Here is a 57,671-nt window from a genome sequence, read left to right on the forward strand (position 1 = left end):
CTGCCTCCATGACCTCGGCATTGAACGGCAGGTCGCGCGAGCACCGGTCGTGAAGTTCGGTCAATCTGTAGGACTTGTTGCGTCTGGCACGAGCCACTCGGAAACTCCTTGCGAATTGACATAAGAAGAAGGGACAGTCGCGCGCGGGTCAGGCGGCAGATACGAGCCGCAGCACGACAGCAGCAGCCGTACGGCCCGCACCGGGACCGCAAGTGACGCGCGCATGCGGCGCGCAATAGCTCGAGCCGGGTTGACGTGGGTGGCCGCAGAAGCTGATCGCTTCCCCCTCCTTGTCGCCACCATAGGGGTAGCGGCAATCGCCTCGTTCGAGCTCGTCCAGCGTGATCAGGCGCGGCTGGACGCCGACGCAGCGCAGTTTGACCGGGTCGGCTGGTTTCAGGGCCGACGGCGGCGGCAGATTCAGGCCGCGTGGCACGGCACGGGCTGGTGTGAACGGAGCAGACTCGCCCGGCAAGGACGGCACGATCGACGGACTTATCATGCGTTCGGGCGTGCTGAGCCCGAGCCCGATCCGCTTGGCGCGACCGATCACAGCATTGCGCGAGTAAGCCGTTCCAAACCTTGCGTTAATCCGTCTTCCGATCTCTGCATATGACAGTCCTTCGAAGAAATAGTCGCGAAGCGCGTCGGAATGCTCCGACGACCAATGGCCCGGTTCCATACTACTGCCCTGTGATGCGCCTCGATCGCGTGATCGAGAGGCCAGGAGACACATTCCGTTATTCCGAAGTCGAAGTCAAGCCGTAATTCTGATATTCATAATTGCATGAATTCCGAATTTCGGATTACAAGGGACCGAACCATGGCAATCGAGGGAATCACCATGTTGGACGTTGCGATGATCGAGCGGGGCCTGGAAAAGACGGGCAAGAGCAAAGGCGGGCTGGCCGCGGCGATGGGCGTGCGCCCGGGCGCTGTGTCGGAAATCCTCGGTGGTGAACGCCTGGTGAAAGCCTCGGAAATCATTCCGATCATGCAATATCTTGAGCTGAATCTCGCGCCGATCATGGGCCGCGTTGGTGCCGGCGCTGTCATCGAGCCCGACGTCGAGCAGGTTCCGCCGGAAGGGCTCGGCGATATCGCGCTGCCCTTCCCGATCATGGAAGAGACCGTTGCCTTCGAGATCGTCGGCGATTCGATGCTGCCCAAATATGAAAGCGGTGACGTGATCGTTGTCTACAAGGACCAGCGTCATCCGCTGTCGAGTTTCTACGGCGAAGAGGCCGTCGTTCGTCTCAAGACCGGCGAGCGCTATCTGAAGACCATCGAGCGGGGCAAATCCCCCTCTGTCGTCAACCTCACCAGCTTCAACGCCAAGCCGATCATTGGCGTCAAGCTGGACTGGGTTGGAGAGATCTGCCTCTCGATGCCCAAAGGCCAGCTCGAACGGTTGCGCGCCAAGTCGGCCCGCCCGCGCAAGAAGGGCCGGTAGGCGATTGATTTCCGATTTACGGAAGTCAAACTTGACTTAATTCCTTTTATCAGAAATACCCTGCCACGCCCCGGTGATCGGAGCGCGGCAGGATCGTTTGATGCAGTATTTCGTCGTGATGATCGATTACGGGCGACGCGGTCGCGAGGCGGTCGTCGATCCTGAAATCACCAGGCGCGAGGTCATCTCCCGCGTCAGCTCCAGGCGAGTACCGGAACATTTCGTTCATCCACGAAATCGCGGAAAATTCCGTCGAGGACGTGACCGAAGCCATCTTGGCCGAGGCCGGCCTCCCCGAAATCCCGCCTGAAGACGTCGAACTCCAGGCCATCCGCCATGATCACGCGCGCGACCTGCGCAAACACGAGAAAGCGTGACGCAGGCTGACGGCCCACGCCACGGCTCAATCCGAGCTCATACCGTCAGGACGGTCGAGCCGGTGGTCTTGCGCGCAGCAAGATCAGCATGCGCCTTGGCCGCGTCTTTCAGCGCATAGGTCTGGTGCACCTCGATCTTCACCGCGCCCGATTTGACGACGTCGAACAGCTCGTTCGCCATCGCGACAAGGGCCTCGCGCTTTGCCGCGTAAGTGAACAATGTCGGCCGGGTGACATAGAGCGAGCCCTTCTGGGCGAGCAGGCCGAGATTGAGCGGCTCGACCGCGCCGGAAGACGCGCCGAACAGCGCGGCAACGCCCAGCGGCGCGAGGCAGTCCAGCGACCTCAGGAATGTGTCCTTGCCGACGGAATCATAGACCACCGGCACCTTCTTGCCGCCGGTGATCTCGTCGACGCGCTTCACGAAATCCTCACGCGTGTAGATGATGACGTGGTCGCAGCCATGCGCCTTGGCGAGTTTCGCCTTCTCGTCGCTGCTGACAGTGCCGATCACCGTTGCACCGAGATGCTTGGCCCATTGGCTCAGGATCAGGCCAACGCCGCCGGCAGCGGCATGCAGCAGAATGGTGTCGCCGGCCTTCACCCGGTAGGTCTGCCGGATCAGATATTGCGTGGTCAGCCCCTTCAGCATCATCGCGGCCGCGGTCTTGTCATCCACGCCGTCAGGCAGCTTCAACAGCCGGTCGGCCGGGATCAGCCGTGCCTCGGAATAGGCGCCGAGCGGTGATGCACCATAAGCGACGCGATCGCCCGGTTTCAGATCAGTGACGCCGGGGCCCACCTCCTCCACGACGCCAGCCGCCTCGCTGCCGAGCCCGCTCGGCAATTGCACAGGATACACACCCGAGCGGTTGTAGATGTCGACGAAGTTGAGGCCCACGGCAGTATGGCGGATACGCGCCTCGCCCGGCCCAGGCTTGCCGACACTGACCTCCTCCCAAACCAGGACTTCCGGACCACCGGTCTTGTGAAAGCGAATGGCGTGAGTCATGGGCGTTGCTCCCTTATCGTTGCGTTGGTGGGTCCTAGAGAAAGCGGATCGAGGTTCGTCCGAGGTCGGGAAATAGGCATTTGGTCCGCCCTTTACAGTATAGAAGACGTAACAAGAATGTCACAGCGAACGACAAACCCTCGCCGTTCCACCTCTGTTCGAAAGAGTTGATGATGGTCTCGGAGCGACCGGCAGTAGCTTCTGCGCGGGGTTTGGTAGTCGCCTGCGAAGGAGAGCCGAGATGCCAGCTTATGTACAGCATCATCAGGACATCGAAATCGCGCCTGTGATTTGCCCGACATGCATGGGGTTCCTGCCGATGTATGTGCGCGAGGTCGAGCCGCACTGGAGCCTTGCCAAGATCGACTTCGTCTACGAATGCGCCGATTGCGGCGCCGAGGTCAGACAGACCATCCGCAAGCCGGAGCTGCTGCGGCACTGATCGAACGATAAGCTGCCCCCTTAAGTATTTGCGCTGAACGGAAAAAGCTGATGTCAGCGCGGGTCAGGCCGTCCCAAACGAGGCTTGTTCTTTGCCGGGAACGCAGGCAGAACAAGCTTCAAGCAAGACCTTTGGGAGCGCCATTTCGTGGCTGATCAGAAGGCCTCGACCTCGATCGAGGCAGTGGAGAGCGGCCTCGCCGCGCAAGGCTATATCGCGAGCCGGCAGATCGCGACCGCCGTCTATTTGTCGCAACAGATTGAGAAGCCGATCCTGGTCGAGGGCCCCGCGGGCGTCGGCAAGACCGAGCTTGCCAAGGCGATCGCCGCCTGGCGCGGCAAGAAGATGATCCGCCTGCAATGCTATGAAGGTCTCGACGAGGCCAAGGCGCTCTATGAGTGGAAATACGCCAAACAGCTGCTTTACACCCAGATCCTCAAGGACAAGCTCGGCGAAGTTCTCGGCGGCGCGCAGACGCTGCATGCCGCACTCGATCAGCTCCATGATTTCGGCGACGTGTTTTTCTCCAAGGAATTCGTCGAACCGCGTCCCCTGCTCCAGGCGCTGGAGCAGCCGGGCGGCTGTGTGCTGCTGATCGACGAGATCGACAAGTCGGACGCCGAATTCGAATCGCTGCTGCTGGAGATCCTCTCCGACTTCCAGGTCACGATCCCGGAGCTCGGCACCGTCTCCGCGATCACGCCGCCGACCGTGATCCTCACCTCCAACAGCGAGCGCGATCTCGGCGACGCCTTGAAGCGGCGCTGCCTGCATCTGCATATCGGCTTCCCCGAGCAGCGGCTGGAAGAGCGCATTGTCGAGAGCCGCGTACCCGGCATCTCGCAGACGCTCCGCCGGCAGATGGTCGGTTTCATCCACGAGATCCGCTCGCTCGACCTGAAGAAGCTGCCCTCGGTCAGCGAGAGCATCGACTGGGCCCGCGTGCTGGTGTTGCTCCAGGCCACCGAGCTCGACACCGAGATCGTCAAGGACACGCTCAACGTGCTCCTGAAATACGAGGCCGACATCGAGGCCGCGTCGCCGCAAGTGACGACCTTCATTGCCAAGGCGGCACGGTCCAACGTCTTCGGTTGACGCCGATGCGCCAGAACCTTCATCGTTTCTTTCGGGCGGCGCGAGGCGCCGGCGTCCATGTCTCGCCCGCCGAAAGCATCGATGCGATGCGCGCGGTCGCGCAGGTCGGTCTCACTGACCGTGCCATTCTGCGCGACGCCCTCCTCCTGACCCTCGCCAAGTCGCAGGACGAGAAGCTCGCGCTCGGCGACTGCTTCGATCTGTTCTTCAGCCAGCCCGAACCGCCGCAGGATCAAGCCGAAGCCAACGACAACGACGAGGCTTCGCAGGACGCCGATCAGTCGCCCTCCTCGGGGTCGGCCAGCGAGGCGGGCGGGGGCCAGCCGCAGGAAGGATTGGGTCCGCTCGCACAGATGCTGCTGTCGCAGGATCGCAACGCGATCCAGGCCGCCATCGCCAGTGCATCCGGTGCAGCTTCGCTCTCCGACATCCGCTACTCGACCCAGCGCGGTATCTTCTCCAGCCGCATCCTCGACGCGATGGGGCTCCAGCGCCTGCGCGACGATCTCGACGAGCTAACTGCGACGAACCCGGCGCTCGCCGAACGCCTACGCGCCGCGCTCGATGCCTTGCGTGAAGCGGTGCGCGATACGGTCTCGCAGGGACTTGCGCTCTATGCTCGCGAAGAGGCCGAAAATCTCCGCAACGAAATCCTGCGCAATGCGCCACTGGCCCGCATCGAGCGGCGGCAGGTCGCGGAGATGCGGGTCCTCATCCGGCAGATCGCGCGGCGCCTGCGCGAGCGCTATTCGAAGCCGCGCAAGCGCCAGCGCCGCGGTCATCTCGACGTCCGCCGCACGCTTCGCCGCAATGCCGCCTGGGGCGGCATTCCTTTCCTCACCGCGTGGAAGCGCAAGCACCGCGACAAGCCGAAGATCGTGGCGCTATGCGACGTTTCCGGCTCGGTCGCTCAGGTCTCGGATTTCTTCCTGCTCCTGATCCACTCGCTGCACGAGGTTGTGGACGACGTCCGTTCCTTCGCATTCTCGTCACACCTGATCGAGGTCAGCGAGATCCTGGAGAAGAAGTCGCCCGAGGAGGCGATGGCCGAGATCATGTCCAAGGTCGGCTTCGGCTCGTCGGACTACGGTTCGTCGCTGGTCGATTTCGAGAAAGACTTCATGAGCGCACTGACGCCCCAGACGACCGTGATCGTGCTCGGCGATGCCCGCAGCAACAATCTCGATCCGCGCGCGGACATCCTGCGCCGCATCTCCGAACGCTCGAAGCGGCTGGTCTGGCTCAATCCCGAAGGACGGCTCGCCTGGGGCTTTGGCGATTCCGAGATGCCGCGTTATGCGACCTTTTGCAGCGTGGTGCGGCAATGCGCTACCGCGCAGCAGCTCGAGCGTGCGGTCTCCGACATCGTTGCGACTTACCAGTAACTTTCTGGCTCGCGGCCAAATTCAGTTTCGTGCATGCTCTGCGTGAGCGACATTACACTCGCGAAAGTGATAGGCGATTTCGTCGAGCGCGCGCTGTTCCCATTCCTGGGCTTGCGCCAGCCAGAAAACCCGCCGCTCAAAATCGAGCGCGGCGCGCTCCCGGCACAAGGATTCCTGACTGCGAATTTCGACCAGCCTGTTCATGCACTCACACTCCTTGTCGTGTGAAGCCATTCCCCACGAATCAACCTAGCAGAGTCATGAACCCAGCGTCCCACCATTTCTGTGCATATCGCGCCGCAGAATGAGACAGCAACGCTTCCCGTGCACTGCGGCCGTCGCAGCGCAGCATCAAATGAAGATCATCAATTAGTGATCGGCGATCGGGACGATCATCGCGTCTTTCCAATCTTAAGTATTGTGGCGCAACAGGCTGCGGCAATTCGTGAAGAGAAGTTCTAAACAGCTCACCGAATTCCCGACTCATTGTCGTCGCATGGTCTTCATGCAGCGCCGCTAACAGGGGCGTGCGAGAGTGACTATCGCTTGAGGCAATATGAGCAACGACGTCGACTTTGATCTTTCACCGGACCAGTGGGAGGCGCTGAAAGCGCTTCGCAACCCGGTGTCGAGCGGACGCCTCGCGAAGGCTTATCTCCTCGAAGGTCTAGCCAGGCTCGGGCTCGTCGATATCAATGATGGCGTGCCGGCCATGACACCAGCTGGACGCAAGGTGCTGGTGCGCGGATCATGCCGGTTACTGGATCTGGCGGCGTAGCACGCACATCAGAAAATCTGCGCTGTCACGATCGCGTAAGCGATGAACACAACACCCAGTCCCCACACCATCGCCGGAATCTGTGCCCGCCGGCCGATCGTCACTTCCAGTGCGATGTAACTTAGAGTCCCCAGGGCCATTCCGTTAATGAGGTTGTTGGTCAGCACGGTGACCAACAGCGTCAGAACGATCGGAATCGCATTGCCGAGATCGGTCATGTCGATCCGGGCGAGGCCCTGCAGCATCAGCACGCCCACGAGCACCAGGGCGGGCGCGGTCGCTTGCGACGGGATGATGACGAAGATCGGCCAGAAGAACAGCGCGAGGAAGAAGAACCCCGCAACGGTTAGCGACGTCAGACCGGTGCGGCCCCCGGCCTGCACGCCGGTGATCGATTCGATATAGGCCGTTACCACCGACGTGCCGAATAGCGGGCCGACGATGGACGCCGTCGCGTCGGTCGCGAAGGCAGCAGTGGCGTTCGGGATCGAGCCGTCAGGCTTGCGCAGATTGGCGGCGCCGGTCACACCGATCAGCGTGCCCAGCGTCGAAAAAAATTCGGCACATAGGAAATAGAACAGCAGCGGCAGCGCCACGATGAAATGGCTGAAGAGATAGCCGACGTCGAGCGCCATGAAGGTGCTGGTCGGCCAGCGCGGCCACGACAGGATGGCCGATGGCATCGACGTCACCATCTTTCCGTTGGCGCCGGGAACGAAGAAGCCGATCACGGTCAGCAGCACGATTGACAGGATCAGCGCCGCCGGGACCCGGCGCACCACCAGCACCGGCGTGAGCAGGAGGCCGAACAGCGTCAGCAGCACTGGCGGGCTGCGCAGAGATCCCATGGCGATATAGGTCGACGGATTCTGGACGACGAATCCGGCGCCTCGCAGCGCAATGAAGACGATGAGGGTTCCGACCGCCGCCTGGATGCCGATCTTCAGCACCTCCGGCACGTCCTTCGCGACTTTCTCGCGCAGCTTCGACAGGCTGAGGATCAGGAACATCACGCCCGTGAAGGCGACCATGGCAAGCGCGCCCTGCCAGGGCATGCCCATCTGCTTGACTATGACGTAGGTGAAGATGACGTTCGACCCCATCGCAGGCGCGACCGCGAGCGGCAGGTTGGCCCACAACCCCATCATCACCGAGCCGAAGATCGCGGCCAGCGCCGTGGCGCTGACGAGATCGGCACGATCCATGCCGGCATTGGACATGATCGCGGGATTTACGGCGATGATATAGGCCATTGCCGCGAACGTGGTCGCCCCGGCCGTCATCTCGCGGCCAACGCTCGTGCCGCGCTCGGTGAGGCGAAAGGCCCGGTCAAGCAGCCCCGCGGCTTCCGGCTTTTCGGAAGCGGCCTGTAGCTTCGTCATCTCGGTCATCCCAATCTCCCTACCAGACCACCGGGTGCGCTTCGCCCGTCTGCACGTTGATGAAACCGAGCGGCGCCTGTTCGCACGGCGCCACCAGCACCCAGCTCCAGGGCGCGCAAGTCAGCGTGGCAAACATGAGCCTTTCCGGGAATCCCGGATACCAGCGTGGCCGGAAAGTTGGCTCGTACATCCAGTCGACCTTGCGGCCTTCGGCGTAAAGCGCCTGCATCTCGGCATCGAGCGCCTGCGCCGAGCGGCAGCTCATCAGGCCGCCGACCTCGAAGCGCACGGTGGCGACGAGCTCGCCTTCGCGCACCAGCGCCCATCCGCCCTGAAGCGCGATCAGTGCGTTCACCGCCTTGGCCATCGCCGCGTCCGATGAGCCGACCACCCAGATATTGTGCTTGTCATGCGCCACCGAGCAGGCGAGCGCGGTCTCCGGCGTGCGCGGTCCACAACCGCGCCAGAACATCTTGGCGACCCGCCCATCGCCGGAAAAGCGGTCGACGATGGCGAATTTTGTGATGGCCTCGCTCTCGTCGCGCTGCACGGCCCCGTCACGGACCGGCAGGTCGAGGGTGTAGAACTCAGGATGCCAATGGAAGGGGCGGATCACCGCCGCTTTCATCGTGGCGCGGCCGGGCTCGGCCCGCAGCTCGAAATCCTCGGGCTTGATCGCGCGCTTGATGTTGACCGTCTTGGTCGCCCAATCAGGCCATTCGATCCTCGGCACCTGGCCAAGGTAGCGCTTGCCCTCGGAAACCTGGGCGCCATCGGCCCACACCTCGGCAATCGCAAGCTTGGCAACATCCGACAGCAGCACGACATCGCCGAAGCGCCCCGGCGCAAGACTGCCGACGAACGGCGTAAGACGCATGTGCCGGGCCGGATTGATGGTGAGACATTGAATTGCGACTTCCGGCGCAAGGCCTGCCTCGATCGCGACCCGCGCATTGTGATCGCTTGCGCCGAGCTCCAGCGTATGGCTGGCGCTGCGGTCATCGGTGGTGAACGCGATCTGCGACCAGTCCTGCAAGCCCTTCGCAAGCAGCCATTTGACGATCTCGTCCATGGCATAGATGCGCAGCTCGACAAACAAGCCGCGCGTGAGCTTGTCCCAGGTCTCTTCCGGCGTCTGCACTTCGTGATCGGATGCAAGCCCGGCCGCAGCAAAGGCGTTGATGGAGGGCAGATCCCGCAGGCCGGACGCATGGCCTTCAACGACACCGCGCGCCGCAAACGTTGCCTCGATCATGCCCCAGAGCCGCTTGTAGGACGGGTTGTCCGGATTCCACACCGCCGGCCAGTCCATGACTTCGTCGAGGCCGGTGACCATCAGGCTTTCGCCCATGAAGCGCGCCTGCTCGTCGCGGCCATACCAGCCGCCGCCCCATTCATACGCGGTCGGCGGCACCGCCGAGCCGGGCTGTGGAAAGATTTTTAGGGGCGAGCCGCGGCGGCGTGCCTCGAACCAGAATTCGAGATTGCGCGCGCCATTGACGTTGGAAAATTCGTGGCTTGCCTCGCACGTCCAGGTATTGCCATGCGGCAGCACCAGTGCCGCCTCCCATTCCGGCGTCAGGTGCGAGCTTTCGATGTGCTTGTGCACCTCGCCGAAGCCGGGCACGGCCGCGAGATTTGGCCGGTGCACACGCTCGCGGACCTCGCCGGGATAGCTTCCCGCCGGCCCCACCCAGGCGATACGCCGGCCCTTGAAGACGATCTCCTGGTCCTCGCTCCAGGTGCGGCTGTGCACGTCAAGCAACTTGCCGACCCGCAAGGCGCGATCGGCAGGACGGCGGCCGAGCGCGGTCAACACCAAATCCTGCCGAATACGAACCTCGTCGGGCGCATTGATCAGGAGATCATCGGCTATCGTGTTCATGGCCTGCCTCATTTTTTGCCGGTACTTTCGCAGCCCTGGTTCGCCTCCGCGGCGATTTCCCCGCCTTGCTGTCGCTCTGGCCGCGCGCAGCGGCGGCATCGCGCTGCCGAACATCCTTCAAAAGGGTCGTGAGCGCCCACTCGATCGCGTCGGCGACCTCGGCGCTGGACATGCCGAAATCCTCACGCATCGCGTTCCAGGCCAACACGTTGTTGAGGTAGGACGCGAGCGCCTCTGCCTGACGGACCTCCTTCATGGGAAGATGCCGTACCAGCGGCGCCATTGCCTTGCGATGCTGGTCGATCAGGTGTCGCCGGAAGCCGGCGCGCACCCGGCGGCCCGCCCTGGTCATGGCGATGGCGCGCGCCAGATGCGGATGGCGGTCGAACCGCTTGCACAGCTTGCGGAAGATCTCGGGCAGCTCGTCAGGCGAAGTGAAGGGAATGTAGCTGAAGACGTTGTCCTCGATCCATTCGCCGGCCGCAGCAAACAGTTCCGCGCGGCTCTTGAAGTGCCGATAGATGGTTCGCTCGGCCACCTTTGCACGCTTGGCCACCGCGGCCATGGAAATGTCGTCGGCCGCCTCATCCTCCAGAGTCTCGACAAAAGCCGCAACGATGCGCTGTCGCGTCATCTCGGCATATTCGTCACGAAGGCTGGTGCCATGTCGTTCTGCTGTACTCATGTCATAAGTCTGACACCAGTCGATTTGGACGGTCAAGCCGAGACTTCAGGCACGCGGCGCTGCGACCATGGGCACCGGCGCGTTCCGGCGAGCGGCAGCCGGCCGCCCGAAAAATGGACTTTTACGCACCGCCAAAATCGGATTTGCTCTGGGTAGAACTGCGCGCAAAGGTGCGCCGCAGGCGGCAAGACAGCCGACGAGGAAGCTGGTCATGAACGGGCTTGGTGGACTGAACAAATCTCCCAATGGCGTCGTCATCGGGCTCGTGCAGTTGCAACTGCCGAACGTGGTGACCCGCGCCGATCTCGCCAGGCAGACCGAGCGCATCGTCTGGATGGTCGGCAAGGCCCGCCGCAACCTCGCCACTATGGATCTGGTGGTGTTCCCCGAATACTCGCTGCACGGCCTCTCGATGGACACCAATCCCGAGATCATGTGCCGGCTCGACGGGCCGGAGGTCGCGGCGTTCAAGCAGGCCTGCATCGACAACAGGATCTGGGGCTGCTTTTCCATCATGGAGTTCAATCCGCACGGCAACCCCTACAATTCCGGCCTGATCATCGACGACCATGGCGAGATCAAACTCTATTACCGCAAGCTTCATCCCTGGATTCCGGTCGAACCGTGGGAGCCCGGCGACATCGGCATTCCCGTGATCGAAGGCCCGAATGGCGCGAAGATCGCTCTGATCATCTGCCACGACGGCATGTTCCCGGAGATGGCGCGGGAATGCGCCTACAAGGGCGCCGAGATCATGATCCGCACCGCCGGCTACACTGCGCCGGTCCGCGACGCCTGGCGCTTCACCAATCAGGCCAACTCGTTCCAGAACCTGATGGTGACGGCAAATGTCTGCATGTGCGGCTCGGACGGCTCGTTCGATTCCATGGGCGAAGGCATGATCGTCAATTTCGACGGCAGCGTGCTGGCGCACGGCACCACCGGCCGCGCCGATGAGATCATTACCGCCGAGGTGCGGCCGGATCTCGTGCGTGAGGCCCGCATCAATTGGGGCGTCGAGAACAACATCTATCAGCTCTGGCACCGCGGCTATGTCGCGGTCAAAGGCGGCGCGATGGACTGCCCCTACACCTTCATGCAGGACATGGTCGCAGGCACCTATCGTCTGCCCTGGGAGGACCAGGTCAAGGTCACCGACGGCACCTCGTGCGGCTTCCCGGCGCCGACGCGAATGTTCGGTAGGACAAAAAGAGCCGCGGAATAGACGGTTTCCCGGTCGAAATCGCGACATTCTGGCACGGTTGTTGCTCCGTTTGGCGTCCAATTCGCGTCAAACCTGGGGAATCCACCATGTCGACCATCACCGCGGCACCCACCGCCGAGCCCAAGCCGCTCTATACGTCCCTATTCGTCCAGGTCCTCGCCGCACTGGTGTTGGGCATTGTCCTCGGCGTGGCCGCCCCGGACTTTGCGATCGGTCTGAAGATCCTCAGCGACGCGTTCCTGAAGCTGATTTCGATGATCGTGGCACCGATCGTATTCTGCGTCGTAGTGCACGGCATTGCCGGTGCCGGCGACCTCAAGAAGGTCGGCCGGGTCGGTGTCAAGGCGCTGCTTTATTTCGAGGTCATGACGACCGTCGCGCTCATGGTCGGCCTGCTGCTCGCCTACATCTTCGGCCCCGGCCACGGCATGAACATCGATCCCTCCACGCTCGATGCCAAGGCGCTCAGCACCTATGCCGACAATGCGCACAAGCTGCAGGGCGCAGGCATCGGCGCCTTCCTGATGAACGTGATTCCGACCACCTCGTTCGACGCGCTGTCGCGAAATGACGTGCTCCAGGTGCTGTTCTTCGCCGTGCTGTTCGGCGTTGGCCTGGCGCTCGTCGGCGGCGAAAAGGGCGCGCTCGTCACCTCTGTCATCGACGCAGCCTCCACGGTCTTGTTCCGAGTCATGGGGCTGATTGTGCGGGTCGCCCCGCTCGGCGTGCTCGGCGCAGTCGCCTATACGGTCGGCAAATATGGCGTCGGCTCGCTGAAGCAGTTGGTCTCGCTGGTGATGCTTTTCTACATCTCGGTCGGCATCTTCGTCCTTGGCGTGCTCGGCAGCGTGATGGCGCTCGCCGGCATCAATATCCTGAAATTCCTGTCCTATCTGCGCGAGGAGCTGATGATCGTGCTCGCGACCGCATCGTCGGATGCGGTGCTGCCCCAGATCATGAAGAAGCTCGAGCGCATGGGCGTGAAGGATTCCGTGGTCGGCCTCGTCATCCCGACCGGCTACTCCTTCAACCTCGATGCCTTCTCGATCTACCTCACGCTGGCCGTCGTCTTCATCGCGCAGGCCACCAACACGCCGCTGTCTTTCGGCGATCTCCTGCTGGTGCTGGGCGTCTCCCTGATCACCTCGAAGGGCGCGCACGGCGTCCCGGGCTCAGCGATCGTGATCCTGGCTGCGACGCTGAACGCGGTGCCGAGCATTCCGGCGATCGGCCTCGTGCTCGTGCTGTCGGTCGACTGGTTCATCGGCATGGCTCGCGCAGTCGGCAACCTCATCGGCAATTGCGTCGCGACCGTGGTCGTCGCCGCCTGGGAAGGCGATCTCGATCGCGCCAAGGCGGCCAAGGTGCTCGAGGGCGGCGAGCTTGTGGACGTGACGACGGGTTGAGGCTGGCGGATCAATCATTCCACTGGAGGAGCGGCGTTCCGTACGCCCTCCTCCAGACCGACAGGAAGCGCGGGAACCAGGAATGTGCCACCGCGCCTTTATAGGCCCAGGTGCGATATTTCAGCCCCCGTTCCGAGATCAACTCCTGATAACCGCCATGGACCTCGGTCGCGTTGCGGATGTCTTTCAAGATCCCTTGCGCACAGGCGCGGTAGACATCCCTCCCCGAGACCTCGTCAAAGTCCAGCATGCGATCGGCGAACTCGACGTTGAACGTCGGCCATGACGAGCGACCCTGATAGGCCGGCGCCGCAATCTTGTGGATCATCTTGTTCCGGGGATTTTCCGCCGACACCAGGAAGTGGAACGTGCTGGGGATGCGGAAGCGGGGCTCGGCGAGGATCAGATCCGTTGTGGCTGCGAACAGTGCACGCTCGCTCGGATCATTCATGTCCCAGAAGCCGCGATGCACGCTGACGAAATCCAGGGCGACCATGGAGGCCGGCGCACCCGCCGGGCCATCAAGCGAATGCCTGATGTAGCCACCCTCGCCGAACAGGCGGAGTAGGCCCTTCTTGTACTCTGCCAGGTCGCGCCCAAGCAGCCGGTTCAGCTCGACCTCGTCGACGACGCCGAGTTGCACGCCCCACATGAAAGTCGTGTAGACGCAGGCATTGGTGACGAAACGCCGGCGCTCGGCGCGGGTGTCGGTTGCCGCAGAGCGGGGTCTGCCGGCATCGCACAGCAAATATCTGACACCGTCAGCATCGAACGGCTCGAGCTCGCTTGCGAGGTTCAGGATCGCTCGCTTCAGATCGCCGCCATATTCGGCCAGCAACAGGCGGCCGGCATGCGCACATTGCGACATCGCCAGATAGAACGACGCCCGCTCTTCGGCCGAAAGCATCTGCTGGAGGCCGGCGAGAACACCGAGCAGCGTATCGGAGGGACGCGAGAAATAATTCACGCCGAGATAGCGGCCATGCCCCGCAGGGACGATGGTCGTCGTCACGACATCGGCGCGAACCGCCTCCAGCAACAGGCGTACGCTCTTCTCGAGCAGGCGCGCCCGCCGAACCGCGTCCTGCGCGTCCATGACGGTCTCGGGATCGAGGATGTCAGGATAGAACCAGGCAAAGTCGCGCGGGTAGTAGGCGGAGGCGTGCGGCGCGCCCGTGACAAGGAAGGCCTCGGTCACCGAAAAGGCGCTGTCCATCGAGTGGCGATAGAGGTCCTCGATCGCCGACAGCGAGTGATGCGACTTCCTCAGGAACCGGTCACGGAGAAAATTGACCGCCTGAAGCGCGTTGGCGACCAAGGTCGCAGCCGCGCCCTGGTAAAACCTGATCTCTCGATGCGCTGGAAGGGAAATGTCGCTGTTCATCTGTCTAGGCTGGCCGACGTCTGGTGAAGCTGCACCATTTTACACATGTCTGATTCGTGTCTCTACCCGGTGACTTGCGGGTGGCCTATGCCGCTCGCGGCTTGAAGTTCTCGATCAGTCGCAGCAAGACCCGCGCGCCGGCATCGGCGTCAGCCAGCTCGACATGCTCGTCTGGATGATGGCTGATGCCACCGCGGCAGCGGACGAAAATCATGCCGACATCGGCGATGTCGATCATTGCCATGCCGTCATGTCCCGCTCCGCTCGGCAGTTCGAAGACGGAAAAATCTTCCGCTGCGATCGCCTGCGCGATCTGATCCCTCAGCCAGGGGGCGCACGGCGCGGTGCGGTTTTCGTGAGTGACATCGAGCTGAAGCGCCAGATGCCGACGTTTTGCGATCGCCTCGATCTGCCTGACGACGTCGGCGACCGCGCGCTTGCGATGCATGTCGGTCGGCGCACGCATGTCGATGGTGAACGAGACTTCACCCGGAATGACATTGGTCGCGCCGGGCCTCGCCTGGATGTAGCCGACGGTGCCGACCAGGCCGCCCTCGTCGGTGCGGCAAAATTGCTCGATGGCCCCAATGCATTCGGCAGCACCGGTCAGCGCGTCGCGGCGCAGCGCCATCGGCACGGTGCCGGCGTGACCGGCCATTCCGGTCAGCCGCGCCGCCATCCGTGTCGCGCCTGCAATCGCGGTGACCACACCGACGGGGAGATTCCGGGCTTCCAGCACCGGCCCCTGCTCGATGTGCAGCTCGAGATAGGCCAGCAGTTCGCGCCGGGCCCGCGCGGCCGCACCGATATGGTCGGGGTCGAGGCCAAATGTGACGAGCGCATCGCGCATCGACACACCGTCCCGGTCGCGCGTATTCAAGACGCTTTCGTCTAACGTGCCGGCCATTGCACGACTGCCGAGCAGGGTCGAGGCGAAGCGTACGCCCTCCTCGTCGGCAAAGCCGACCACCTCGATCGCGAACGGCAGACGCCTGCCGCGGCGGTTAAGGTCGGCGACACAGGCAATCGCCGTGATCACACCGAGCGGCCCGTCCCATTTGCCGGCATCGCGCACCGTGTCGTAATGCGAGCCGAGCATCAGGCAGGGCGCGCCCGGCCGCTCGCCTTCATAACGGCCGCAGACATTGCCGATCGCGTCGAGATGCGCACTCATGCCGGCCTCACGCATCCAGCCGAGAATGACATCCGAGGCCTCGCGCAGCTCCTTCGTGAGATAGATGCGGGTGAGCTTGGCGCCGTCTTCCGAGATCGTCGCAAGCTCGTTGACCCGGCGCACAATCTCTTCACCGAGCGATGCCTTCTGAACGGCGTTACCAGCACCCATCTCGGTCAAGCTTTCCATCCTGGAGACCGCAGGAGCGGCCGCAGCGTCAATCGATACAAGTTCGGTGCCAGCGAATTCAGACCAGCTGCCGTCGCGGGGTCAGCGCGTGGTTAGCACGTCCATGGGCGGTCGGCCCTGCCTGGGTCGTGCTGCGCGCGCGACATCCGGTTAAGACTGCTTAACTCAATTGCATACAATCAAAAAATACTGCCTATAATTTAATCTGTCGATCTCCTGATCAAAATTTGTACATCAGATATATCTTATATATTTCAATCTCTTAGATTTGCATGCGCACCCCTTAGTCTCTGGCATGAAGCTTGCGACATCGTATCCCAGGCTCCGCTAGATCGGCGCAGCCGCGAGATTGAGGCGGTCAATCCGCCAAGGGGAGCAAGCAATGGATTTTGGCAGGATTTCACGACGTCACTTGTTGCAGGGCGGTGCTGCCCTCACCCTCGGCGCAGCGGCCGGCGCCCGTCCGGCCTTCGCGGCCGAAACCACTATTGGCTTCATCTATGTCGGCTCGCGAGACGACTACGGCTACAACCAGGCGCATGCGCAGGGTGCGGCAGCGCTGAAAAAGATTCCAGGCCTCAAGGTGGTCGAGGAAGAGAAGGTGCCCGAGACCGACGCGGTCGAGAAGACGATCGAGTCCATGATCAATCTCGACGGCGCAACTCTGCTCTTCCCGACCTCGTTCGGTTATTACAATCCGCACGTTATCAAGATGGCCGCCAAGTACCCGAAGCTGCGCTTCGAGCACTGCGGCGGTCTCTGGACCGACAAGGACCCAAAGAACGCCGGCAGCTACTTCGGCTATATCGACGAAGCCCAGTACATCTCCGGGATCGTCGCGGGCCTGACGTCGAAAAGCGGCAAGCTTGGCTTCGTCGCAGCGAAGCCCATTCCGCAGGTGCTGCGCAATATCAACGCCTTTACGTTGGGCGCCAAGTCCGTCAATCCGAAGGCCACCACGCAAGTGATCTTCACCGGGGACTGGTCGATGCCGGTCAAGGAGGCTGAGGCCACCAACAGCCTGATCGACCAGGGTGTTGACGTGCTGACCTGTCACGTCGACGGCCCCAAGACCATGGTCGAGAACGCCGCGCGGCGCGGTGCCTTCGTCTGCGGCTATCACACCAACCAGTCGGCACTGGCGCCCAAGGCCTATCTCACCGGGGCCGAGTGGAACTGGGAAGCGCTCTATCCGAAGTTCGTCAAGATGATCGCCGCCGGCGAGAGCATCCCGAACTTCTATCGCGGCGGTCTGAAGGAAGAGATCGTCAAGGTGTCGCCCTACGGCGAAGCCGTCTCGGCCGAGGCGCGCAAGGCGGCGGACGACGCCAAAGCCAAATTCCTGTCTGCGGATGGGTTTGCCATCTTCAAGGGCGGGCTGGTCGACAACAAGGGCAAGACTGTGATCGCTGCCGGGACCGACCGCGGCCAGAAGGATCCCGAACTCGAGAAGATGGACTACCTCGTCGAAGGCGTGATCGGAGCGACTTCGTGACATCGGAAGCAGCGGAGTCTGCAGAGGCGGTCGGGACAATTGCCCCGACCGCCGACCCCGGCTTTCTGCAACGCCACGGCGGCGCGATCGAGTATGTCCTGATCCCCGGCGCGGCGCTGGCCGGCGCGCTCGTGGTGTTCGGCATCTTCGTCATGCTGTTCGGCAAGAACCCGCTCGACCTCTATTTCTATATGTACCAGGGAGCCTTCGGCACCTGGTTCTCCTGGCAGAACACGCTGACGCGTGCTGCGCCTCTCATCCTGACCGCGCTTTGCACGGCGCTGCCGGCGCAGTTGGGCATGGTCATCATCGGTGGCGAAGGCGCGCTGTTGATCGGCGCGCTGTCGGCGACGAGCGCGGCACTGTTGCTTCAAGGCATGCCGCCGCTCGTCGTGCAAATCGCCATGGTGATCGCCGGCGTCATCGGCGGCGGCTTGTGGATCATGCTGGTGGGGGCGCTGCGGCAATATCGCGGCGTCAACGAGACCATTTCGAGCCTGCTACTCGTCTACATCGCGCTCGCGATCCTCAATCATCTCGTCGAAGGCATGATGCGGGATCCCGCGAGTCTCAACAAGCCGTCGACGCGCGAGATTGGCGCCATCAACATGATCGGCTCCATTCCCGGCACCGACGTGCATTGGGGTCTCGTCTTCGGCTTGATCGCCGCGGTCGCCGCCTACATCCTGATCTATCACACCGTATTCGGCTTCGCCGCCCGCGTTGCCGGCGGCAATATTCGCGCCGCAAAGATCGTCGGCCTTGGCGTCAGCAAGCTGATCCTCACCATCTGCTTCCTCGCCGGCGGCGCCGCAGGTCTTGCCGGCATGGTCGAGGTCGCCGCCGTGCAGGGGCGCACCAACGCCAATCTCGCGGCCGGCTACGGCTTCACCGGCATTCTCGTCGCCTTCCTGGCGCGACAAAATCCGCTCGCCATCATTCCAGTCGCAATCCTGCTCGGCGGCATCAGCGCCAGCGGAGGCCTGTTGCAGCGCCGCCTCGGATTGCCTGATGCATCGGTGCTGGTGCTCCAGGGCATCATCTTCGTCTTCGTGCTGGCCAGCGATGCGCTCTATGGCCGCATCGGATTCCTGAAGGGCAAGTCCTGATGGCAGACGGATCAATCGGACTTTGGACCGTCCCGCTCGCCGTGCTCGGCGGCGCCATTCGCGTCTCGACGCCGTTCCTGTTCGTGAGCTTGGGGGAATGCATCACCGAGCGTTCGGGCCGCATCAATCTCGGTCTCGAAGGCACGCTGGTGATGGGCGCGATGAGCGCCTACGGCATCTCTTACCTGACCGGATCGCCCTGGCTCGGCGTCTTCGCCGCCGGTATCACCGGCGCCCTGCTTGGCGCCTTGCACGCTGGCATCTGCTCGCTGCCGCGCGTCAACGACGTCGCGGTCGGCATCGCACTGATGTTGTTCGGCACCGGTCTCGCCTTCTATCTCGGCAAGCCGCTGATCGAGCCCACCGCGCCGCGGCTGCCCGCAATCGATTTCGGCTGGTGGAGCGATATCCCGCAGGTCCGTGCCGCTCTGCGGGTCAATGTCCTCTTCCTGATCGGCGTTGCGCTCGCACCGATCCTCTATTGGGCCTTCCGCACCACGCGCTGGGGCCTCCTCATCCGCACCGCTGGCGAGAGCTCGGATGCGGCACGCGCGATGGGCCACTCGGTGCTGCTGATCCGCCTGCGCGCCACCATGGTCGGCGGCTTCCTCGCCGGCATCGGTGGCTCGTTCCTGTCGCTGTTCTATCCCGGTAGCTGGAACGAGGGCCTCTCCTCGGGCCAGGGCATCACCGCCGTCGCGCTGGTGATCTTCGCACGCTGGGATCCCCTGCTCTGCCTATGGGCCTCGCTCGCCTTCGGCGGCGCTGCTGCGCTCGGGCCGGCGCTGCAATCGGTCGGCGTCACCTCCGGCTACCATCTCTTCAACGCAGCGCCTTACATCCTGACGCTGGCGATCATGATCATCACCTGCTCGCCGAAACGCACGCTGACCGGAGCCCCGGCCGAATTGTCGATCACCCGCTAGAGAGCGAAATCATGCCCGAGCGCTACATCAAGTCCGAGCCCTATGCCTGGCCCTACAACGGCGACCTGCGCCCGGAGAACACCGCGCTCATCGTCATCGACATGCAGACCGATTTCTGCGGCGTCGGCGGCTACGTCGACAAGATGGGCTACGATCTCTCGCTGACACGGGCGCCAATTGAGCCGATCAAGAAGCTGCTCGCGGCGATGCGCAAACAGAGGTTTCACATCATCCATACTCGCGAAGGCCATCGCCCCGACCTCTCTGATCTGCCCGCCAACAAGCGCTGGCGCTCGCGCCAGATCGGCGCCGGCATCGGCGATCCCGGCCCGTGCGGCCGCATCCTGGTGCGCGGCGAGCCCGGCTGGGACATCATCGAGGAGCTTGCACCGCTGCCGGGCGAGCCCATCATCGACAAGCCCGGCAAGGGCTCGTTCTGCGCCACCGACCTCGAGCTGATCCTACGCGTGCGCGGCATCGAGAACATCGTTCTCACAGGAATCACCACCGACGTCTGCGTCCACACCACCATGCGCGAGGCCAACGATCGCGGCTTCGAATGCGTGCTGCTGCACGATTGCTGTGGAGCGACCGACAAGAGCAACCACGACCACGCGCTGAAGATGATCAAGATGCAGGGCGGCGTGTTCGGCGCGGTCTCGACCTCGGACGCCTTCATCGGAGCGATCTCGTGATCATCGGCGAGCCGCCTCCGCTCATCGGCGCCTTCGGCGTCGACGCCATTGCCATGACCATGCGCTTTGGCGACTTCCTGGCGTTGGATAACGTCGAGCTGAAGGTGCGGCCAGGCTCGTTCCATGCACTGCTCGGCGAGAACGGCGCCGGCAAGTCGACGCTCGTCAAATGCATCATGGGCTACTACCACGCAACCGAAGGCGACATCCTCGTCGGCGGGCGCGAGCAGGCGATCGCCAACCCGAAGGATGCTCATGCGCTCGGCCTCGGTATGGTCTATCAGCACTTTACGCTGGTGCCCGCCATGACGGTTGCCGAGAACCTCGTGCTGGCCCGCGATGACGTGCCACCCGTGGTGAATTGGCCGAAGGAGATGAGGGAGCTCGAGGCGTTTCTCGACCGCATGCCCTTCAAGGTGCCGCTCTCGGCAAAGGTCTCCGACATCTCGGCCGGCGAGCGGCAGAAATGCGAGATCCTGAAGCAGCTCTATCTGAAGCGCCGCTTCCTGATCCTTGACGAGCCGACCTCGGTGCTGACGCCGGCCGAGGCCGATGAGGTGCTCGGCATGCTCCGCGACATGGTCGTCAAGGGCGAGCTGACCATCCTGATGATCACGCACAAATTTCGCGAGGTCATGGCCTTCGCCGACGAGGTCACCATCCTGCGCCGCGGCAAGCTTGCCGGTGCCGGCAAGGTCTCCGAGCTCACGCCCGATGCGATGGCGCGCACCATGATTGGCGCCGAGGAATTGACGGTTCAGCCGCCCCGGACCGGCGAGGCCGGTCGGGCGCGGCTGGAGTTGGCAAAGGTCCGCGCGCTCGACGATGCCGGCGCCGTGGCCGTGCACGACGTCTCCCTCACCGTGCGCGCGGGCGAGATCGTCGGCATCGCCGGCGTCTCCGGCAACGGCCAGCGCCAGCTCGTCGAGGTCCTCGCCGGCCAACGCGAGGCCGAAGGCGGCGAAATTCGCGTCGCCGGCGATCCCTATCACGCCAGCCGCGAGGAGATGCGGCGCCACAAGATGTCGCTGCTGCCCGAGGAGCCGCTGAAGAATGCCTGTGTCGGCGGCATGAGCGTTGCCGACAACATCGCCTTCCGCGAGTTCGACCGCGCGCCTTTCGCCAGCGGCGGCTGGTGGCTCAATCGCGGCGCCTTCCGCGACGACGCCAAGAAGAAGATCGGCCAGTACAAGATCAAGACGCGCTCGCCGGAGACGCCGATCTCGGCGCTGTCAGGCGGCAACGTCCAACGCGCCGTGCTCGCCCGCGAGCTTGCCGGCGATGTCGAGGTGCTGATTGCGGCCAATCCCTGCTTTGGGCTCGACTTCGCCGCCGTGGCACAAATCCACGCCGAGATCATGGCCGCCCGCAACCGCGGCGCGGCGGTGTTGCTGGTGAGCGAAGACCTCGACGAATTGCTCGAACTCTCGGACCGGCTGGTGGTGATGTTCCACGGCGAATTCGTGTATGAAGCACGGACCAGCGAGGCCGATCTCACCGAGGTCGGCCGGCACATGGCGGGGCACTGACTACGGAGGGGCGATGGACGGCAGAGGCGAACGCGACGAGCACTTCCTGCGTTTGTCCTTCGCGGTCGCGCGCCGCTCCCTCACCCATGGCAACCATCCCTTCGGCTGTATCGTCGTCGATGCCGATGGCAAGGTGTTGATTGAAGCCGAGAACGGCTACATGCCCGACCATGACGGCACCGCGCATGCCGAACGCCTCGCGGCCACGCAGGCCTGCCGCACGCTCGCCAGCGAGGTGCTGGTATCAGCCACGCTCTATTCCTCCGCCGAACCCTGCGCGATGTGCGCGGGCGCGATCTATTGGGCGGGCATCGGCCGGGTGGTCTATGGCCTCAGCGAGCACCGCCTGCGCGACATCACCGGCAACCACCCGGAGAACCCGACGCTCGACCTGCCCTGCCGCGACGTCTTTGCCAGCGGCCAGCGACCAACCGAGGTGATTGGCCCGCTCCTGGAAGACGAGGCCGCAGCGCTGCACGACGGCGTGTGGACGAAGTAGGTTCTCCGAGGACCGGTACCGCTCGCTCTCCGGCAAAAAACGAAAAACAACCCCATGCACAGTAGAACCGCGATGCCTCGCCCGCACGAGGTCTACTCGGCTGTCATTTCGCATTTTTCGAATATCGCTTGATGCGTCGGGCAAAACAGTGGCATTATGCCATCATCGCATTCTTGAAAACGCGGCCAGTCCGCCGCTGCTTGTCATTGCGCGCGCAGCGAAACAATCCAGAGAGGCTAGCGCGGATGCAGTCTGGATTGCTTCGTCGCAAGGGCTCCTCGCAATGACGGCGAGAGAGCGTCGATCCTGTTGAAGGGGCGCAGGGCAGTCGGAACTGCGCCACAAACCGAAAGGTCCAATCGCATCAGCGACCGGGCCTTTGATTTTTCTAATGACGCCGCGCATTTCTGCGCGGCGCCATCCGTACCCTGGCCTCAGCCGCTCAGAACTTCACCGTCACGCCACCATAGACGGTGGACTCGGTGCAGCTGTTGGTGCTCTGGCCGGTCGCGGCGACGGTGCAGACGCCCGCCATGGCGTTGTGGTCGAGGCCGAACTTGTTCTGCCAGTAGCGGTAGGCGACCCAGAGGTCGACGAAGTGCGAGTACTTGTCACCCCACGCCGCCTTCGAGGCGTCGAAGGTCAGGCGGATCGGTTCGCTGTTCAGCTCGGTCTTCGAAGCGGTCGAGAACCGGCCGATGCCCGAGAGCGCGGGAAGACCGTTCGAGTCGCCCTTGGGGCCGTACCAGCCGGCACGGCCGCTGATCGACCAGAACTGCATGTTCGGCGGCAGGAAGCCGAGATCCATGTAGTAGTTGATCTCGACGGCCCAGGTCGCACGATAGCTGACGTTTCCGTCCGCGTTGCAGGTCACGCCCGCGACACCGGCGCCGAACAGGCCGCACTGCGTGAAGGCGTTGTGGTTCAAGAACTCCCAGTACACCAACGGAGCGACGTCGATATAGCCCTTGTAGGGAAGGTCGAAGGCGAACTGCAGACCGGCAACCACGTCACGCTTTGCGGGCGCAAGAAAGTTGTTCTCGGTGTTCGCGTCCATGCCGACTTCGAACGAGACGTTGTGCAGCGGGCCCGCGGTGAAGGCCTTGGTGTTAAACAGCTCGTTCCAGCCGAAGGTCGAACGGAACAGGCCGTAAATCTCGGTCGCGCCTGCGCAATTGGCAGCGCCGCCGGTGATGGTCACGCCCGGCGCGGTACAGGGCGAGGTGGGGTCGTTATGGCCCGACTTGAACATCGAGATCGTGAAGAAGTTGGTGCCGTAGGCCCAGAGGTCGAAGTGCGTGAACGAGTAGACCTGCTTGGGCGTGGTGCCGTTGATGCTGCCGTCCGGCCGGGTGCTCCACATGCCGGGGTCGGTCCCCTTCGGCATCCAGGAGAACGACACGCGGTCATCGATCACCAGGAAGAACGGAAGGTCCGGCGCCTTCTTGGCCGCCTTGACCGGCAGATCTGCCGCGTGAACCCAGCCACCGGTGGCCAGCGTAGCAAGTGACAGCGCCATTGCTGCAACTCCCTTGAAGCGAAACGACATCCTGAATACCCCCAAGTTTGGACACGTAAAAATCAACGTCCCTTGGGCGACACTTGCTCCGAACTCCCGAGGTGAGAAGCCTCAACTTTTTTCAAGGCATGCCGCATGTTTCGGCAACGCGCGACGATTCACCACGGAAATCCCAGGGTTTTCGCGTGTCGTTGCCGCGCGGGATCGACAACGCAATGCCGAACATTCCCGGTTGATTTCGTTTGCGTTTTATTCCGACCGCGCAACCCAAAGCCTGGTGTTGGCAGCAGCTGCCGCGCCGATGCCGCGTTGCATACGCGTGCTGGCGCGATTTTGCTCAACTTCACATCAAGCCTGCACAGCGGGTTCCGATTTGATTTGAACCGTCACAAATTTGCAACAGACCTCGCCGGCAGCGGCGATTGCGACGGCTGCGGCCCGCCCGCTGCAGCCAATCATCGCCCGATAAGGACCGCTAGCCGCGACACCAGGGCGCTGCCGAAGCGTTAAGCAAGGGATGACGCTTTTTCACACCTTACGCGGTGGTTTAAACTAGCCCAGTATTGAGGCACTTCGTCCCATGCCAGCGTATCAGCGAATGTTAGATCCGACGCTCAACGGCCTGCATTCCGGCGAGTCCCCGTTGCTCAGAACGGTCGGGCTGACCAAGCGCTATGGGGATTTCCTCGCCAACGATTCCATCGACATCGACGTCTGGCCGAAGGAAATCCATGCCCTGCTTGGCGAGAACGGCGCCGGCAAATCGACGCTGGTGAAGGCGATCTATGGGCTGATCCAGCCCTCTGCCGGCGAAATCCGCTGGCAGGGCGAACCGATCGTGCTGTCCGGTCCCTCCGAGGCGCGCAGCCGCGGCATCGGCATGGTGTTCCAGCACTTTTCGCTGTTCGACAACCTCACCGTCGCCGAGAACGTCGCACTTGGCCTCGACGGCAAGGAATCGTTCAAGGACATGTCAGCGCGGCTGGAGCAGGTGTCCAGGACCTACGGACTGCCGCTCGATCCCCGACGGGAGGTCTGGCAATTGTCCGTCGGCGAGCGCCAGCGAATCGAGATCGTCCGGGCGCTGATGCAGGACCCGAAGTTCCTGATCCTGGACGAGCCGACCGCGGTGCTGACGCCACAAGAGGCCGACCAGCTCTTCGTCGTACTGGAGCGGCTGAAGGCCGAAGGCCGCGCCATCCTCTATATCAGCCACAAGCTCGATGAGGTGAAGCGGCTCTGCGACACCGCCACGATCCTGCGCGGCGGCAAGAAGGTGCAGACCTGCAATCCCCGGCTCGAGACCGCTGCCTCGCTCGCGCGCATGATGGTTGGAGGCGAGATCAAGGAAGTGAAGGCGGCGGCCGGGCGGCAGACGACCATACCGCGGCTCGTCGTCAACGATCTTTCGCTGGCGCCCGACGAGGCGCACGGGGTGCGGCTCGAGCACATCTCGTTCGAGCTGAAGGGCGGCGAGATCCTCGGCATCGCCGGCGTCGCCGGCAATGGTCAGGACGAATTGTTTGCCGCCCTGTCCGGCGAGCGGTTGTCGAAGGATCCCGGGACGATCGTGATCGAAGGCATCGCTGCCGGCCACCTCTCGATCACCAAGCGGCGCAAGCTCGGCGCGGCCTTCGTGCCCGAAGAGCGGCTCGGCCACGGCACTGCGCCGCGCATGAAGCTGTCGGAGAACGCGCTGCTGACGGGACACGCCGCCAGCGGCATGGTCAATCGCGGCTTCATCGACACCGCCGCCACGCTGAAGACCGTGGACAAGGCGACCGAAACCTTCGACGTGCGCAAGGCCAAGCGCGACCCGGAAGCCGCATCCCTCTCCGGCGGAAACTTGCAGAAATTCATCGTGGGCCGCGAGATCCTGCGCAATCCCGCTGTGCTGGTGGTGAGCCAGCCGACCTGGGGCGTCGACGCCGGAGCTGCCGCCGTCATCCGCCAGGCGTTGCTTGACCTTGCGACTGCAGGTGCCGCGGTGCTCGTGACCAGCCAGGATCTCGACGAGCTCGCCGAGATCGCCGATCGCATCGCCGTGATGTTCCACGGTCGCCTGTCTGCTCCACTCGCCGCAAGCGAGGCGACGCGCGAGAAGCTCGGCCTGTTGATGGGCGGCAGCAGCCTCGAGCCGAAGGAGGCCGCGCATGCAGTTGGTGCTTGAGAAGCGCACTGAGCGCTCCAACACGATCGCGCTGGTCTCGCCGCTGATCGCGATCGGCCTGACGATCGTGACCATGACCATTCTGTTCGCGATCCTCGGCAAGAATCCCGTTCTCGCGCTGCAAGCCTATTTCATCGCGCCCTTGACCGACAGCTATTCGCTCCAGGAACTCGCGGTGAAGGCGACGCCGCTGGTGATGATCGCGATCGGGCTGTCGCTCTGCTATCTCGCCAATGCCTGGAACATCGGCGCCGAGGGGCAATTCCTGATCGGCGCCGTGGCCGGAAGCTGGATCGCGGTGAAGACGCAAGGAACTGACGCTGGCGCATGGGTGCTGCCGGCGATGCTCGTGCTCGCGGCCGCCGCAGGCGCGCTCTATGCGCTGATCCCTGCGATCTGCAAGGTGAAGTTCGGCGCCAGCGAGATCCTCACCAGCCTGATGTTGGTCTATGTCGCCGACCTCTTGCTGGACTATCTCGTGCGCGGTCCCTGGCGCGATCCGAACGGGTTCAACTTCCCGACCACGGCGGAGTTCGATCCCGTGGCGACCGTCCCGCTGCTGATCGAAGGCGGACGGCTGCATCTCGGCTCGATCATCGCGTTGCTGGTCGTCGCAGCAGCGGCAATCCTGCTCGGACGCACCATCAAGGGATTCGAGATCCGCGTTGTCGGTGCTGCGCCGCGTGCGGCGCGGTTCGGCGGTTTCAATGCCAACCAGTTGGTCATCCTGACCTTCGCGGTGTCGGGCGCACTCGCCGGCCTTGCCGGCATCATCGAGGTCGCTGGTCCTGTCGGACACCTCCAGCCCGGCATCTCGCCCGGTTACGGTTTCACGGCGATCATCGTCGCGTTTCTCGGGCGGCTGAACCCGATTGGAATATTAATTGCAGGCCTTTTTCTCGCGCTCACCTTTATCGGCGGCGAGCAGGCGCAGATCGCAATGAAGATCCCGTTGGACGTCACCAAGGTGTTCCAGGGCATCCTGCTGTTCTACGTGCTCGCCTGCGATTCTCTCATTCTCTATCGCTTCAAGCTCGTCTTGGCGAACCGACAGGTGGCCCGTGGAGCTGGTTGAAGCCATCATCCTGTCGATACTCGCCGCATCGACACCGCTGCTGATCGCGGCAACCGGCGAGCTCGTCACCGAGCGCTCCGGCGTGCTCAATCTCGGCGTCGAGGGCATGATGATCGTCGGCGCGGCCTGTGGCTTCGGCGGCGCGTGGCTCACCGGATCGATCTTCATCGGCGCGCTGTTCGGCATCATCGCAGGGATGCTGATGTCGCTGATCTTCGCGTTGATGGCACTCGGCCTAGCCGTCAACCAGGTCGCGACAGGTCTGGCGCTGACCATTTTCGGCATCGGGCTATCAGGCCTGATCGGCGCCGGCTTCGTCGGTGAACGCCTCACGCCGGCCGCACACCTGTATGTTCCTGGCCTCACCGACATTCCGCTGATCGGCCGCGTGGTGTTCGGCGAAGATGCCTTCGTCTATTTCTCCATCGCGCTCATCGTCGGCGTGTGGTGGGTCCTGTACCGCACGCGTGCGGGATTGATCCTGCGCGCCTGCGGCGACAATCACGTTTCCGCACACGCGCTCGGCTATCCCGTGCTGCGCATCCGCACCCTCGCCGTGATGTTCGGCGGCGGCTGCGCAGGTCTTGCCGGCGCCTATCTGCCGCTTGCCTATACGCCGTTCTTCATTCCCGGCATGACCGCGGGCCGCGGCTGGATCGCGCTCGCGCTGGTCGTGTTCGCATCCTGGCGGCCCGGCCGGCTCGTGATCGGCGCCTACCTGTTCGGCGCGGTAACGATCCTGCAACTGCATGCGCAAGGCTGGGGCGTTGGCATTCCCTCGCAATTCATGTCGGCGCTGCCGTATCTGGCGACAGTCATCGTGCTGGTCCTGCTCTCCCGCGCGCGGACCGGCGGCTCGACCGCGCCGGCCGCGCTCGGCACCGTGTTCGTGCCTGACCGCTAGCATTTTGGTTTCCACAGCATGCGCGATGGGGCGCGCACGCCGTGGATCGTGGCTTTCCCCTGATGTTTGGAGATTGACGATGAGGAAATCACTTCTTGCGCTGGCTGCCGGCCTTCTGCTCGCCGGAAGCATCAGTGCAGCTTCCGCCGCCGACAAGCTGAAAGTCGGCTTCATTTACCTCGGCCCGATCGGCGATCTCGGCTGGACCTATCAGCATGAGCTCGCGCGCCAGGCGCTGGTGAAGGAGTTCGGCGACAAGATCGAGACCACCTATCTCGAAAACGTTCCCGAAGGTCCCGACGCCGAGCGCGCCATCGAGCAGCTCGTCCGCGCCGGCAACAAGCTGATCTTCACGACCTCGTTCGGCTACATGGATCCGACGCTGAAGGTCGCCAAGAAATATCCGAACGTGCATTTCGAGCACGCGACCGGCTACAAGCGCGACAAGAACATGTCGACCTATTCGTCGAAGTGGTATCAGGGCCGCTACATTCAGGGCCTGATCGCGGCCAAGATGTCGAAGTCAGGCGTGCTCGGCTATATCGGCTCGTTCCCGATTCCGGAGGTCGTCTCCGGCATCAATGCGACGATGATCGCGGCGCAGACCATCAACCCGAACATCAAGGTCAAGATCATCTGGGCCAACACCTGGTTCGACCCGGGCAAGGAAGCCGATGCCGCCAAGGCGCTGATCGACCAGGGCGCCGACGTGATCATGCAGCACACGGATAGCCCGGCTGCGATGCAGATCGCCAGCGAACGCGGCAAGCTCGCCTTCGGCCAGGACTCCGAGATGATCAAGTTCGGCCCGAAGACCCAGCTGACCTCGATCCTCGACACCTGGGGCCCCTACTACATCGAGCGCGTCAAGGCCGAGCTCGACGGCACCTGGAAGTCCGAGGACACCTGGGGCGGCCTCGACAGCCATATGTTCGCCATGGCGCCGTATACCAACATGCCTGACGACGTGAAAAAGATGGCCGAGGATGCCCAAGCCGCGATCATCGCTGGCAAGCTGAACCCGTTCAAATGCCCGGTCCTTGGGCAGGACGGCAAGGAGATCGAGTGCAAGGGTGGCACCAGTCTCGATGCCGGCCAGATCCTCGGCATGAATTTCTACGTCAAAGGCATCGACGACAAGCTGCCGGGCAAGTAGCACGCTTCTTGCTTTGACCAAATCACCTGCTCCTCCCGGAGGAGGTTCGGAGGGGGTGGCCAGAAGCACCCGGCACTTGTGGTCGCCCCCTCTTCTATTTCCTATCCCGCGTGCATTGCTCGCGCCGCGCTGCTGTGCCGGCGGATCAGGTCCGGAATGTCGAGTTCCGGGATCGCGCCGTCGACCACAGCCCAGTTCCCCGCCACCATCACCCTGTCAGCCCGATGCGCGCCGCACAGCACCAGCGCGGCCAGCGGATCGCCATGCCCGGAGAAGCGAAGCTCGTCGAGCTTGAACAGCGCAAGGTCGGCGGCCTTGCCGACCGCGATCTCGCCGAGCTCCGGGCGGCCGACGCAGGCCGCCGAGCCCCGGGTCGCCCAACGCAGCGCATCCTTGTGGCTGACCTTGGTCACGCCATAGCGCGCCCGTTGCAGCAGGAACGCCGCGCGCACCTCCTGCATCAGGTTCGATCCATCGTTCGAGGCCGAACCGTCGACACCGATGCCGATGCCGACGCCGGCCTCTTCCATCTCGCATACCGGGCAGCAGCCGGAGGCCAGCAGCTGGTTACTGCAGGCGCAGTGGCTGATGGTGGTCTTGGCCTTGCCCAGCCGCTTCATCTCCTCAGTGTTGAAGAAGATGCCGTGCGCGAGCCAGGTCCGCGCGTTGAGCCAGCCGCATTGCTCGAGATAGTCGAGCGGGCGGCAGCCATACATCTGCTCGCAGAACTTGTTCTCGTCCTCGGTCTCGGCGAGGTGGGTGTGCAGGCGCACGTCGAGCTTGTCGGCGAGATCGGCGGTGGCGCGCATCAAGGACGTCGTCACCGAGAACGGCGAGCAAGGCGCGAGCGCGATTTGCACCATCGCATCCGCGCCGCGCTGATGGTGCTTGGCGACCACGCGTGCGCTATCGGCAAGGATGGTGTCCTCGTCCTGGACGACGCTGTCAGGAGGCAGGCCGCCATCGCGCTGCGACAGGTTCATCGAGCCGCGCGTCAGCAGCACGCGGACGCCGAGCCGCTGTGCGACGCCGACCTCGATATCGACGGACTCCTCGAGCCCTGCCGGGAAGACGTAGTGATGGTCGGTCGTCGTCGTGCAGCCCGAGAGCAGCAGTTCCGACATCGCCACGGTGACGCCAAGCTCGAGCGCCTCGGGCGTCATCTTGGCCCACACCGGATAGAGCGCCTGGAGCCAGGGAAACAGCTCGCGGTCCATCGCCGCCGGCAGCGCCCGCGTCAGCGTCTGATAGAAATGATGATGGGTGTTGATGAGGCCAGGCAGCACGACATGCTGGTTCGCATCGAACACCGCAACGTCTGGGGTCACAGGCGTCGCGCCTGCGGGCACGAGTTCGACGATACGGCCATCCCTCACGACGATCCCGCGTCCGGCGCCGTCTGCGAGAATGGCCAGGGGGCCCCTGATCCAGATCGGATTTGCCTCGCTCATGACTCTATTTCTCCTCGCCCTCGTTAGCGAAGCGCCTGCAGCGCAAAGCCATCCCGAGAGCATGATTGCTGCGACTTGTTGTTGCTACTTGGCGCTGGTCTTGCAAGACTTTACCTCGACACAAATCATCCGGCGCAGGCGACGTTGCAGCCATGGACTTGAATACCATCACAGCGGTCTCCCATCCGCAAACGCGATCCGAGCTGCCCGTTTGGACGCCAGGTGATGCTTGGCTCGCGGGCGGCACCTGGCTGTTCTCCGAGCCGCAGGTCCATCTCACACGGCTGATCGATCTCACCGATCTGAAATGGCCGGCGCTGACGATCACCGAGAGCCACCTCAGCATCGCCGCCACCTGCACCATCTCGCAACTCGATGCGTTCACCTGCCCGCCTGACTGGCACGCCGCCCCCCTGATCAGTCAATGCTGCCGCGCATTTCTCGCCTCGTTCAAGATCTGGAAAACGGCGACGGTCGGCGGCAATCTCTGCATGTCCCTGCCGGCGGGGCCGATGATTTCGCTCACGGCCGCGCTCGATGGCGTCTGCACCATCTGGAAGGCCGGCGGCGGCGAGCAGAAGATTCCCGTCGCCGACTTCGTCACCGGCAACCAGCGTAATCGCCTGTCGCCGGGCGACCTGTTGCGGCAGATCGACATCCCGATTGCGGCGCTGAAGCGCCGCTCCGCGTTTCGCCAGATCTCGCTTGCACCGGTCGGCCGCTCTGCAGCACTTCTGATCGGAAGCCTCTACGGAAATGGCACGCTGAAGCTGACCGTGACCGCATCGACGGTGCGCCCGATCCAGATGTCGTTTCCTGGACCGCCCGATGCGAGCACGCTTCGCGCCGCGATCTCCGAGGAGATTCCCGATGATCTCTATCATACCGACATTCATGGCAAGCCGCTCTGGCGCAAGCACATGACGCTCCGCCTCGCCGAGGAGATCCGCGCCGAACTTTCGGGTGCAATGTCGCCATGAGCTTCGAGATCAACGGCGCGACATTTTCGCAATCGCCGCGCGCCGGTCAGTGCCTGCGCACGTTTCTGCGCGAGCTCGGCCATTTCGGAGTGAAGAAGGGCTGCGACGCCGGCGATTGCGGCGCCTGCACCGTGCTGCTCGACGGCGAGCCCGTGCACAGCTGCCTGATCCCCGCGTTTCGCGCGGAGGGACGCACCGTCACCTCAATCGAGGGACTCGGCGGCAAGGACGGCGCGCATCCGATGCAGCAGGCCTTCCTCGATGCGCAGGGATTCCAGTGCGGCTTCTGCACGGCCGGCATGATCATCACATGTGCCTCGCTGAACCAGGCGCAGCGCACCGATCTCGGCGCCGCGCTGAAGGGCAACATCTGCCGCTGCACCGGCTATCGCGCGATCGAGGACGCGATCCACGGCAACAGCAATGTCGAGGCGGATATCGAGGCCGGCGGCGCCTTTGGTCGCAGTCTGCCGGCGCCGGCAGGGCCGGACGTCGTCCGCGGCAAGGCGCGCTACACGTTCGATACTGATATCGACGGCCTGCTGCACATCAAGCTGCTGCGCTCGCCGCACGCCCACGCCAGGATCGTTTCGATCGACAGATCCGCGGCGATGGCGGTGCCAGGCGTGCACGCAATCCTGACGCATGAGGATGCGCCATCGGTACTGACATCGACGGCGCGGCATGAGAAGGACTGGATGGATCCCGAGGATACCCGCATCCTCGACGACGTCGTCCGCTTCATCGGCCAGAGGGTCGCCGCGGTAGTGGCCGAGAGTGAGGGCGCGGCCGAGGAAGCCTGCCGTCGGCTGAAAGTCGCGTACGAGATCTTGCCTGCGTTGATCGATCCGGAGCAGGCGATGCTGCCGGGCGCGCCGCTCGTTCACCCCGACAGGACCAGCGCCAACCGCGTTGCCGACGCGAAGCGCAACCTCGTCGCGGAGATTCATGGCGAGTTCGGCGATGTCGCCGCCGCACTCGCCACATCCGCCGTCACCTACGAGGCCACCTTCCACAGCCACCGCGTCCAGCACGCCGCGCTGGAGACCCATGGCGGCCTCGCCTGGCTTGACGAAGCAGGCGTGCTCAACGTCCGCACCTCGACGCAGGTGCCATTCCTGACGAGGCGCGCGCTCTCGGATATCTTCCAGCTTCCGATGGACAAGGTCCGCGTGTTCTGCGAGCGCGTCGGCGGCGGTTTTGGCGGCAAGCAGGAGATGTTCGTCGAGGACATCCTGACGCTCGCCGCGCTGAAGACCGGCCGGCCCGTCAAGCTCGAGCTCACTCGCGAGGAGCAGTTCATCGCGACCTCAACGCGGCATCCGATGCGCGTCCACATCAAGGCCGGCGCCGATGCCGACGGCAGGCTCACCGCACTGCAGCTCGATCTGCTCTCCAATACCGGCGCCTACGGCAATCACGGCCCCTCCGTGATGTTCCACGCGGTGAACGAGTCGATCGCGGTCTATAATTGCCCGAACAAGCGTGTCGACGGCCACGTGGTCTATACCAACACAGTGCCGGCGGGCGCATTTCGTGGCTATGGGCTGCCGCAAGCCCAGATCGCCGTGGAAGCCGCGATCGATGAGCTTGCGAAGCAGCTCGCCATCAGCCCCTATGACATGCGTCGCCGCAACATCATCAGGTGCGGCGATCCCATGCTGTCGCCGCCGGAGTCAGACTATCACGACGTGCTCTATGGCTCCTACGGGCTCGACCAGTGCATCGACCTCGTCGAGCGCGCGATGCAGGCGGATCGGCCGCAAGCCGAGCTGTCGCAGGACTGGCTGACCGGCGACGGCATTGCACTGACCATGATCGATACGGCGCCGCCTGCCGGCCACATCGCGGACGCCAAGATCGCGCTCAGCGATGATGGCACATTCGACCTCACCGTCGGCACTGCCGAGTTCGGCAACGGCACCAGCACCGTGCACCGGCAGATCGCTGCGACCGTGCTCGCGAGCACCGTCGACCGCATCCGCCTGCGCCAATCCGACACCGCCCATGGCGGCCACGACACCGGCGCCTATGGCAGCACCGGCACCTTCGTGGCCGGCAAGGCAACCGAAGCCGCAGCTTTGCGGCTTGCGGCCGATCTGAAGGCGGCGGCTGCCGGTGCGTGGCTTTGCGATGTCACGACGTGCACGCTCGAGGGCGAATTCGTCGTCAGCGGCGTGCGGCAGATGTCCTTGACCAAACTCGCCAGGCTCGCACGCGAGGCGGGTCGCCCGCTCGCAGCGCACGGCAATTCCGAGGGAACGCCGCGCTCAGTCGGCTTCAACGTGCAGGGCTTTCGCGTCGCCGTGAACAAGGCCACCGGCGAGATCAAGGTTCTCAGGAGCGTGCAAGCGGCCGATGCCGGCGTAGTCGCCAATCCCATGCAATGCCGCGGCCAGATCGAAGGCGGCGTCGCGCAGGCGCTCGGTGCGGCGCTCTATGAGGAGATGGTGATCGACGCGGAGGGCCGCGTCACCAATCCCAAATTCCGCGACTACCATCTACCGTCCTTCGCGGACGTGCCGCGCACGGAGGTGTTGTTCGCCGAGACGTCCGATACGATCGGGCCGCTGGGCGCAAAGTCGATGAGCGAGAGCCCTTACAATCCGGTCGCCGCAGCACTCGGCAACGCGATCGCGGATGCCACCGGCATCCGCTTCACCGCACCCCCATTCAAGCCGGACCGGCTGTTTCCGGCGCTGCACGAGAAATTCGCCGACTAGCTGCCGCGATAGGTCGAATAGCTCCAGGGCGTGACCAGCAGCGGCACGTGGTAGTGGCCTTCCGGCTCGCTGATCGCAAAGCGCAGCGGGATCTCATCGAGGAACGGCGGGTCGGGAAGCTGCACGTTGCGCTCGGCGTAGTATTTCCCGATGTTGAAACGGAGCTCGTATCGGCCGATCGGCAGCGGGCGGCCGCCGATCAAGGGCTGATCGGTGCGGCCGTCAGCGTTGGTGACGCCGCGCGCGATCACGCGGCTCTCGCCGAGACTGGCGAGCTCAACCAACTCCACCGCTATACCCGCCGCCGGCTTGCCGAAATGATTGTCCAGCACGTGGGTCGAGAGCCGGCCGTGCACTTTCAGCCGGTCGTCGGCGATGACGAGCTGATCGAGCCGCAGCGCGGAGATACGGCCGATCTCCTCGATCGCGCGTCGTGTTTCGGTCTTGGCAATGTTGCGCAGCCGCGTCTCGAAGTCGCGCAACACCGAGTCCTTGGTGTGACGCCGCACGCAGACGATATAGGGGAAGCCGAATTTTTCGCGGTAGGCGTTGTTGACGCGCTCGAACGCGGCGTATTCGGCCTCCGACAGCCGATCAAGGCCGGCGCTGCTCTGCTCACTGGTCGATTCCGCCGTCAGGCCCGCCGCGCGCTGGGTTTTGTTGGCGAGATCGGGATGCGCGCGGATCAGCGCCAGCTGCGCGTCGGGCTCGGCGCCTTTGATCGCCGCCATTATCGCGTCGAGCAAGGCATTGATGCCAGCAAACGGGCGACGCGTCGCTACCTGCTGAGCGATCCAAGGCGAGTATTCGACCACGTTTTCGAGCACCGCGACAAAATCGTCGGTGCTCGCGGCGTTGAGATCAGCGAGCGAGATCTGCGACATCGTCTCACCTGAGCTCGAACGCGTCAGTGGCGAGATGTGCGTGCTTGTCGTGCCAATGCTGCGCGATCTGGAGTCGCGTCGGCACCCAGACGCGCTCGTGCTTGCCGATATAATCGAGGAAGCGGATCAGGCCCGCGGCACGCCCCGGGCGGCCTGCGAGACGGCAGTGCAGCCCAACCGACATCATCTTCGGCGCGGTATCACCCTCGGCATAGAGCACGTCGAAGGAGTCTTTCAGATAAGTGTAGAACTGCTCGCCCTCGGCAAAGCCCTGCGGGTTGATGAACCGCATGTCGTTGGCATCAAGCGTATAGGGAATGATGAGCTGCTTGCCGCCTCCGCCCTTGACCCAATAGGGCAGATCGTCGGCGTAGGAATCGCAGAGATAGAGGAAGCCGCCCTCCTCCATCAGCAAGCGGTTGGTGTTGATCGAAGAGCGCCCCGTGTACCAGCCGAGCGGCCGCGATCCGGTCGCCTCGGTGTGGACGCGAATAGCCTCGGCGATCTCGGCGCGCTCCTGCGCCTCGGTCATGTCCTTGTGCTCGATCCATTTCAGGCTGTGGCTCGCGATGTCCCAGCCGGACTCCTTCATCGCCGCGACGACTTCCGGATTCCGCTTCAACGCGGTCGCGACACCGAACACGGTGGTCGGCCACTTCCGCTCATCAAACATCCGCCACAGCCGCCAGAAGCCGGCACGCGAGCCATATTCGAACATGGATTCGATATTGGCGTGGCGCTGGCCCGGCCAGGGCTGCGCGCCGAGCACGTCGGACAGAAAGGCTTCCGAGGCACGATCGCCGTGCAGGATGTTGTTCTCGCCACCTTCCTCGAAATTGACGACGAACTGCACCGCGACCCGGGCATTGCCGGGCCACTGTGGATGCGGCGGGTTGCGACCGTAACCGCGGAGATCGCGCGGGTAACTTTTGTCAGTCACTTAGACTTCCTCGAAGCGGATCGGCAGCGCGCCCTTCCACAGCACGCTCTTGCCGAGCGTCGCCAGATTCTCCAGGCCCGAGGTCACGGTGATGAAGTGATTGCCGGCGAGCTGGCCCATCTTGCTGGCGAAGTGCACGCCGCCATAGGCGAGCAAGATCTCGGTCTCGCTGATGCCGCCGGGATAGAGGATGATCTGGCCCGGCGCGGGATAGCTGGTGTGGTTCTCGTAGCCGACACCGAAATCGAGATCGCCGAGCGGCATCCAGACGCCTTCGCCGCTCCAGCGCACATGGATGATGTGGCTCTCGAACGGCAGCGCCTTGCGGAACGCCGCGACGGTCTTGGGCGCCGCCTGCTCTTCGAAGCTGGCATCGAAGGTGAAATCACCGGCGCGGATTACGAGTTTGCTCATCTCAACTCTCTGGATCGGGGGCCCGAGGGGATCAGAGGCACCCCACGGGGAACTTGCACGCAAAGAGCATTCCAGCGGGCTTCGCGCAAGTGCGCGGCTGCCCGTTACCTGCGATCGTAGGACCAGCCGAATATGCCGCTCCGCCGCACCTCCGGCTCTGGCTCCGCAGCGGCTGTCGCCGGCGGCGCCTCCTTCAGTTCCGCCTGCGGCGGGGGCGAAGGCGGCGCCGGCAGGTTCTCGCATTTCATGGAATAGACCAGCTTGCCGTCCGCGGTGCGTCCGATCGGGGCGCAGGGGTCGGAATGTGCCGCCGATGTCTTGGGCGCGGGTTTGACCTGCGCCACAGCCGGCGAGGCGATCAAGAGCAGGACCAGCAGATATTTCGACATCGTTGTCGCGCCCGAAACCTTCATGGCCCCATTCAACCGGATTGCGCAGATCAAGTCCATCCGGGCCGCCCAAGGCAATTGCCGAATATTTAGCCTGATTGCCGCGGGCGTTGATGCTGTTGGTCCGTCATCCCCGCGCAATCGCAAAGCCATTGTCGCCGGAGCGAATTAGTGAACATGCACAGCAATGACGGAGGGTGAGGCGAGAGCCGGCTCTCCAAAGGATCCTGTCATTCCCCGCGTAGGCGGGGAATCCAGTCCGCTGCGGCTTCTCCGTTCAATCACACCTGCCTCTGGAATACCGGATCGCCCGCCTTCGCCGGCGATGACAGCGGGCATGCTCAATACGGATTGTAGTAGTAGCGCGGGCCACCATAGTAGCCGTAGTCGGGACCATAATAGCGCGGGCCGCCATAGTAATAGTTGTCGTAATATTCCTGGCGTCGGCTCTCGGCGATCGCGCCTCCGATCAGACCGGCCGCGGCGCCCATGAAGGCAAGGCCCGCCGCGCTCGGCCCGCGCCGGTAATAGCGATGACGGCGCGCGGCGCTGAAATCCGTCGCGTTGGACGAGCCCTGCCCGGCCGTGGCGGCGGGCGGCGCCTTGGCCACTGCCGGTGACGCGGCAGCCGACGGCGAGGCGGATGCAACGACCAAAGCAAGACCGGCGCACGCGGCCAGTGCAGCGCTGCGGCCAATTCTCGATGTCACGGACCTGTCACTCATCTTCACGTCCTCTGCTATCGCCAAAACAAGACATATGGAAACACGGGATAACGCACAAAGCACTGGAATGGTTTCGTGATCGCGGCAATCTGCCACGCCTTGACTGGTCATGCGGCCTCTAGGCCCTGTAACTCCAATACTTCCGCAGCGCATCGCCTGCGGCCTGGAGATCGAAGCGCTGGTCGGGCGCGAGTTGCTGCACGATCAAATTGAACATGTCGTTCAGGATCGAGCGCTTCTCGCCGAAATAGGAATGGCGCAGGCCGACCAGGCTGGTGTCGACCAGCGAGGCATCGATGGTGTCGACGCCGTCGACGATCGTCAGCGCTTCGCCGGCCTCGCCCGCCCGGGGATAGCCGTGCACGAATTTCGAGGCCAGCAGCGCAACGTCGCGCGACGAGGCATAAAGCGTGACGCGCGCGGCGCAGCCTTTGAATTTAGCGGCGAGCTGAACGAAGCGGTCGCGGTCGATATCGGGCGCGGCAAAGATGATTTGACCGAGCTTTGCGGCGCCGGCCGGCAGTTGCCAGGACGTCACGCGTTCGAGCGTATTGATCACCGCGCGGTTGCCCATGCTGTGAGCGATGACGTGGACCTTGCCGGCACCGATTTCGCCGAGGGCAAGCTGGAGGAACGCCTCGAAATGATCGCGCGACCAGTCGATCGTGCTCTCGTCCACGGTGTACTTCTTGGTATCCGCTGCCGACGCCCAGCTATACAGCAGCGTCCGGCCGGCGAATTTCAGATCCACCGCGAGCTGCCCGGCGCGCCGCGCCGCATCCTCGAACGTCACGTTGTAGCCGTGCACGAAGATCAGGACGTCGTGCAAATCCGCCCCCGCAAGGGAGTCCTTCAGGCTTGTGACGAAGGCGTCCCTGCCCAGCACTCCCACCGTCTTGAGGATGACATGCTTTTCCGGATCGGCCGAGAATTCGAGACGCCACCAGCTCGGGCTGGTGAGCTCGCCCAGGTCACGGCCACGCGTGGGCACGCTGACCTCCGCAACCCCGAATGACGGCGTCCCACGCGCACCGCCAAAATAGTGCGCCGGCGTGTCGTCTCCCCTGTCACGATCGGTGCCGTAGAAGACGGGGATGGTGACGACGCCTGTCGCCTCGTCCGTGGTCGGCTGGACGATATCGGGAACGACCAGCGGAGTTATCCGGCCGCGGCGCGTCACAGTCTCCGTAACGGGCGCGGCCATGTCTTCCATCACGTGCTCGACGAGTTCGGTGGCCTGAGCCTCCGCGAGCAACCGAACGAGCAGCAGATCAAGCGACTGACGAAGCCTCGCCGGATCCTCACCCTTGCCGGCGCGACCGGCCAAATCCTGCAATTCGTCGCCATAAGCGGGCCATTTGTCGCCCAGCAGATCTTTCAGCGGGGGCCCAAGTTCGAGCAAGGCAAGCAACAGGCGAAGCGTGTCCGACATCGCACGTCCCTCGTCGCTGGATGCGGCCAGGCGCCAGCCCCGCCGTCGGTCCCTAGCCTAGAGGTTGTGAACGATCTGGCAAGTCCGCTCGGCGTGCCAGCGTCAACTTGCCCGGGGTGAGGATCTCAGGACAGCGCCCCCAGCACGCCGCGCGTCGCCTTGTCGATCTCCTCGACATAGCGGCGGCGGGCGGTGCTCTCGGTCAGGAAGCCGACCACCTTGCGGCTGTCGGTGGAATCGACCACCGCCAGCATTTCGGCCTCGGCCTCGTCGAACACCGCCATGGCGCTCTTCACGTTCATTTCCGGGATCAGCACGATCTCGGTCAGCCGCGCGAGCTCGATGATCTGGATATCGTCGGCGATGGTGTCGAGGTCGCTCGAGAACAGATCGGGCAGCAGGACCAGGCCGACATATTCGTCGGCGTTGTTGACGATGACGACGCCCGGGCGCGATCCCAGCGGAAATTCGCTGCGGGTCGCGGCAATCGTCGTGCTCGACGGCACCTTGCCGACGTCGGAGCGCATCAGCCGTTCGACGGTGAGGTTGCGCAGCCAGCCGACGTCATTGGCGCTGCGAATGGTCTCGCCGCGCAGATGCAGGCGCCAGGTCGAGAAGGAGTGGCCGAACATGAAGCGGACGCAGATCGAGGTGACGATGCAGCCAGCCAGCACCACGGCGGTGACGTCGACATTGCGAGTCATCTCGAGCACGAGGAACGACATGGTCAGCGGGCCGCCGACAATGGCGACGCCCAGGGTCGCCATGCCTGTCAGCATCGCCACCAGCGGATCGATCGCGAAATTCGGGCTGATCAGGAGCAGCACCGCTGAGAAGAACTTTCCGATCAGGCTGCCGACGAACAGGGAGGCGAAGAACAGACCGCCGCGGAAGCCCGAGGCCAGCGAGATCAGGCAGGCCGTCACCTTCAGCGCGATGACGATCGCAATCAGGCCGATCGTCATGTCATGGAACAGATCGAGCACCATGGCGCCGTGGCCGGCCGCGAGCACCTGGGGCGTCACGATGGCGAAGCCGCCGACGACGAGGCCGCCGATGACAGGACGCAGCCAGACCGGCAGCCATTTGAACAGCCGCTCGAACATCGAGGACGAGCGCATCACCGCGATGCCGACACCGCTGGTGACGAGCGCAAGCCCGATCAGCGCCAGATATTGCTCGACGCCGACGGCGCTGACCTTGGGGATTTCGATGGAGTACGGCGCGCCGCCGAGCCATTGCGCGGTCAGCGCGCCGGCGAGCGAGGCCGCCAGGATCGGCGCGGCGCTGCCGACCGAATAGACACCGACAATCAGCTCGCAGGCGTAGAATGCGCCGGTGATCGGCGCGCCGAACGCCGCGGCGATCGCCGCCGCGGCGCCGCAGCCGACGATCAGGCGAAGATCGTTACGGCGGAGGTTGAAGAATTTGCCGAACAGCGAGGCGATGCCCGAGCCAATCTGGGTGTAGCCGGCCTCGAGGCCGACCGAGGCGCCGCAACCGTTGGAGATCAGCGTCTGGCTCGACACCACGATGCTGTCGCGCATCGACAGATTGCCGCCGCGCAGCGCATTGGCCTCGATCGGGTCGACCGCGCTGGAAATCTTCAGCCGTCGCCGCCACCATTCCATGATGCCGAGCGCCAAGCCGCCGAGCGCGGGCGCGGTCAGCGCCGCCCAGGGATTGATATAGGTGTTGGCCGACAGGCGCACGTCGATCGGAATGCCGTAGATCACCACGTGGGCGATCTGCGCGATCTCGGCCATCAGGGTCACGATCGCGCCGGCCAGCGCGCCGATCACGAGCGCGAAGGGTATCAAATAGAACTCGTTGCTGCGCAAGAGCGCGCGCAGCCGAACCAAAGTGCGGTTCGTCCCCTTGCGATCGACGATATGCCTGATCCGCGCGAACACCTTCTGCCCGTCCTACCCTTCCGACAGGCCGTAGCCGGCCATGCGCTGACGGACCCGTTCGATCTCCTCGCTGGAGAGCAGCGGCGGTTTGCCGATCTGGAGACAGCCGTGATATTGCCGCGCCAGCGTCTCGACCTCGACGGCGAGCCACATCGCCTTGTCGAGCGTCTGGCCGATCGCGATCATGCCATGATGGTTGAGCAGGCAGGCGAGCCGGCCCTCCAGCGCGCGCACCGCATGGCGGGACAATTCCACTGTCCCGAAGGTTGCATAGGGCGCGCAGCGGATGCTGTCGCCGCCGGCCGCCGCGATCATGTAATGCACCGGCGGGATCTCCATGCCCATGATCGCCAGGATGGTGCAATAGGTCGGATGGGCGTGCACGACGGCGCCCGCGTCGGCGCGCGCCTTCAGGATGTCCAGATGGAAGCGCCACTCGCTGGACGGCTTCTGGCGAGGAGCATGCGAGCCGTCCATCGCCATGAAGACGATCTGGTCCGGCGTCATGGTGTCATAGGGCAGGCTGGTGGGCGTGATCAGGAGACCCTCGCCATGCCGCACGCTGATATTGCCTGATGTGCCCTGGTTGATGCCGAGCGCATTCATGCGGCGGCAGGCATCGATGATGGCTTGTCGCTTTGCGAGCTCGTCCGCTGTCATCGACATCCTGATTTTATCTCGACTTCTTGGCGTTGGACGTTGTTAGACCGGAAGTACGTCAAAGCAACATGGCAGTGCAAGCGAAAGCGGACGGGATTGTTTGCAGTCTTGTTTGATGTACCGTTACACCAAGGAATATACTGTAAAATCAACATATTATCAGATTGACGCAGCCCTATGACAGGCTGGCCCGGACGGCCGAGATTCCGTTGATCACGAACTGCACCGAATAGGCCGCCAGCAGCATGCCGAGCACGCGCGAGAGCACGGCATTTCCGGTGCGCCCGAGCGTGCGCGCAATCAGGTGCGCGGAGACGAAGCAGAGCATGCAGAGCAGGCAGACCGCCAGCACGATCACGATGATGATCGCGAGCCTGGCCCCGTAGCCGGCATTGCCCGACAGCAGCAGCGTGGTCGCGATCGCCCCGGGACCGGCCATCATGGGGATGGCGAGCGGAAACACCGCGACATCGGAGGCGTGCTCGGCCATGGCCTTGTCGGCCTCCCGCGCCTCGCGATGCGGCCGGTCGCCGAAGATCATCTGATAGGACACGCCGAACAGCAGCAGCCCACCTGCGATCTGGAAGGCGGGGATGCCGATCCCGAGCTGGCGCAGCAGCCAGTTTCCGGCCAGCGCGATCACGACCAGGATCGAGGCCGCGATGAGCGGCGCCCGCAACGCCACGGTCCGCTTGCTCGCCTCGGGCATGCCGCCGGTCGCGGCCAGGAACGCCGGCGCAAGGCCAACGGGATCGACCACCAGCAACAGCGTGACGAAGGCGGACAGGGCGAAGTCGAGCATGGGTCAGGCGCCTCGGGCGAGCGTGGACGGCCAGCCATAGCGGCTCGCGCAGACCTGCGCGAGGAACATTTGCCTGTCCCGGTTCTTGATCGCGTGAGGATTGGGGAAGGAAGAGCCTTCCCGTGTCACCTCATGAGGAGGACCAATGGCGAAGAAAGCAAAGAAACGTGCATCTGCGAAAAAGACCGCATCACGCCGCCCGAGGCGGGCGCCTAAGATGCTGAGCGACCTTTTCCTGGAAACGCTGAAGGACATCTATTACGCCGAGAACAAGATCATCAAGACGCTGCCGAAGATGGCCAAGGCCGCGCATTCGAAGGACCTTGCGGCCGCCTTCAACAAGCATCTGCGGGAGACGCAGGGCCAGGTCAAACGTCTGGAGCAGATCTTCGGGATGCTGGACAAGCCTGCACGTGGCAAGCCCTGCGAGGCGATCAACGGCATCACCGACGAAGGTGCCGAGATCATGAAGGACTTCAAGAACGCCCCTGCCCTCGATGCCGGCCTGCTCGCGGCGGCGCAGGCGGTCGAGCACTACGAGATCTCCCGTTACGGCACACTTCGCACCTGGGCCGAGGAGCTCGGCATGCCCGAGGCGGCAAGGCTGCTTCAGGATACGCTGGACGAGGAAGAGGCGACCGACCACACCCTGTCCGAGCTCGCCACGTCGGTCATCAACCTCGAAGCGGAGGCCGAATACCGCCAAGCCGCCTGAATCCCGACCTCCCGCCCAATTGTTGCCTTCGGCGCCGCGGAACATCTTTCGCGGCGTCGATGCGTCTGAGCGCAAGGGACCTGCTCCACTTCGAGAGGCAGGCATGCCGCAAACGCCCGATGCTGGAATTTGCGGGAACCATCACCATATCCCCGTTTTCCAACCGCAGCGCCTTCTCCCGAGTTTAGCCATGCAACCCAAGAATCCCTTTGACTGGATGCTGTCCGAGGCCCTCGACCAGCTGACCCGCGCCGAACGGCTGCGGCAGCAGTTCGGCCGTCAGGACACCTGCTGGGAGCCGCCGATCGACGTGCTCGAGACCGAGCATGAGCTTTTGATCCTGGTCGCGCTTCCCGGCGTCAATCCGGACAATGTCGAGACTGTCATCCATGACGGGGTGCTGGTCATTTCCGGCCAGCGCACGCTGCCGCCGGAGCTTCGCAACGCCCGCATCCACCGGCTCGAGCTGCCGCAGGGGCGTTTTGAGCGCCGCATCGCATTGCCCCTTGGCCGCTACGCCATCAGCCGCTTCGTAATGGACGGCTGCGTCGCACTGCGCCTCGCCAAATCCTGAGGTCGATCATGGCCACCGAACAAATGAATACCGCACCGACCAATCCTCAAAACGGTTCTGACGTGAATATCCCCGATGACGCACTGATCATCATCCCCGTGCGCGAGATGGTGCTATTCCCCGGCGCCATCGCGCCGATTGCGATCGCACGGCCGAAGTCCGTCGCCGCCGCACAGCAGGCACTGCGCGAGCAGCGGCCGATCGGCATCGTGCTGCAGCGCAGCCCGGAGACCGACGAGCCCGGCCCGGATGATCTCTACAAGGTCGCGACCATCGCCAACATCGTGCGCTACATCACCGCACCTGACGGCACGCATCACATCGTCTGCCAGGGTGTGCAGCGCGCGCGCCTCCTCGACTTCCTGCCGGGGACGCCGTTCCTGGCTGCGCGCTTCCAGCAAATCCCCGAGCCGACCACGACCTCAGCCGAGATCGAGGCACGGGCGCTGAACCTGCAGCGCCAGGCCATCGAGGCGATCGAGCTGCTGCCGCAGGCACCGCCCGAACTGGTCGCGATGTTCCAGAGCACCTCGGCGCCCGGCGCACTGGCGGACCTGGCGACGTCGTTCATGGACATCAAGCCGCAGGACAAGCAGGAGGTGCTGGAGACCATCGACCTCTCCCTGCGCGTCGAGAAGGTGTCCAAGCACCTGGCCGAGCGGCTGGAGGTGCTGCGCATCAGTAATGAAATCGGCCAGAAGACCCGCGCCTCGTTCGACGAGCGGCAGCGCGAGGCGATCCTGCGCGAGCAGATGGCGACCATCCAGCGGCAGCTGGGCGAAGGCGACGGCAAGGCTGCCGAGGTCGCCGAGCTGACGGCTGCGATCGCCAAGGCGAACATGCCGCCGGAGGCGGACGCCCATGCCAGAAAGGAGCTGCGTCGCTACGAGCGCATGCCCGAGGCTGCCGGCGAAGCCGGCATGGTGCGCACTTACCTCGATTGGCTGATCGAGCTGCCCTGGGCGCTGCCGGCGGAGAAGCCGATCGACATCAAGGAAGCACGCCGCATCCTGGATGCCGATCACTTTGGCCTGGAGAAGATCAAGAGCCGGATCATCGAATATCTGGCCGTGCGCAAGCTGGCGCCGCAGGGCAAGGCGCCGATCCTGTGCTTCGTCGGACCGCCCGGCGTCGGCAAGACCTCGCTCGGCCAGTCCATCGCGCGCGCGATGGATCGCCCCTTCGTGCGCGTCAGCCTGGGCGGCGTGCATGACGAGGCCGAGATCCGCGGTCACCGGCGCACCTATATCGGCTCGCTGCCCGGCAACATCATCCAGGGGATCAAGAAGGCGGGCGCACGCAACTGCGTCATGATGCTGGACGAGATCGACAAGATGGGCCGCGGCGTGCAGGGCGATCCTTCCGCCGCAATGCTGGAGGTGCTCGACCCCGAGCAGAACGGAACGTTCCGGGACAATTACCTGGGCGTGCCCTTCGACCTGTCGCGCGTCGTCTTCATCGCGACCGCCAACATGCTGGACCAGATTCCCGGTCCGCTGCTGGACCGCATGGAGCTGATCAGCCTCGCCGGTTACACCGAGGAGGAGAAGCTGGAGATCGCGAAGCGCTACCTGGTGCGGCGGCAGCTGGAGGCGAACGGCCTCTCAGCCGAGCAGGCCGAGATCGAGCCCGACGCCTTGAGGCTGGTCGTCAAGGGTTACACCCGCGAGGCCGGCGTGCGTAACCTCGAGCGCGAGATCGGCAAGGTGTTCCGCCATGCCGCGGTGCAGGTCGCCGAAGGCACGACTGCAAAGGTCGTGGTGACGGCGAAGGACATTGCCGACGTGCTGGGGCAGCCGCGCTTCGAAGGCGAGATCGCACAGCGCACCAGCATTCCTGGCGTGGCCACCGGCCTTGCCTGGACGCCTGTCGGCGGCGACATCCTCTTCATCGAGGCCTCGCGCGTGCCCGGCCGCGGCGGTATGATCCTGACCGGCCAGCTCGGCGAGGTCATGCGTGAAAGCGTGCAGGCCGCGCTGACGCTGGTGAAGAGCAGAGCGAACCAGCTCGGCATCGATCCCACGGTGTTCGAGAAGAGCGACATCCACGTTCACGTTCCCGCGGGCGCGACCCCGAAGGACGGACCGAGCGCGGGCGTTGCGATGTTCACGGCGCTGACGTCACTGCTCACCAATCGCACGGTGCGGAGCGACACCGCGATGACCGGCGAGATCTCGCTGCGCGGCCTGGTGCTGCCGGTCGGCGGCATCAAGGAGAAGGTGGTGGCTGCGGCTGCTGCAGGGCTGAAGCGGGTGATGCTGCCGGCGCGCAACAAGCGGGACTACGACGACATCCCGAAGAGCGCGCGGGACAACCTCGAATTCATCTGGCTGGAGCGCGTCGACGAGGCCATCGCCGCGGCGCTCGAGCCGGCGGAAGTCGGTACGAAGGTCGAAGCGGCGGAGTGATGCGATGAAGAAACTGCTGGAAGACGCAAAGAAATCGCGGACGACGCAGCGGCTGCGCCAGCTGCTGGGTCGCGCCGTCGACCGGGTGCGCGATGCGCTTGCAGGACCCGAGCCTCGGCTTCAGCCGATCCCGGTCCGGGTGAGGGGCCGCAAGGGCTGAACCCCTCCGCCTCAGCCCTCGCGGTCACTTAACTCAAAACCAAAAGGCCCCCTCTCACCGAGGGGGCCTTTGCGTTATCAGGCCACGGCGTCCTTGGCGGCCTTGACGGGGCGGGCGCGGACGATCTTCCGAGCCGGCTTGGCCTTGAACATCATCTCTTCACCCGTGAACGGGTTGGTGCCCTTGCGCGCCTTGGTCGCGGGCTTCTTGATGACCACGAACTTGGCGAAGCCCGGCACCAGGAACAGGCCGTTCTTCTTGAGCTCCTTGTGGCCGACGTCGGTCAGCGTCTCCATGACGCTCTTGACGTCGCGCTTGGAAAGCTCGGTGGCGGTCGCAATCTTTTCGATCAACTGCGATTTGGACATTTGGGCTGGCATCGTGTCTCCTCTGATTCGTTGCCGGTTGCATATTAGACCAACCGGCGAAGGCCTATAGCCTTCTGCACAGTTTTGTCGCGGTTTTACGGGCTTTTTTGGCCCCCTGAGACAAAAAACCCTGCATTTTAGCGGCTTCCAGAGCGGACGTCGCCTCGCGCAGCGGTTTTTGCCTTGTTTCAAAGGCCCGCAAGCAGCCTTGCTAAAGCTGATTCGATAGTTTCGACAAGCGACGACCGGCCTCTTTATGAAAGGAGAAGCGCGATTCACCCTGAAAAATAAGGCTGGATTGTCACCCTGCGAGGTTTTTCCCTGCTTTTTACGGGACCGCGACGAGCTAGATGCGCTCGATGATGATGGCCGGAGCCATGCCACCGGCCGCGCACATCGTGACGAGACCGCGCTTGAGATCGCGCCGTTCGAGCTCGTCGAGCACGGTACCGATCAGGATTGAGCCGGTCGCGCCGATGGGATGACCGAGCGCGATTGAACCGCCATTGACGTTGACCTTGGCGCGATCGAGCTTGAGATCCCTGATATATTTCTCCGCCACCACCGCAAAGGCCTCGTTGATCTCGAACAGCTCGATGTCGTCGATGGTGAGCCCGGCCTTCGCCAGCACCTTGCGCGTCGCCGGCACCGGCGCGTTCAGCATCAGGGTCGGTGAGTCTCCCATGTTCGCCATCGCCACGACGCGGGCACGCGCCTTCAGGCCATGCGCCTTGGCGTAGGACGGTGACGCCAACAGGATCGCCGCGGCGCCATCGACGACGCCCGACGAATTGCCGGCGTGGTGCATGAAGTCGATGTCGAGATCAGGGTATTTCTGCAGGATCAGGCCGCGATAGGTCGTGCCGTTGTCGTCCAGCGCATAATCGGCGATCGCGGGGAACGCCGGCTTCAAGGCCGCCAGCCCTTCCATCGTGGTCTGCGGCCGCGGATATTCCTCATGATCGAGCGCGAGGCTGCCGTCCTCGCGATGAACGGGCACGAGGCTCTTCTTGAAATGGCCGGCGGCGATCGCCTGCGCGGCGCGCTTCTGGCTTTCGAGGCCAAGGGCATCGACGTCCTGCCGCGTGATGCCTTCCAGCGTCGCGATCGCATCGGCACAGACGCCCTGATGCGACTGCGGATGTCTTGCACGAAGCCGCAGATTGCCGGAGTCCATCATCATCGGGCCGCCGCCGCGACGTCCCTCCATCGACATCATCTCGCAGCCGCCGGCGATCACGAGATCTTCCGCGCCCGCCATGATCGAGGAGGCCGCCATGTTGACGCTGGTGATGCCGGAACCGCAGAAGCGATCCAGCGTCACGGCGCTGGCACGCACATCGTAGCCGGCATCGAGCGCCGACATGCGGCCGAGATCGCCGCCTTGCGTTGCCACCTGCGCGCTGCAGCCCCAGACGATATCGTCGACGTCGGCGGTGTCGATCCCGGTGCGGTCGGCAAGCGCACGGAGCACGGTGGCGCCCAGCTGCTGCGGATGAATGCCTGAAAGCGCTCCCTTGCCGGCCTTGCCGACGCCGCGCGGGGTGCGGCAAGCATCGATGATCAGCGCGTCGGTCATGGGCGTTGTCCTCTTGTTATCAGTGTTGAGGACGGTTTTGAATCAGGGAAAGAAGGGAGTCAATGTGCCGCGACGACGCCCCTCGCCCGATTTTCCGCTGCGCGTAAAATCCGGGCTCAAGCCCCCGCCGCGTTCTTCGCGATCACGTTGCGATAGAAACTCGCGCTGAGCTTGGCCGTTCGCACCTGGGTGTCGAAATTGACGTGGTACAGCCCGAAGCGCTTGTTGAGGCCATATACCCATTCGAAATTGTCCATCAGGCTCCAGAGGAAATAGCCGCGCACGGGGGCTCCTTCCGCGGTGGCGCGCTGGAGCTGGGCGAGATAGTTGCGTAAGTACATGATGCGGTCGGTGTCGTAGATCTTGCCGTCTTGCGTCACCTGGTCGTCGCCGGAGGTGCCGTTCTCGCTAATATAGATCGCATCGGTCTTCCAGATCTTTGCAGCCAGCTTCGGCACCCAGTAGATCGTCTCGGGACCGACGCGCAGCCAGTCCGAATTCATGTGCGGGAAGGATTTCGGGATCGGCAACGGCTTGAAGCCCGCGCCCTGGTCGGAGGCGACGATGTAGTGCTGCGGCGCGTAGATGTTGAGGCCGAGGAAGTCGATCGGCGAGGAGATGATCTTCAATTCCGCGTCGGTGTATTTCGGCGCGTCGGCGCCTGCATATTTCAGGAACGCCTCGGTATAGCGGCCGGTCATGATGACGTTGAGATAGCCGGCATTCAGCTCGCGCAGCGCGATCTCGGTGGCACGGACGTTTTCGGGCGTGTCGATTGCGGGAATGCAGGCATCGATGTTCTCGGCAGGTCCGACGCGCGTGCCGCGGCGGCCATGGGCGCGCACCGCCTGCACCGCCAGCCCATGGGCGAGCGCGCTGTTATGCCTGATCTGGTTCACGTCGGCCTGCGGCAGCGTCAGACCGGGCGCGTCGATGCCGATGCCATAGCCAAAATAAACGAAGCGGCCGCTCTCGTTCAGGGTGAACACGTTCCTGACGCGATCGGTGAGATGCTCGGCGACATAGGCCGCGTAGTCTCCGAAGATCTTGCAGGTCTCGGTCGAGCGCCAGCCGCCAAAACGATCCTGCAATGATTGCGGCAGGTCCCAGTGATAAAGCGTCAGCCACGGCTCGATTCCGTTCTTCAGCAGCTCGTCGACCAGGCGATTATAGAAGTCGAGCCCCTTAGGGTTCGGCTTGCCGTCGCCGTCCGGAAACACCCGTGGCCAGGCCACCGAGAACCGATAGGCCTTGCAGCCGAGCTCCCTGATGAGTGCGATATCGTCCTTGTAGCGATGATAATGCTCATTGGCGCGATCGCCATTGGTGCCGTCCTCGATCTTGCCGGGGATGCGGACGAACTTGTCCCAGATCGAGGCCCCTCGCCCGTCCTCGTCGACCGCGCCCTCGACCTGATAGGACGAGGTCGCGGTGCCCCAGAGGAAGCCCGGTGGGAAGCCGCCGGTGGCCCGTCGTGCCGGAACCGGCTTGGCTTCGACGAGCTCACACGGACTAGCTACACCTGCTGCGGACAATCCCGCGAGTTTCGCGAACTGGCGACGCGAGAACTTGTTCGACATTGACACTGCTCCGGTGTGCTGCTGTTGCCGCGGCACACTGGACAGTTCCAACCGATTTGAGAAGTGGCGTTCCCGTCATCCTCCCGGCCGGGGCGCATGGGGATCAACGCTGTTGCCCGGCTGACACAGCATGTCGAAGACCCCACCGAATGCATTGTGCCCTCCGGGGCAGTTGATTCCGTGGAGGCCGCCATTGGCGAGCACCATTGCGCCAAGGAATATGAGCACGATGGCCATCAGCAAGAGAGCGATGGCGATGGGCTTGATCCAACTTCGCCTCCGACCAACATAGTCTCCCGTCACCAGGCTCGCCAGATGGATGAGCAGCGTGATGGCGAAGGCGGTCCAACCGAAATTGCGAGTGCCGGTTGCACCCAGCAGCGTCGCGCCGCCGATGATCACGAGCTCGAAGATGTACAGCAAGCCGAGCCAGTAGCGAAAAAAGATCTGACCGAAGCTGCCCGGCGTCGCGATCGCGAGCAACACCTGGGTCGCGCGGCCGGCGCGCGTGACCCACAACATCCAGCTCCGCTGGCCCCGGCGGCGCTGCTCCAGCTCCTCGAGAATCCGACCGGTAATGGTCAGCGCGCGTGTGCTGGTTTGCAGCGCGACCTGTCTGTCGAGCTGGCGGTCAACCTCATAATGCTCGCGCACGTAATTGAGCATGCCTTCGTCGCCCAGAACCGCCCTCAGCGCCTGGGCGATCTGCGTGCGACGCTGTCCGCCGGCTGTAAGCGCAAGTTGCCCCCAGAGATCATCGAAGGCGCCCTCGAGCGTTGCATTCTTCTGTTCCGCAAGCGCCTGTCCGAACCGGTCGACCAACTCGGCGTATCCCTCCGGTTTCATTTCCTCGCGTACGATCATGAGCTGCGCCTCCAGAAGTAAGGCGTCCCTGATCTCCTTGTCTTCCTTTGCAGGAAACAGAGTGGTCAGCAGCCGCTCGCAACCATCCAGGCGCCCCCACATGATGTCGTTCCGCCGCCACTGCGCGTCGAGGAAACCGCCAAAATGAAACAACGCCGTTCCCGCAAGCTTGAGCCGTTGGTGAACGACGGTCCCCTGCTCATTATGCTCGTCGATCAGGCTGCAGGCGTCTTCGGGGCTAACCCGGACCACCTCGACAGTCGACGGCTCTCCGGTTCCGGTGTCGTAATAGAGTGGGAAGCTCACCTGGTCGTACTCGTCGAACCGCATATAGTAGTCGGCAAGGAACGCTCGCAGCGCCTTGCCCTCAACCCCATTGAGCGCGTCGCCGCCGGCGGCGAGGTCCTCGACGTAAACATCCACGCGATGCCCGCCCTCGATGGGCGTGGCGCGCAGGCTCGGCTTTCCAAGCAGATCATGAGCGGATGGCACGCCCCCCGACGATCCATCTATTGCGCTGGCATAGGCGCGCCGGATCAGCTCGATGTCGTCTTGCAGACCCTTCTGGAGGCCGGTCAGATTAGCCTGCGCTGCGTATTGGTAGAGCGTTGTCGCCCTTGCAAAGACGTTTTCCTGAAGCGTGAGCAATGGGCTGGGCGTCGGCAGATCATTCGATACCGGGACCGTACCGCCGGCGTGCGACGCCAATGCCGTGACTGCCCCCTCGCCAAGGAGGAGATGAAGCACGGCCTCGAGCTCGTCATGATGCGTTTTTCTCGCGTCAGCGTTTTCGGAAGGCGCGCGGAGCGGCGTGACCCGGCGGATCTCGCCGATTGCAGCGCCCAATCCATGAGCAAGGCAGGTCAGCGCATCGACGAGACGGCCGAAGTCCATCGATTCCCTTGTTTTCGGATGGTGCTCCCAAAGGTCGTAGAGATGTTGCTCGATGTCAGTCAGCTTCGGCGGGCCGCCGGGCAGGCCGAGCTTTCTCACCAGGCTGAGGAGCTGATGCACCTTACGCAGAATGAAGCTGCCACGCCTGACATAGTATTTCACGTCATAGCTCTGGAGAAACGCATTGACGGATTCCCTGCGACCCCTGCTCTCCTTCTTGTTCTCGTAGTAGTGCGCATCGCGCCACACGCGAGCCATGGCTTTCATCGCGTACAAGCGATCGGATTTGCTGTCGATATTCCACCAGACAGCCAATTGCTCCGCGATATCGTCGGTCACCGTCATCACCCGGAGCTGTCGGTATGGAAGGAAGGCCGTTCCGTAGTAATTGGCCATATCGCGCAGGTCGCGTGATTCCCACGCGGGCACCTGATCATGGTTTTCACCTTCGAGTTCTATGCGTGCGTAGGGATCGTCACGCCGCTCCTCGATTTCCGTTTCGACCTGACGGACGATCCGCTCGACCCGCTCGATGCGCCGGTTGCGGGCCAGGATGGCCTCGAGATCTTCCCTGATCGTCTCGTCCTGCGGAATTGTGAACAGTGCTCCCAAGGCGTTTTCGAGCGCATCGGGCTTCCTATCAAAGACCGCACGCTCCAATTCGGGATTGGTCGGCGCCGGCTCGAGATAGATCAGCTTCCGTTCCATGGGCAGCCCGCCGAGGCGCAGCGACAGGGTCTCGACGACATAGCTGAACGGCTTGTTGTCGAGATATCCGCCATCTCCAAATGCGCGTGTGCGCCAACGACCGCTAGCGATGTCATCGCTCGAAAGGCCGGTGAAGAATGACTTCCATCGGTCGAAATCCACCTGCCCGCCAGTCGGATTTGCATCACACAGGCGCTGCGCGTCGGCCACGGACATCGGCTCGAACGCGAAGGGAAAGGATGACGTGCACCGTGCTGCGAACGCGAGAAACGGGACGGAGCTGTCGTCAAAATGATTGGTGCCGTCCGCGGATGGATGCCGGAACCGATAGACCTGCTTGTACCTCTTTTCGTACACGACCTTGTCGAACAGGCGCAGGGGCACAATCGCTCCTCGAATGTCCGTCGTCGTGATGAAAAGGTCGAGTTCATCGACGAGGGCCGGCTCACCTCGACCCACTTGCGGGATGACGTTTGCCATGCCTTGGAACGCGCCAACGAGCTTGACGTACATCCGATCGCTGTTCAGAAGCGACTGGGGCGGGTCGTCGGTCTTGGCGAATTCCAGGCCTTGATACGACTGGCTGTCATTGAGCAGACCACCGATATCGCCTTCCTGAATCCATAATTTCTTCAACGGAGAGAAATCCTGTCCGTTGACCAGCGCTTTCGCGAGAAACAAGCCGTTGATGCCACCCGCCGAGGTGCCCGCGATCGCGTCGATCACGAAGCGAGTTCGTTCCGTCGACGTGAACGTTGCATCCGCGCCGAACGGATCCGTCAAAGCCGGATTGCGCGCATTGACCGGCAACTTCTGGCCGCGGATGTAGGCAAGATACCTGTCGCGCAGGTTCTGGTCGCGCAGCAGCCAGGACGCCTTTCGATATACCTCGCGCGTGCGTCCGCCCCCCGGCGTATCCCGCCCCTTCGGTGTCGCACAGGCCATTTCGTACAGTTCATTCGATGCGCCATTGATGTAGATCGCAAGCGAGACGCCGCCATACATGACGACGCCGAAGCGGATCTCACGCGCGTAGGAATTGTTCTGGGTTGTCGGCGCCCCGCCGGTCGCAGCAGAGTCAGTCATCGTCACGCCCCGTTCTAAATTTGATGCTGGCGCAATTTGTCGACACGTGCCCCGTGCGAGGCCCGCGACGTCGTTCACCGGTGCTCAACAACTCTCTTCGCCGACGCCGCTGAAATCGCGCCGGGGCTTCGTCAGATCCATGCTCTCAAGGCCGGACCAGCACGCCTCGGCCGGCGCAGACTCGTATCGAACGGAGGCACGGCAATATTGACCTCGGCGACGTTCGTCTATGTCTTGGTGCAATATGTTCTATTGACAACCATTGATACCGAAAATCGGCGCGCTGGTCCAAGCAATTTCTGGAAGAATTGTGTGTACGACGCAACTCACCGGGATTTTGGATCTGCAGGCCCTGTTTGGTGTCAAGCGCCTCGGGAGAGGTTGCGTGATTCTTCAATGCCTGGGCAAGCTTTCGACAGGCGCACCAGCAGTCGGGCCCCACAAGTTGGACCTCGTCTCGTTGACGCGCGTCGATCACAACGAGGCTGGACGCCTCTACCAGGGCGACAGCCTTTCCTGACGAGCGGACTTGAGATTCGAACGGGCGCGCCGCCTCAGCGCGTGCGCTTCGGCAGCTTTGGCAGCTTGCCGGGATTGAACGCTGGGACCTCTCCCGCTCGCTCAGGTGCCGCCACCGGCTGTTCCGTCAAGATGAGCGTGCCCTGGAGGACGACTCCCCGCGCCTGCCCTGATGTCGCCGTGTAGGTGGCAATCTTGCCGGGGCACATCCCCTCGATCTCAAGCGTGAGCTCGTCATAAACGCCGAACACCGTGTCACGCCCGTCGGTGTGACGCTTCGTCGACACGGTCGCGGTGAAACGATCGCCATCGAGCTGGCAGAAACCGTGATACGTCATCAGGCTGTCGCGGCCCCAGATCTGGCCGTCGGCAACATGGACGATGCCGGTGCCCTGATCGAATGGCGTCTTGTACCACGCCGCGTAGGTACCGTCCTTCAGCATGGCCGGTCTCCCTGGTCTCGCCACGCCGATCATCCGCACGATCAGCGCTAAAGCGTGGTTAAGAACCTAGCCCGTACCAATCCGGTCCCCGCGCCTGAGCTTCAAGTTCCCCAGCATGTTCAGGATGATGAACGCCGGCGAGGCGAACTTTGGGGCGAATGCGCGCGAACGTCGCCTCCTGTTGCACGCTCGACGTGCTTTTGCTACGGTTGAGGTACGCGCCTCATTTCACCTCATGGGCCGGCCGGTGACCCGCCCCCTCCGCAAAGATGCGGATGGCGGCCAACCTGTACGGCCCCACGGGGGGTGTGAGGCATGTGCCCAATTCGGGCTGAAGCAGAGTTGGCCTCCATCAAGGGCTGACCGCATAAGGGGAGGATGACATGCAGCGTCTCTTGATCGCAGGTGTATCTGTCGCGTTTTCGATCGCTCTGGGCCTCGGCTCGGCGAACGCGGCCGACAAGAAGGTCCTGGCTTTCGTCGTCAACGGCGCGTCCGACTTCTGGAAGATCGCGGAAGCCGGCGTGAAGAAGGCCCAGGGCGAACTGCCCAACTACAATCTTCAGCTCAAATATCCGGAACAAGCCGCTGCCGCCGTTCAGCAGCGCATGATGGACGACCTCGTTGCCGCCGGTGCCGCCGGCATCATGGTCAGCGCGGTCGACCCGAAGAACCAGGTCGAGCATCTCAACAAGATCGCCTCGCAGACGCTGCTGTTCACCACGGATAGCGATGCACCGAACTCGAAGCGCATCGCCTATATCGGCTCGTCCAACGTCGACCTCGGCAAGGACGCCGGCAAGCTGATGCTCAAGGCGCTGCCGAACGGCGGCAAATGCGTCGGCTTCGTCGGCCTTCCCGGCGCCGACAACGCCCGCGAGCGCATCGAAGGCGTCAAGGAGACCATCAAGGGTTCCAAGGTCGAGCTGGTCGACGTTCGCGGCGACGAGATCGATCAGACCCGCGCCAAGCGCAACGTCGAGGACATCCTCGCCGCCATGCCCGACGTGAGCTGCCTCGTCGGCTTCTATTCCTACAACACCCCGCGCATCTATGAAGTGCTGAAGGAGGCCGGCAAGCTCGGAAAGATCCAGATCATCGGCTTCGACGAGGATCCGATCACCCTGGGCGGCGTCAAGGAAGGTGCTATCGCCGGCACAGTCGTGCAGCAGCCATTCGAGTGGGGCTATCAGGGCATGAAGCTGATGGCGAAGTACATCGAGGGCGACAAGTCCGGCGTGCCCGCCAACGGCATCATCATCGTGCCCGGCAAGGTCATCGACAAGAGCAATGTCGACGACTTCATGGGTTCGATGAAGGCGATGCTCAAGAAGTAGGAGACGTGCGGGCGTTGCCCGTAGCCTTCAATGACTGAGCCGTTTCTCGAACTCGTCGACATCAGCAAGAGCTATCCCGGCGTGGTCGCACTCGACCACGTCGGCCTTGCCGTGTCGCCGGGCGAGGTAATCGCGCTGATCGGCGAGAACGGCGCCGGCAAGTCGACCTTGATGAAGGTGCTCGGCGGCGTGGTCGAGCCGAGCGGCGGCCGCATCCGCGTCGACGGCGTCGAGCGGAGCGCGCTGACGGTGGCCGAAGCGATCGCCGCGGGCATCGCCTTCGTCCATCAAGAGCTCAACCTGTTCGACAATCTCGACGTTGCCGGCAATGTGTTCATCGGCCGGGAGCCCGTGCATGGCGGGCCGCTGCGGCTGATCGACCGCAAGGCGCTCTACGCCAAGACGCAGCCGCTGCTCGACCGCCTAGGTGCCGATTTCGCCCCGGACGCGCCGCTTGCCGGGCTGTCGCTTGCCCAGCGCCAGCTCGTCGAGATCATGAAGGCGCTGTCGCTCGATGCGCGCCTCGTGATCATGGATGAGCCGACCTCGAGCCTGACCCTGTCCGAGACCGACCGGCTGATGCGGGTCATCGCGGCCCTGAAGGCCCACGGCGTCAGCATCATCTTCATCACCCATCGCCTCAACGAGGTGATGCAATGCGCCGACCGCGCGGTGGTGTTGCGCGACGGGCGCATGGTCGGTGCGCTGACCCGCGCCGAGCTGTCGCCGGCCGCGATGATCCGCCTGATGATCGGCCGCGACCTCAAATCGCTCTACGTGCCGCCGGCTGCCCCGCCCGGCGAGGCCGTGCTCGACATCGTCGAGGCCGTCACTGACACCTATCCGGAGCGCGCGGTGAGCCTGTCGGTTCGCCGCGGCGAGATTTTGGGGCTGGCCGGCCTCGTCGGCTCCGGCCGAACCGAGCTGGCGCGCGCCGTTTTTGGCGTCGATCCGCTCCGGGGCGGCGCGATCAAGCTGAATGGCGAAGCGATCCGCGTGACGACCCCGCGCGCGGCGATCGACCATGGCATCTACCTGATCCCGGAGGACCGCAAGGGCTGCGGGCTTCTGCTCGACGTCTCGATAGCCGAGAACATTTCGCTACCGGATCTGTCGTCCTATCTGCGCTTCTTCCTGGTGAACACCGCGCAGGAGACCAAGAACGCGCGGGCCCAGCGCGAGCAGCTCAAGATCCGTGCGCCGGACGTTTCAACCACCGTCGGCTCGTTGTCCGGCGGCAATCAGCAGAAGGTCGTACTGGCCAAATGGCTGTCGATGCGGCCCAAGGTACTGATCTTCGACGAGCCGACGCGCGGTGTCGACGTCGGCGCCAAGCAGGAGATCTACGAGATGCTGCGCCGGCTGACCGACACTGGCGTCGCGATCCTGATGATTTCGAGCGACATGGAGGAGGTGATCGGGGTCAGCGACCGGATCGCCGTCATGCACGAGGGGGCGATCTCGGGTTTCCTTGATCGCAGCCAGTTCAGCGAGCACAACGTGCTTCAGTTGGCCGTCGGCCACGCGGTTTGAGATGAGGGTGCCTTGAACAAGAAAGATCTGAGCCTGCTGGTCCTGATCCTCGTCGTCGGCGCGGTCGTGGCCTTGATCAATCCGCGTTTCCTCTACGTCGGCAACCTCTCCAACACGCTGAACCAGGTCGGGATGTTCGGCATCTTCTCGATCGCGGAAGCCTTCGTCATCATCATCGGCGGGATCGAGCTCTCAGTCGGATCGGTGATCGCGCTGCTCGGCGTTCTCTTCATCGACCTCATCGTCAATCACGACGTCAACTGGATGCTCGCCTTTGCCGCGATCATCGCGAGCGGCCTCGTGATCGGCCTCGTGCACGGCGCGCTGGTGACGCGGATGCATATCCAGCCGTTCGTGGTGACGCTGTGCGGCCTTCTGATCTATCGCGGCGCGGCGCGCTATTACACCGAGGACGCGACCGCCGGCTTCGGCTTCGGCGCCAGCTTCCCGACGCTGGAATGGCTGACCGCAGGCCGCACCGATTTGCTGGGCTTTCCCGTCCCGCACAGCCTTGTGGCCCTGATTGTCGTTGCCGCCATTGCGTGGGTGCTGCTGCACCGCTCGGTGTTCGGCCGCTATCTCTACGCCGTCGGCAAGAACGAGGAGGCCGCGCGCTATTCCGGCATCCGCTCCGAGCGCGT

The 57,671-nt window shown here is 63.6% G+C and carries 51 protein-coding genes and 1 pseudogene (2 of these 52 cut by a window edge); 27 read left to right on the top strand and 25 right to left on the bottom strand.

The window, feature by feature from the left end; genetic code table 11:
* On the bottom strand, positions 1-97 hold the beginning of the coding sequence (locus Q0687_RS17720) for a hypothetical protein (protein WP_298879042.1). The gene continues 467 nt to the left of window position 1, outside the view; the window shows 97 of its 564 coding nt (coding positions 1-97); the start codon lies at positions 95-97; the stop codon falls past the left edge of the window.
* A gap of 51 nt (positions 98-148) precedes the next feature.
* Entirely contained in the window at positions 149-682 is a 534-nt protein-coding gene (locus Q0687_RS17725) for a GcrA family cell cycle regulator (RefSeq protein WP_298879044.1), read from the bottom strand.
* A gap of 162 nt (positions 683-844) precedes the next feature.
* On the opposite strand from Q0687_RS17725, the gene Q0687_RS17730 reads away from it, so the two are divergent.
* Positions 845-1,453, top strand: a complete 609-nt coding sequence (locus Q0687_RS17730) for a S24 family peptidase (RefSeq protein WP_298879484.1) — start codon at positions 845-847, stop codon at positions 1,451-1,453.
* A gap of 100 nt (positions 1,454-1,553) precedes the next feature.
* A pseudogene (locus Q0687_RS17735) lies at positions 1,554-1,830 on the top strand (hypothetical protein).
* A gap of 37 nt (positions 1,831-1,867) precedes the next feature.
* Here Q0687_RS17735 and Q0687_RS17740 read toward each other — a convergent pair.
* Positions 1,868-2,842, bottom strand: coding sequence for a quinone oxidoreductase (locus tag Q0687_RS17740; protein WP_298879045.1), 975 nt, complete (start codon positions 2,840-2,842; stop codon positions 1,868-1,870).
* 241 nt (positions 2,843-3,083) lie between these two features.
* Between Q0687_RS17740 and Q0687_RS17745 the strand changes: the two genes are divergently transcribed.
* The 3 genes from Q0687_RS17745 (at position 3,084) to Q0687_RS17755 (ending at position 5,764) form a co-directional block, all read left to right on the top strand.
* Positions 3,084-3,284, top strand: a complete 201-nt coding sequence (locus Q0687_RS17745) for a hypothetical protein (RefSeq protein ID WP_057749711.1) — start codon at positions 3,084-3,086, stop codon at positions 3,282-3,284.
* A 147-nt stretch (positions 3,285-3,431) separates the two neighbouring features.
* Complete coding sequence (locus Q0687_RS17750) at positions 3,432-4,379, top strand: MoxR family ATPase (RefSeq protein ID WP_298879056.1); 948 nt, start codon at positions 3,432-3,434, stop codon at positions 4,377-4,379.
* 5 nt (positions 4,380-4,384) lie between these two features.
* Positions 4,385-5,764, top strand: coding sequence for a VWA domain-containing protein (locus tag Q0687_RS17755; protein ID WP_298879058.1), 1,380 nt, complete (start codon positions 4,385-4,387; stop codon positions 5,762-5,764).
* A gap of 21 nt (positions 5,765-5,785) precedes the next feature.
* Here the strand turns inward: Q0687_RS17755 and Q0687_RS17760 are convergent, their stop codons facing one another.
* Positions 5,786-5,968 (bottom strand): hypothetical protein, encoded by a 183-nt coding sequence (locus Q0687_RS17760; RefSeq protein ID WP_298879060.1) that lies wholly within the window; start codon positions 5,966-5,968, stop codon positions 5,786-5,788.
* A 352-nt stretch (positions 5,969-6,320) separates the two neighbouring features.
* On the opposite strand from Q0687_RS17760, the gene Q0687_RS17765 reads away from it, so the two are divergent.
* Complete coding sequence (locus Q0687_RS17765) at positions 6,321-6,542, top strand: hypothetical protein (protein ID WP_298879062.1); 222 nt, start codon at positions 6,321-6,323, stop codon at positions 6,540-6,542.
* An 8-nt stretch (positions 6,543-6,550) separates the two neighbouring features.
* Here the strand turns inward: Q0687_RS17765 and Q0687_RS17770 are convergent, their stop codons facing one another.
* The 3 genes from Q0687_RS17770 to Q0687_RS17780 are packed head-to-tail and all read right to left on the bottom strand — an operon-like array spanning position 6,551 to position 10,494.
* Positions 6,551-7,933, bottom strand: coding sequence for an NCS2 family permease (locus tag Q0687_RS17770; protein WP_298879065.1), 1,383 nt, complete (start codon positions 7,931-7,933; stop codon positions 6,551-6,553).
* Positions 7,934-7,943: 10 nt separating this feature from the next.
* Positions 7,944-9,821 carry an adenine deaminase C-terminal domain-containing protein gene (locus tag Q0687_RS17775; RefSeq protein WP_298879067.1) on the bottom strand — a complete coding sequence of 626 codons (1,878 nt, stop codon included), beginning with the start codon at positions 9,819-9,821 and terminating at the stop codon, positions 7,944-7,946.
* Positions 9,790-10,494 (bottom strand): TetR family transcriptional regulator, encoded by a 705-nt coding sequence (locus tag Q0687_RS17780; RefSeq protein WP_298879070.1) that lies wholly within the window; start codon positions 10,492-10,494, stop codon positions 9,790-9,792. The genes Q0687_RS17775 and Q0687_RS17780 overlap by 32 nt, the downstream gene beginning before the upstream one ends.
* 211 nt (positions 10,495-10,705) lie before the next feature.
* On the opposite strand from Q0687_RS17780, the gene Q0687_RS17785 reads away from it, so the two are divergent.
* The gene (locus tag Q0687_RS17785; RefSeq protein ID WP_298879072.1) at positions 10,706-11,719 is read left to right on the top strand and encodes a formamidase; all 1,014 of its coding nucleotides are present in this window, start codon (positions 10,706-10,708) and stop codon (positions 11,717-11,719) included.
* A gap of 86 nt (positions 11,720-11,805) precedes the next feature.
* Complete coding sequence (locus Q0687_RS17790; RefSeq protein ID WP_298879074.1) at positions 11,806-13,125, top strand: dicarboxylate/amino acid:cation symporter; 1,320 nt, start codon at positions 11,806-11,808, stop codon at positions 13,123-13,125.
* A gap of 10 nt (positions 13,126-13,135) precedes the next feature.
* Here the strand turns inward: Q0687_RS17790 and Q0687_RS17795 are convergent, their stop codons facing one another.
* The gene (locus tag Q0687_RS17795; RefSeq protein ID WP_298879076.1) at positions 13,136-14,509 is read right to left on the bottom strand and encodes a hypothetical protein; all 1,374 of its coding nucleotides are present in this window, start codon (positions 14,507-14,509) and stop codon (positions 13,136-13,138) included.
* A gap of 85 nt (positions 14,510-14,594) precedes the next feature.
* Complete coding sequence (locus Q0687_RS17800; RefSeq protein WP_298879487.1) at positions 14,595-15,854, bottom strand: allantoate amidohydrolase; 1,260 nt, start codon at positions 15,852-15,854, stop codon at positions 14,595-14,597.
* 400 nt (positions 15,855-16,254) lie between these two features.
* Here Q0687_RS17800 and Q0687_RS17805 point away from each other — a divergent pair, with 400 nt between their 5' ends.
* From Q0687_RS17805 to Q0687_RS17830, 6 genes are read left to right on the top strand one after another with little or no spacing between them, the layout of a single operon-like run.
* Positions 16,255-17,367, top strand: coding sequence for a BMP family ABC transporter substrate-binding protein (locus Q0687_RS17805; protein WP_298879078.1), 1,113 nt, complete (start codon positions 16,255-16,257; stop codon positions 17,365-17,367).
* Complete coding sequence (locus Q0687_RS17810) at positions 17,364-18,476, top strand: ABC transporter permease (protein ID WP_298879080.1); 1,113 nt, start codon at positions 17,364-17,366, stop codon at positions 18,474-18,476. Before Q0687_RS17805 ends, Q0687_RS17810 begins: the two co-directional genes overlap by 4 nt.
* Positions 18,476-19,402, top strand: a complete 927-nt coding sequence (locus Q0687_RS17815; protein WP_298879081.1) for an ABC transporter permease — start codon at positions 18,476-18,478, stop codon at positions 19,400-19,402. Before Q0687_RS17810 ends, Q0687_RS17815 begins: the two co-directional genes overlap by 1 nt.
* Positions 19,403-19,413: 11 nt before the next feature.
* Positions 19,414-20,097 (top strand): isochorismatase family cysteine hydrolase, encoded by a 684-nt coding sequence (locus tag Q0687_RS17820; protein WP_298879082.1) that lies wholly within the window; start codon positions 19,414-19,416, stop codon positions 20,095-20,097.
* Positions 20,094-21,626: an ABC transporter ATP-binding protein gene (locus Q0687_RS17825; protein ID WP_298879084.1), complete on the top strand. Its 1,533-nt coding sequence runs from the start codon at positions 20,094-20,096 to the stop codon at positions 21,624-21,626. The genes Q0687_RS17820 and Q0687_RS17825 overlap by 4 nt, the downstream gene beginning before the upstream one ends.
* Positions 21,627-21,639: 13 nt before the next feature.
* Positions 21,640-22,125 carry a nucleoside deaminase gene (locus Q0687_RS17830; RefSeq protein WP_298879085.1) on the top strand — a complete coding sequence of 162 codons (486 nt, stop codon included), beginning with the start codon at positions 21,640-21,642 and terminating at the stop codon, positions 22,123-22,125.
* A gap of 442 nt (positions 22,126-22,567) precedes the next feature.
* On the opposite strand, the gene Q0687_RS17835 is transcribed toward Q0687_RS17830, so the two are convergent.
* Positions 22,568-23,674 carry a hypothetical protein gene (locus Q0687_RS17835; RefSeq protein WP_298879086.1) on the bottom strand — a complete coding sequence of 369 codons (1,107 nt, stop codon included), beginning with the start codon at positions 23,672-23,674 and terminating at the stop codon, positions 22,568-22,570.
* A 568-nt stretch (positions 23,675-24,242) separates the two neighbouring features.
* Here Q0687_RS17835 and Q0687_RS17840 point away from each other — a divergent pair.
* The 4 genes from Q0687_RS17840 (at position 24,243) to Q0687_RS17855 (ending at position 28,949) form a co-directional block, all read left to right on the top strand.
* Complete coding sequence (locus tag Q0687_RS17840) at positions 24,243-25,814, top strand: ABC transporter ATP-binding protein (protein ID WP_298879087.1); 1,572 nt, start codon at positions 24,243-24,245, stop codon at positions 25,812-25,814.
* Positions 25,798-26,889 (top strand): ABC transporter permease, encoded by a 1,092-nt coding sequence (locus tag Q0687_RS17845; protein WP_298879088.1) that lies wholly within the window; start codon positions 25,798-25,800, stop codon positions 26,887-26,889. The genes Q0687_RS17840 and Q0687_RS17845 overlap by 17 nt, the downstream gene beginning before the upstream one ends.
* Complete coding sequence (locus Q0687_RS17850) at positions 26,876-27,793, top strand: ABC transporter permease (protein WP_298879090.1); 918 nt, start codon at positions 26,876-26,878, stop codon at positions 27,791-27,793. Before Q0687_RS17845 ends, Q0687_RS17850 begins: the two co-directional genes overlap by 14 nt.
* A 79-nt stretch (positions 27,794-27,872) precedes the next feature.
* Positions 27,873-28,949: a BMP family ABC transporter substrate-binding protein gene (locus tag Q0687_RS17855; RefSeq protein ID WP_298879092.1), complete on the top strand. Its 1,077-nt coding sequence runs from the start codon at positions 27,873-27,875 to the stop codon at positions 28,947-28,949.
* 101 nt (positions 28,950-29,050) lie between these two features.
* Here the strand turns inward: Q0687_RS17855 and Q0687_RS17860 are convergent, their stop codons facing one another.
* The gene (locus Q0687_RS17860; protein ID WP_298879094.1) at positions 29,051-30,400 is read right to left on the bottom strand and encodes an 8-oxoguanine deaminase; all 1,350 of its coding nucleotides are present in this window, start codon (positions 30,398-30,400) and stop codon (positions 29,051-29,053) included.
* Positions 30,401-30,552: 152 nt separating this feature from the next.
* Between Q0687_RS17860 and Q0687_RS17865 the strand changes: the two genes are divergently transcribed.
* Together Q0687_RS17865 and Q0687_RS17870 are read left to right on the top strand one after the other, a co-directional pair.
* Positions 30,553-31,380, top strand: a complete 828-nt coding sequence (locus tag Q0687_RS17865) for an FAD binding domain-containing protein (protein ID WP_298879096.1) — start codon at positions 30,553-30,555, stop codon at positions 31,378-31,380.
* On the top strand, positions 31,377-34,103 hold the full coding sequence (locus Q0687_RS17870) for a molybdopterin-dependent oxidoreductase (RefSeq protein ID WP_298879098.1): 2,727 nt from the start codon (positions 31,377-31,379) through the stop codon (positions 34,101-34,103). The genes Q0687_RS17865 and Q0687_RS17870 overlap by 4 nt, the downstream gene beginning before the upstream one ends.
* Here the strand turns inward: Q0687_RS17870 and uraD are convergent.
* From uraD to Q0687_RS17915, 9 genes are all read right to left on the bottom strand, one after another.
* Positions 34,100-34,987, bottom strand: coding sequence for a 2-oxo-4-hydroxy-4-carboxy-5-ureidoimidazoline decarboxylase (gene uraD, locus Q0687_RS17875; RefSeq protein WP_298879099.1), 888 nt, complete (start codon positions 34,985-34,987; stop codon positions 34,100-34,102). The two genes, Q0687_RS17870 and uraD, sit on opposite strands and share 4 nt — an antisense overlap.
* A gap of 4 nt (positions 34,988-34,991) precedes the next feature.
* Complete coding sequence (gene puuE / locus Q0687_RS17880; RefSeq protein ID WP_298879100.1) at positions 34,992-35,927, bottom strand: allantoinase PuuE; 936 nt, start codon at positions 35,925-35,927, stop codon at positions 34,992-34,994.
* Positions 35,928-36,341 carry a DUF3830 family protein gene (locus Q0687_RS17885; RefSeq protein WP_298879102.1) on the bottom strand — a complete coding sequence of 138 codons (414 nt, stop codon included), beginning with the start codon at positions 36,339-36,341 and terminating at the stop codon, positions 35,928-35,930.
* A 104-nt stretch (positions 36,342-36,445) separates the two neighbouring features.
* Positions 36,446-36,730, bottom strand: coding sequence for a hypothetical protein (locus tag Q0687_RS17890; protein ID WP_298879491.1), 285 nt, complete (start codon positions 36,728-36,730; stop codon positions 36,446-36,448).
* 341 nt (positions 36,731-37,071) lie between these two features.
* Complete coding sequence (locus Q0687_RS17895; protein WP_298879104.1) at positions 37,072-37,455, bottom strand: hypothetical protein; 384 nt, start codon at positions 37,453-37,455, stop codon at positions 37,072-37,074.
* A gap of 118 nt (positions 37,456-37,573) precedes the next feature.
* Positions 37,574-38,887 carry an alpha/beta hydrolase gene (locus Q0687_RS17900; protein WP_298879106.1) on the bottom strand — a complete coding sequence of 438 codons (1,314 nt, stop codon included), beginning with the start codon at positions 38,885-38,887 and terminating at the stop codon, positions 37,574-37,576.
* Positions 38,888-39,012: 125 nt separating this feature from the next.
* Entirely contained in the window at positions 39,013-40,800 is a 1,788-nt protein-coding gene (locus Q0687_RS17905) for a chloride channel protein (protein ID WP_298879108.1), read from the bottom strand.
* Between the two features lie 12 nt (positions 40,801-40,812).
* Positions 40,813-41,466, bottom strand: a complete 654-nt coding sequence (locus Q0687_RS17910; protein WP_298879110.1) for a class II aldolase/adducin family protein — start codon at positions 41,464-41,466, stop codon at positions 40,813-40,815.
* 169 nt (positions 41,467-41,635) lie between these two features.
* Entirely contained in the window at positions 41,636-42,262 is a 627-nt protein-coding gene (locus Q0687_RS17915) for a MarC family protein (protein WP_298879113.1), read from the bottom strand.
* A gap of 145 nt (positions 42,263-42,407) precedes the next feature.
* Between Q0687_RS17915 and Q0687_RS17920 the strand changes: the two genes are divergently transcribed.
* The 4 genes from Q0687_RS17920 (at position 42,408) to Q0687_RS17935 (ending at position 46,119) form a co-directional block, all read left to right on the top strand.
* Positions 42,408-42,977, top strand: a complete 570-nt coding sequence (locus Q0687_RS17920; protein WP_298879115.1) for a ferritin-like domain-containing protein — start codon at positions 42,408-42,410, stop codon at positions 42,975-42,977.
* A gap of 190 nt (positions 42,978-43,167) precedes the next feature.
* Entirely contained in the window at positions 43,168-43,551 is a 384-nt protein-coding gene (locus Q0687_RS17925) for an Hsp20/alpha crystallin family protein (protein ID WP_194466963.1), read from the top strand.
* Between the two features lie 8 nt (positions 43,552-43,559).
* Positions 43,560-45,959: an endopeptidase La gene (gene lon / locus Q0687_RS17930; RefSeq protein ID WP_298879121.1), complete on the top strand. Its 2,400-nt coding sequence runs from the start codon at positions 43,560-43,562 to the stop codon at positions 45,957-45,959.
* 4 nt (positions 45,960-45,963) lie between these two features.
* Complete coding sequence (locus tag Q0687_RS17935) at positions 45,964-46,119, top strand: hypothetical protein (RefSeq protein WP_298879123.1); 156 nt, start codon at positions 45,964-45,966, stop codon at positions 46,117-46,119.
* A 77-nt stretch (positions 46,120-46,196) separates the two neighbouring features.
* On the opposite strand, the gene Q0687_RS17940 is transcribed toward Q0687_RS17935, so the two are convergent.
* From Q0687_RS17940 to Q0687_RS17960, 5 genes are all read right to left on the bottom strand, one after another.
* The gene (locus Q0687_RS17940) at positions 46,197-46,499 is read right to left on the bottom strand and encodes an HU family DNA-binding protein (RefSeq protein ID WP_008139488.1); all 303 of its coding nucleotides are present in this window, start codon (positions 46,497-46,499) and stop codon (positions 46,197-46,199) included.
* A 334-nt stretch (positions 46,500-46,833) separates the two neighbouring features.
* Positions 46,834-48,066, bottom strand: a complete 1,233-nt coding sequence (locus tag Q0687_RS17945) for an acetyl-CoA C-acetyltransferase (protein ID WP_298879157.1) — start codon at positions 48,064-48,066, stop codon at positions 46,834-46,836.
* A gap of 116 nt (positions 48,067-48,182) precedes the next feature.
* Positions 48,183-49,646, bottom strand: coding sequence for a GH1 family beta-glucosidase (locus tag Q0687_RS17950; RefSeq protein WP_298879162.1), 1,464 nt, complete (start codon positions 49,644-49,646; stop codon positions 48,183-48,185).
* A 75-nt stretch (positions 49,647-49,721) separates the two neighbouring features.
* Positions 49,722-53,198: a patatin-like protein gene (locus Q0687_RS17955; protein ID WP_298879164.1), complete on the bottom strand. Its 3,477-nt coding sequence runs from the start codon at positions 53,196-53,198 to the stop codon at positions 49,722-49,724.
* 554 nt (positions 53,199-53,752) lie between these two features.
* Entirely contained in the window at positions 53,753-54,160 is a 408-nt protein-coding gene (locus Q0687_RS17960; RefSeq protein ID WP_298879166.1) for a hypothetical protein, read from the bottom strand.
* Positions 54,161-54,543: 383 nt separating this feature from the next.
* Between Q0687_RS17960 and Q0687_RS17965 the strand changes: the two genes are divergently transcribed.
* The 3 genes in view from Q0687_RS17965 to Q0687_RS17975 are tightly spaced (at most 30 nt apart) and all read left to right on the top strand, a layout consistent with a single transcriptional unit that may run on beyond the window.
* Complete coding sequence (locus Q0687_RS17965) at positions 54,544-55,497, top strand: sugar-binding protein (RefSeq protein WP_298879167.1); 954 nt, start codon at positions 54,544-54,546, stop codon at positions 55,495-55,497.
* A 30-nt stretch (positions 55,498-55,527) separates the two neighbouring features.
* Complete coding sequence (locus Q0687_RS17970; RefSeq protein WP_298879169.1) at positions 55,528-57,030, top strand: sugar ABC transporter ATP-binding protein; 1,503 nt, start codon at positions 55,528-55,530, stop codon at positions 57,028-57,030.
* 12 nt (positions 57,031-57,042) lie between these two features.
* Positions 57,043-57,671, top strand: the 5' portion of a protein-coding gene (locus tag Q0687_RS17975; protein WP_298879172.1) for an ABC transporter permease. The gene runs 385 nt beyond the window's last position; the window shows 629 of its 1,014 coding nt (coding positions 1-629); the start codon lies at positions 57,043-57,045; the stop codon falls past the right edge of the window.

This window comes from uncultured Bradyrhizobium sp., assembly GCF_936928535.1.
GTDB lineage: Bacteria > Pseudomonadota > Alphaproteobacteria > Rhizobiales > Xanthobacteraceae > Bradyrhizobium.

Bases quoted from the DNA above. Each gene is read 5' to 3' on its own strand.
- Q0687_RS17725 (WP_298879044.1), bottom strand. From the start codon at position 682: ATGGAACCGGGCCATTGGTCGTCGGAGCATTCCGACGCGCTTCGCGAC.
- Q0687_RS17730 (WP_298879484.1), top strand. From the start codon at position 845: ATGTTGGACGTTGCGATGATCGAGCGGGGCCTGGAAAAGACGGGCAAG.
- Q0687_RS17740 (WP_298879045.1), bottom strand. From the start codon at position 2,842: ATGACTCACGCCATTCGCTTTCACAAGACCGGTGGTCCGGAAGTCCTG.
- Q0687_RS17745 (WP_057749711.1), top strand. From the start codon at position 3,084: ATGCCAGCTTATGTACAGCATCATCAGGACATCGAAATCGCGCCTGTG.
- Q0687_RS17755 (WP_298879058.1), top strand. From the start codon at position 4,385: ATGCGCCAGAACCTTCATCGTTTCTTTCGGGCGGCGCGAGGCGCCGGC.
- Q0687_RS17760 (WP_298879060.1), bottom strand. From the start codon at position 5,968: ATGAACAGGCTGGTCGAAATTCGCAGTCAGGAATCCTTGTGCCGGGAG.
- Q0687_RS17765 (WP_298879062.1), top strand. From the start codon at position 6,321: ATGAGCAACGACGTCGACTTTGATCTTTCACCGGACCAGTGGGAGGCG.
- Q0687_RS17770 (WP_298879065.1), bottom strand. From the start codon at position 7,933: ATGACCGAGATGACGAAGCTACAGGCCGCTTCCGAAAAGCCGGAAGCC.
- Q0687_RS17775 (WP_298879067.1), bottom strand. From the start codon at position 9,821: ATGAGGCAGGCCATGAACACGATAGCCGATGATCTCCTGATCAATGCG.
- Q0687_RS17780 (WP_298879070.1), bottom strand. From the start codon at position 10,494: ATGAGTACAGCAGAACGACATGGCACCAGCCTTCGTGACGAATATGCC.
- Q0687_RS17785 (WP_298879072.1), top strand. From the start codon at position 10,706: ATGAACGGGCTTGGTGGACTGAACAAATCTCCCAATGGCGTCGTCATC.
- Q0687_RS17790 (WP_298879074.1), top strand. From the start codon at position 11,806: ATGTCGACCATCACCGCGGCACCCACCGCCGAGCCCAAGCCGCTCTAT.
- Q0687_RS17795 (WP_298879076.1), bottom strand. From the start codon at position 14,509: ATGAACAGCGACATTTCCCTTCCAGCGCATCGAGAGATCAGGTTTTAC.
- Q0687_RS17800 (WP_298879487.1), bottom strand. From the start codon at position 15,854: ATGGGTGCTGGTAACGCCGTTCAGAAGGCATCGCTCGGTGAAGAGATT.
- Q0687_RS17805 (WP_298879078.1), top strand. From the start codon at position 16,255: ATGGATTTTGGCAGGATTTCACGACGTCACTTGTTGCAGGGCGGTGCT.
- Q0687_RS17815 (WP_298879081.1), top strand. From the start codon at position 18,476: ATGGCAGACGGATCAATCGGACTTTGGACCGTCCCGCTCGCCGTGCTC.
- Q0687_RS17820 (WP_298879082.1), top strand. From the start codon at position 19,414: ATGCCCGAGCGCTACATCAAGTCCGAGCCCTATGCCTGGCCCTACAAC.
- Q0687_RS17830 (WP_298879085.1), top strand. From the start codon at position 21,640: ATGGACGGCAGAGGCGAACGCGACGAGCACTTCCTGCGTTTGTCCTTC.
- Q0687_RS17835 (WP_298879086.1), bottom strand. From the start codon at position 23,674: ATGTCGTTTCGCTTCAAGGGAGTTGCAGCAATGGCGCTGTCACTTGCT.
- Q0687_RS17840 (WP_298879087.1), top strand. From the start codon at position 24,243: ATGTTAGATCCGACGCTCAACGGCCTGCATTCCGGCGAGTCCCCGTTG.
- Q0687_RS17845 (WP_298879088.1), top strand. From the start codon at position 25,798: ATGCAGTTGGTGCTTGAGAAGCGCACTGAGCGCTCCAACACGATCGCG.
- Q0687_RS17855 (WP_298879092.1), top strand. From the start codon at position 27,873: ATGAGGAAATCACTTCTTGCGCTGGCTGCCGGCCTTCTGCTCGCCGGA.
- Q0687_RS17860 (WP_298879094.1), bottom strand. From the start codon at position 30,400: ATGAGCGAGGCAAATCCGATCTGGATCAGGGGCCCCCTGGCCATTCTC.
- Q0687_RS17865 (WP_298879096.1), top strand. From the start codon at position 30,553: ATGGACTTGAATACCATCACAGCGGTCTCCCATCCGCAAACGCGATCC.
- Q0687_RS17870 (WP_298879098.1), top strand. From the start codon at position 31,377: ATGAGCTTCGAGATCAACGGCGCGACATTTTCGCAATCGCCGCGCGCC.
- uraD (WP_298879099.1), bottom strand. From the start codon at position 34,987: ATGTCGCAGATCTCGCTCGCTGATCTCAACGCCGCGAGCACCGACGAT.
- Q0687_RS17885 (WP_298879102.1), bottom strand. From the start codon at position 36,341: ATGAGCAAACTCGTAATCCGCGCCGGTGATTTCACCTTCGATGCCAGC.
- Q0687_RS17890 (WP_298879491.1), bottom strand. From the start codon at position 36,730: ATGTCGAAATATCTGCTGGTCCTGCTCTTGATCGCCTCGCCGGCTGTG.
- Q0687_RS17895 (WP_298879104.1), bottom strand. From the start codon at position 37,455: ATGAGTGACAGGTCCGTGACATCGAGAATTGGCCGCAGCGCTGCACTG.
- Q0687_RS17900 (WP_298879106.1), bottom strand. From the start codon at position 38,887: ATGTCGGACACGCTTCGCCTGTTGCTTGCCTTGCTCGAACTTGGGCCC.
- Q0687_RS17910 (WP_298879110.1), bottom strand. From the start codon at position 41,466: ATGTCGATGACAGCGGACGAGCTCGCAAAGCGACAAGCCATCATCGAT.
- Q0687_RS17915 (WP_298879113.1), bottom strand. From the start codon at position 42,262: ATGCTCGACTTCGCCCTGTCCGCCTTCGTCACGCTGTTGCTGGTGGTC.
- Q0687_RS17920 (WP_298879115.1), top strand. From the start codon at position 42,408: ATGGCGAAGAAAGCAAAGAAACGTGCATCTGCGAAAAAGACCGCATCA.
- Q0687_RS17925 (WP_194466963.1), top strand. From the start codon at position 43,168: ATGCAACCCAAGAATCCCTTTGACTGGATGCTGTCCGAGGCCCTCGAC.
- lon (WP_298879121.1), top strand. From the start codon at position 43,560: ATGGCCACCGAACAAATGAATACCGCACCGACCAATCCTCAAAACGGT.
- Q0687_RS17935 (WP_298879123.1), top strand. From the start codon at position 45,964: ATGAAGAAACTGCTGGAAGACGCAAAGAAATCGCGGACGACGCAGCGG.
- Q0687_RS17940 (WP_008139488.1), bottom strand. From the start codon at position 46,499: ATGCCAGCCCAAATGTCCAAATCGCAGTTGATCGAAAAGATTGCGACC.
- Q0687_RS17945 (WP_298879157.1), bottom strand. From the start codon at position 48,066: ATGACCGACGCGCTGATCATCGATGCTTGCCGCACCCCGCGCGGCGTC.
- Q0687_RS17950 (WP_298879162.1), bottom strand. From the start codon at position 49,646: ATGTCGAACAAGTTCTCGCGTCGCCAGTTCGCGAAACTCGCGGGATTG.
- Q0687_RS17955 (WP_298879164.1), bottom strand. From the start codon at position 53,198: ATGACTGACTCTGCTGCGACCGGCGGGGCGCCGACAACCCAGAACAAT.
- Q0687_RS17960 (WP_298879166.1), bottom strand. From the start codon at position 54,160: ATGCTGAAGGACGGTACCTACGCGGCGTGGTACAAGACGCCATTCGAT.
- Q0687_RS17965 (WP_298879167.1), top strand. From the start codon at position 54,544: ATGCAGCGTCTCTTGATCGCAGGTGTATCTGTCGCGTTTTCGATCGCT.
- Q0687_RS17970 (WP_298879169.1), top strand. From the start codon at position 55,528: ATGACTGAGCCGTTTCTCGAACTCGTCGACATCAGCAAGAGCTATCCC.